The organism is Acinetobacter sp. UBA991 (assembly GCF_002292065.1).
In the GTDB taxonomy this organism is placed as follows: Bacteria; Pseudomonadota; Gammaproteobacteria; order Pseudomonadales; family Moraxellaceae; genus Acinetobacter; species Acinetobacter higginsii.
Map to the genome: position 1 here is coordinate 1 of NZ_DBBF01000039.1, position 57,671 is coordinate 57,671.

At 41.2% G+C, this 57,671-nt stretch carries 56 protein-coding genes, 1 other RNA gene and 1 pseudogene (1 of these 58 running past the window's edge); 35 read left to right on the forward strand and 23 right to left on the reverse strand.

Translation table 11 applies throughout. From position 1 onward, the window contains the following. The 4 genes and pseudogenes from B2727_RS15970 to rimI form a co-directional block, all read left to right on the forward strand. Positions 1-142 (forward strand): annotated as a pseudogene (locus B2727_RS15970) (elongation factor Tu); the annotation flags it as partial. A 352-nt stretch (positions 143-494) separates the two neighbouring features. Then, entirely contained in the window at positions 495-1,376 is an 882-nt protein-coding gene (locus B2727_RS15975) for a metal-dependent hydrolase (protein WP_005205449.1), read from the forward strand. A 222-nt stretch (positions 1,377-1,598) separates the two neighbouring features. Beyond that, entirely contained in the window at positions 1,599-2,483 is an 885-nt protein-coding gene (locus tag B2727_RS15980; protein WP_005205446.1) for a metal-dependent hydrolase, read from the forward strand. A 93-nt stretch (positions 2,484-2,576) separates the two neighbouring features. Next, positions 2,577-3,035: a ribosomal protein S18-alanine N-acetyltransferase gene (rimI, locus tag B2727_RS15985; protein ID WP_201772402.1), complete on the forward strand. Its 459-nt coding sequence runs from the start codon at positions 2,577-2,579 to the stop codon at positions 3,033-3,035. Between the two features lie 334 nt (positions 3,036-3,369). Here rimI and B2727_RS15990 read toward each other — a convergent pair whose 3' ends face one another. From B2727_RS15990 to trxB, 4 genes are all read right to left on the reverse strand, one after another. Further along, positions 3,370-4,185 (reverse strand): arginyltransferase, encoded by an 816-nt coding sequence (locus tag B2727_RS15990; protein WP_004805148.1) that lies wholly within the window; start codon positions 4,183-4,185, stop codon positions 3,370-3,372. Between the two features lie 28 nt (positions 4,186-4,213). Beyond that, positions 4,214-4,945, reverse strand: a complete 732-nt coding sequence (gene aat, locus B2727_RS15995) for a leucyl/phenylalanyl-tRNA--protein transferase (RefSeq protein ID WP_033134354.1) — start codon at positions 4,943-4,945, stop codon at positions 4,214-4,216. 86 nt (positions 4,946-5,031) lie between these two features. Continuing rightward, positions 5,032-6,588: a methyltransferase regulatory domain-containing protein gene (locus B2727_RS16000; RefSeq protein ID WP_033134353.1), complete on the reverse strand. Its 1,557-nt coding sequence runs from the start codon at positions 6,586-6,588 to the stop codon at positions 5,032-5,034. Positions 6,589-6,704: 116 nt separating this feature from the next. After that, positions 6,705-7,655 (reverse strand): thioredoxin-disulfide reductase, encoded by a 951-nt coding sequence (gene trxB, locus B2727_RS16005; protein WP_004805153.1) that lies wholly within the window; start codon positions 7,653-7,655, stop codon positions 6,705-6,707. Positions 7,656-7,907: 252 nt separating this feature from the next. Between trxB and B2727_RS16010 the strand changes: the two genes are divergently transcribed. Continuing rightward, a complete protein-coding gene (locus tag B2727_RS16010) occupies positions 7,908-10,997 on the forward strand; it encodes a DNA translocase FtsK (RefSeq protein ID WP_033134352.1) in 3,090 nt (1,029 codons plus the stop codon). Between the two features lie 75 nt (positions 10,998-11,072). On the opposite strand, the gene B2727_RS16015 is transcribed toward B2727_RS16010, so the two are convergent. The 6 genes from B2727_RS16015 to B2727_RS16040 form a co-directional block, all read right to left on the reverse strand. Further along, positions 11,073-11,360: a PA4642 family protein gene (locus B2727_RS16015; RefSeq protein ID WP_004805161.1), complete on the reverse strand. Its 288-nt coding sequence runs from the start codon at positions 11,358-11,360 to the stop codon at positions 11,073-11,075. A 122-nt stretch (positions 11,361-11,482) separates the two neighbouring features. After that, positions 11,483-11,755 carry a cell division topological specificity factor MinE gene (gene minE / locus B2727_RS16020; RefSeq protein ID WP_004655180.1) on the reverse strand — a complete coding sequence of 91 codons (273 nt, stop codon included), beginning with the start codon at positions 11,753-11,755 and terminating at the stop codon, positions 11,483-11,485. A 2-nt stretch (positions 11,756-11,757) separates the two neighbouring features. Further along, entirely contained in the window at positions 11,758-12,570 is an 813-nt protein-coding gene (gene minD, locus B2727_RS16025) for a septum site-determining protein MinD (protein ID WP_004805162.1), read from the reverse strand. A gap of 74 nt (positions 12,571-12,644) precedes the next feature. Continuing rightward, a complete protein-coding gene (gene minC, locus B2727_RS16030) occupies positions 12,645-13,364 on the reverse strand; it encodes a septum site-determining protein MinC (RefSeq protein ID WP_033134351.1) in 720 nt (239 codons plus the stop codon). Between the two features lie 117 nt (positions 13,365-13,481). Beyond that, entirely contained in the window at positions 13,482-14,540 is a 1,059-nt protein-coding gene (locus B2727_RS16035) for a hypothetical protein (RefSeq protein WP_033134350.1), read from the reverse strand. 27 nt (positions 14,541-14,567) lie between these two features. After that, positions 14,568-15,482 (reverse strand): acyltransferase, encoded by a 915-nt coding sequence (locus tag B2727_RS16040; protein WP_005205432.1) that lies wholly within the window; start codon positions 15,480-15,482, stop codon positions 14,568-14,570. A 389-nt stretch (positions 15,483-15,871) separates the two neighbouring features. Here B2727_RS16040 and B2727_RS16045 point away from each other — a divergent pair, with 389 nt between their 5' ends. From B2727_RS16045 to B2727_RS16095, 11 genes are all read left to right on the forward strand, one after another. Then, positions 15,872-16,525, forward strand: coding sequence for an OmpA family protein (locus tag B2727_RS16045; protein WP_005321446.1), 654 nt, complete (start codon positions 15,872-15,874; stop codon positions 16,523-16,525). Positions 16,526-16,722: 197 nt separating this feature from the next. Further along, entirely contained in the window at positions 16,723-18,762 is a 2,040-nt protein-coding gene (gene rep / locus B2727_RS16050) for a DNA helicase Rep (protein ID WP_004805171.1), read from the forward strand. 23 nt (positions 18,763-18,785) lie between these two features. Further along, complete coding sequence (gene dut / locus B2727_RS16055; protein ID WP_016164487.1) at positions 18,786-19,238, forward strand: dUTP diphosphatase; 453 nt, start codon at positions 18,786-18,788, stop codon at positions 19,236-19,238. 195 nt (positions 19,239-19,433) lie between these two features. After that, positions 19,434-20,855, forward strand: coding sequence for a phosphomannomutase/phosphoglucomutase (locus tag B2727_RS16060; protein WP_033134349.1), 1,422 nt, complete (start codon positions 19,434-19,436; stop codon positions 20,853-20,855). Positions 20,856-20,867: 12 nt separating this feature from the next. Further along, entirely contained in the window at positions 20,868-21,767 is a 900-nt protein-coding gene (gene argB, locus B2727_RS16065; protein WP_004655163.1) for an acetylglutamate kinase, read from the forward strand. Between the two features lie 127 nt (positions 21,768-21,894). Further along, on the forward strand, positions 21,895-22,671 hold the full coding sequence (locus B2727_RS16070) for a GNAT family N-acetyltransferase (RefSeq protein WP_004805180.1): 777 nt from the start codon (positions 21,895-21,897) through the stop codon (positions 22,669-22,671). 99 nt (positions 22,672-22,770) lie between these two features. Next, positions 22,771-23,619, forward strand: a complete 849-nt coding sequence (locus B2727_RS16075; protein WP_026057514.1) for a class II glutamine amidotransferase — start codon at positions 22,771-22,773, stop codon at positions 23,617-23,619. 9 nt (positions 23,620-23,628) lie between these two features. Further along, positions 23,629-24,033, forward strand: a complete 405-nt coding sequence (locus B2727_RS16080; protein WP_005205424.1) for a hypothetical protein — start codon at positions 23,629-23,631, stop codon at positions 24,031-24,033. A 249-nt stretch (positions 24,034-24,282) separates the two neighbouring features. After that, entirely contained in the window at positions 24,283-24,738 is a 456-nt protein-coding gene (locus B2727_RS16085) for a bacteriohemerythrin (RefSeq protein ID WP_004655155.1), read from the forward strand. Positions 24,739-24,982: 244 nt separating this feature from the next. Then, complete coding sequence (locus B2727_RS16090; protein WP_033134348.1) at positions 24,983-26,065, forward strand: membrane protein; 1,083 nt, start codon at positions 24,983-24,985, stop codon at positions 26,063-26,065. Beyond that, the gene (locus tag B2727_RS16095; protein WP_033134347.1) at positions 26,065-26,379 is read left to right on the forward strand and encodes an RnfH family protein; all 315 of its coding nucleotides are present in this window, start codon (positions 26,065-26,067) and stop codon (positions 26,377-26,379) included. The genes B2727_RS16090 and B2727_RS16095 overlap by 1 nt, the downstream gene beginning before the upstream one ends. Before the next feature lie 62 nt (positions 26,380-26,441). On the opposite strand, the gene B2727_RS16100 is transcribed toward B2727_RS16095, so the two are convergent. Further along, positions 26,442-26,840, reverse strand: coding sequence for an outer membrane protein assembly factor BamE (locus tag B2727_RS16100; protein ID WP_004805189.1), 399 nt, complete (start codon positions 26,838-26,840; stop codon positions 26,442-26,444). Between the two features lie 111 nt (positions 26,841-26,951). Between B2727_RS16100 and fur the strand changes: the two genes are divergently transcribed. Next, entirely contained in the window at positions 26,952-27,389 is a 438-nt protein-coding gene (gene fur, locus B2727_RS16105) for a ferric iron uptake transcriptional regulator (RefSeq protein WP_004655147.1), read from the forward strand. A 97-nt stretch (positions 27,390-27,486) separates the two neighbouring features. On the opposite strand, the gene B2727_RS16110 is transcribed toward fur, so the two are convergent. Both B2727_RS16110 and B2727_RS16115 read right to left on the reverse strand, forming a co-directional pair. Beyond that, entirely contained in the window at positions 27,487-28,605 is a 1,119-nt protein-coding gene (locus B2727_RS16110; RefSeq protein WP_033134346.1) for a PilT/PilU family type 4a pilus ATPase, read from the reverse strand. 24 nt (positions 28,606-28,629) lie between these two features. Next, positions 28,630-29,667, reverse strand: coding sequence for a type IV pilus twitching motility protein PilT (locus B2727_RS16115; protein WP_004770978.1), 1,038 nt, complete (start codon positions 29,665-29,667; stop codon positions 28,630-28,632). Positions 29,668-29,792: 125 nt separating this feature from the next. On the opposite strand from B2727_RS16115, the gene B2727_RS16120 reads away from it, so the two are divergent. The 3 genes from B2727_RS16120 to B2727_RS16130 all read left to right on the forward strand — a co-directional run bounded on the left by B2727_RS16120 (position 29,793) and on the right by B2727_RS16130 (position 31,963). Continuing rightward, positions 29,793-30,479 carry a YggS family pyridoxal phosphate-dependent enzyme gene (locus tag B2727_RS16120; RefSeq protein ID WP_033134345.1) on the forward strand — a complete coding sequence of 229 codons (687 nt, stop codon included), beginning with the start codon at positions 29,793-29,795 and terminating at the stop codon, positions 30,477-30,479. A 186-nt stretch (positions 30,480-30,665) separates the two neighbouring features. Further along, positions 30,666-31,406, forward strand: a complete 741-nt coding sequence (locus B2727_RS16125) for a hypothetical protein (RefSeq protein WP_033134344.1) — start codon at positions 30,666-30,668, stop codon at positions 31,404-31,406. 161 nt (positions 31,407-31,567) lie between these two features. Next, positions 31,568-31,963 (forward strand): hypothetical protein, encoded by a 396-nt coding sequence (locus B2727_RS16130; RefSeq protein WP_033134343.1) that lies wholly within the window; start codon positions 31,568-31,570, stop codon positions 31,961-31,963. Between the two features lie 117 nt (positions 31,964-32,080). On the opposite strand, the gene B2727_RS16135 is transcribed toward B2727_RS16130, so the two are convergent. Genes B2727_RS16135 through B2727_RS16145 form a run of 3 tightly spaced genes read right to left on the reverse strand, consistent with a single transcriptional unit; the run spans position 32,081 to position 37,645 of the window. Next, positions 32,081-32,749: an HAD family hydrolase gene (locus tag B2727_RS16135; RefSeq protein ID WP_033134342.1), complete on the reverse strand. Its 669-nt coding sequence runs from the start codon at positions 32,747-32,749 to the stop codon at positions 32,081-32,083. 39 nt (positions 32,750-32,788) lie between these two features. Next, entirely contained in the window at positions 32,789-36,385 is a 3,597-nt protein-coding gene (locus B2727_RS16140; protein ID WP_033134341.1) for an AAA family ATPase, read from the reverse strand. A 9-nt stretch (positions 36,386-36,394) separates the two neighbouring features. After that, on the reverse strand, positions 36,395-37,645 hold the full coding sequence (locus B2727_RS16145) for an exonuclease SbcCD subunit D (RefSeq protein ID WP_033134340.1): 1,251 nt from the start codon (positions 37,643-37,645) through the stop codon (positions 36,395-36,397). Positions 37,646-37,808: 163 nt separating this feature from the next. Between B2727_RS16145 and B2727_RS16150 the strand changes: the two genes are divergently transcribed. Continuing rightward, a complete protein-coding gene (locus B2727_RS16150) occupies positions 37,809-38,591 on the forward strand; it encodes a crotonase/enoyl-CoA hydratase family protein (protein ID WP_033134339.1) in 783 nt (260 codons plus the stop codon). Positions 38,592-38,620: 29 nt separating this feature from the next. On the opposite strand, the gene B2727_RS16155 is transcribed toward B2727_RS16150, so the two are convergent. Then, on the reverse strand, positions 38,621-38,998 hold the full coding sequence (locus B2727_RS16155; RefSeq protein WP_033134338.1) for a VOC family protein: 378 nt from the start codon (positions 38,996-38,998) through the stop codon (positions 38,621-38,623). Positions 38,999-39,155: 157 nt separating this feature from the next. Between B2727_RS16155 and B2727_RS16160 the strand changes: the two genes are divergently transcribed. The 3 genes from B2727_RS16160 to B2727_RS16170 all read left to right on the forward strand — a co-directional run bounded on the left by B2727_RS16160 (position 39,156) and on the right by B2727_RS16170 (position 41,336). Beyond that, positions 39,156-39,608, forward strand: coding sequence for a GNAT family N-acetyltransferase (locus B2727_RS16160; protein WP_033134337.1), 453 nt, complete (start codon positions 39,156-39,158; stop codon positions 39,606-39,608). A gap of 290 nt (positions 39,609-39,898) precedes the next feature. Continuing rightward, on the forward strand, positions 39,899-40,345 hold the full coding sequence (locus B2727_RS16165; RefSeq protein WP_033134336.1) for an ABZJ_00895 family protein: 447 nt from the start codon (positions 39,899-39,901) through the stop codon (positions 40,343-40,345). A gap of 85 nt (positions 40,346-40,430) precedes the next feature. Beyond that, complete coding sequence (locus B2727_RS16170) at positions 40,431-41,336, forward strand: TIGR01777 family oxidoreductase (protein WP_033134335.1); 906 nt, start codon at positions 40,431-40,433, stop codon at positions 41,334-41,336. On the opposite strand, the gene thiO is transcribed toward B2727_RS16170, so the two are convergent. After that, on the reverse strand, positions 41,322-42,443 hold the full coding sequence (gene thiO / locus B2727_RS16175) for a glycine oxidase ThiO (protein ID WP_033134334.1): 1,122 nt from the start codon (positions 42,441-42,443) through the stop codon (positions 41,322-41,324). The genes B2727_RS16170 and thiO overlap by 15 nt on opposite strands. 59 nt (positions 42,444-42,502) lie before the next feature. Beyond that, a complete protein-coding gene (hemB, locus tag B2727_RS16180; protein WP_033134333.1) occupies positions 42,503-43,516 on the reverse strand; it encodes a porphobilinogen synthase in 1,014 nt (337 codons plus the stop codon). A gap of 170 nt (positions 43,517-43,686) precedes the next feature. Here hemB and B2727_RS16185 point away from each other — a divergent pair, with 170 nt between their 5' ends. From B2727_RS16185 to B2727_RS16210, 6 genes are all read left to right on the forward strand, one after another. Beyond that, a complete protein-coding gene (locus B2727_RS16185) occupies positions 43,687-44,184 on the forward strand; it encodes a thioesterase family protein (RefSeq protein ID WP_004805214.1) in 498 nt (165 codons plus the stop codon). Positions 44,185-44,310: 126 nt separating this feature from the next. After that, positions 44,311-45,108, forward strand: a complete 798-nt coding sequence (locus B2727_RS16190; protein WP_033134332.1) for a class I SAM-dependent methyltransferase — start codon at positions 44,311-44,313, stop codon at positions 45,106-45,108. A 200-nt stretch (positions 45,109-45,308) separates the two neighbouring features. Next, positions 45,309-46,724, forward strand: coding sequence for an anthranilate 1,2-dioxygenase large subunit (gene antA, locus B2727_RS16195; protein WP_033134331.1), 1,416 nt, complete (start codon positions 45,309-45,311; stop codon positions 46,722-46,724). Positions 46,725-46,727: 3 nt separating this feature from the next. Further along, positions 46,728-47,219, forward strand: a complete 492-nt coding sequence (antB, locus tag B2727_RS16200; RefSeq protein ID WP_005190880.1) for an anthranilate 1,2-dioxygenase small subunit — start codon at positions 46,728-46,730, stop codon at positions 47,217-47,219. Between the two features lie 6 nt (positions 47,220-47,225). Next, positions 47,226-48,275, forward strand: coding sequence for an anthranilate 1,2-dioxygenase electron transfer component AntC (gene antC, locus B2727_RS16205; RefSeq protein ID WP_164467935.1), 1,050 nt, complete (start codon positions 47,226-47,228; stop codon positions 48,273-48,275). Between the two features lie 182 nt (positions 48,276-48,457). Next, positions 48,458-49,792, forward strand: coding sequence for an MFS transporter (locus B2727_RS16210; RefSeq protein ID WP_033134356.1), 1,335 nt, complete (start codon positions 48,458-48,460; stop codon positions 49,790-49,792). A gap of 48 nt (positions 49,793-49,840) precedes the next feature. On the opposite strand, the gene B2727_RS16215 is transcribed toward B2727_RS16210, so the two are convergent. Then, entirely contained in the window at positions 49,841-50,827 is a 987-nt protein-coding gene (locus B2727_RS16215) for an AraC family transcriptional regulator (RefSeq protein ID WP_033134355.1), read from the reverse strand. A gap of 473 nt (positions 50,828-51,300) precedes the next feature. Between B2727_RS16215 and B2727_RS16220 the strand changes: the two genes are divergently transcribed. The 3 genes from B2727_RS16220 to ssrA all read left to right on the forward strand — a co-directional run bounded on the left by B2727_RS16220 (position 51,301) and on the right by ssrA (position 54,465). After that, a complete protein-coding gene (locus B2727_RS16220; RefSeq protein WP_033134329.1) occupies positions 51,301-52,449 on the forward strand; it encodes an HlyD family efflux transporter periplasmic adaptor subunit in 1,149 nt (382 codons plus the stop codon). A gap of 6 nt (positions 52,450-52,455) precedes the next feature. Next, positions 52,456-53,982, forward strand: coding sequence for a DHA2 family efflux MFS transporter permease subunit (locus tag B2727_RS16225; protein ID WP_004805230.1), 1,527 nt, complete (start codon positions 52,456-52,458; stop codon positions 53,980-53,982). Positions 53,983-54,106: 124 nt separating this feature from the next. Further along, positions 54,107-54,465: a transfer-messenger RNA gene (gene ssrA, locus B2727_RS16230) on the forward strand. Between the two features lie 256 nt (positions 54,466-54,721). Here ssrA and B2727_RS16235 read toward each other — a convergent pair. Both B2727_RS16235 and B2727_RS16240 read right to left on the reverse strand, forming a co-directional pair. Continuing rightward, complete coding sequence (locus tag B2727_RS16235) at positions 54,722-55,327, reverse strand: nitroreductase family protein (RefSeq protein WP_004805232.1); 606 nt, start codon at positions 55,325-55,327, stop codon at positions 54,722-54,724. Positions 55,328-55,358: 31 nt separating this feature from the next. Then, on the reverse strand, positions 55,359-56,144 hold the full coding sequence (locus B2727_RS16240; RefSeq protein WP_005205356.1) for an SDR family NAD(P)-dependent oxidoreductase: 786 nt from the start codon (positions 56,142-56,144) through the stop codon (positions 55,359-55,361). A 106-nt stretch (positions 56,145-56,250) separates the two neighbouring features. On the opposite strand from B2727_RS16240, the gene B2727_RS16245 reads away from it, so the two are divergent. Further along, on the forward strand, positions 56,251-56,820 hold the full coding sequence (locus tag B2727_RS16245) for a TetR/AcrR family transcriptional regulator (protein WP_033134328.1): 570 nt from the start codon (positions 56,251-56,253) through the stop codon (positions 56,818-56,820). Position 56,821: 1 nt separating this feature from the next. Next, a complete protein-coding gene (locus B2727_RS16250; RefSeq protein WP_096089487.1) occupies positions 56,822-56,947 on the forward strand; it encodes a YHYH domain-containing protein in 126 nt (41 codons plus the stop codon). Between the two features lie 56 nt (positions 56,948-57,003). Here the strand turns inward: B2727_RS16250 and B2727_RS16255 are convergent. Beyond that, the coding region annotated (locus B2727_RS16255) for a chromate transporter (RefSeq protein WP_291349691.1) crosses the window boundary (this coding region is incomplete at its 5' end): on the reverse strand, positions 57,004-57,671 show 668 of its 1,093 nt. 425 nt of the annotated region lie beyond the right edge of the window.

Here is a 57,671-nt window from a genome sequence, read left to right on the forward strand (position 1 = left end):
AGAAATGGTAATGCCTGGTGACAACGTTGAGATGTCAGTAGAGTTAATCCACCCGATCGCAATGGACCCAGGTCTACGTTTTGCGATCCGTGAAGGTGGTCGTACTGTAGGCGCTGGTGTTGTTGCTAAAGTAACTGCATAATCGCTTAGAGTGATAAAAAACACCCCTCTGGGGTGTTTTTTTATATCTGTGGTTTTGTATTTCTTTTCTTATATCTAAAATCTAATATTCAGTTAAAATTTCCTTTTACGTCAGAAAAGTTGTTTCATTGATTTTCTTTTTTCTCTTGCATCGAGAATTAGTCTTACTTATTTTCTTTTTCTCTTGCGTCGAAAAATTTAATACTTAATTAAATTTTTCTCCTCATGTCCTAAACTGATACTACGCTGTCCTAAACTGCACTTAATTGATTCGCATAAAACCGTAATATAAAACTCAAGAAAACGAACAAAAGTGCTCAGTGGAGATATTCCACTGAAAAGGAGTAGGCAGCATGAATGCTAAAGTGAATGTTTCGAATCGTGCAGGTGCAAGTTTCCCAGTACGTCGTATGAATTTTGATTTTAATGAAGTTCCTGAATATTGGGTCAGTGGTTCTGCTGGATTAACTCATTTTATGACAGGTTTATCTGCACTATTTCCAGATGGTGAAAAACTCTTTATCGATTCAGTGCGTGCTGTACGTTATCACCCAGCCATTAAAGACAATGAAAAACTGCAAAAAGAAATCAGTGCTTTTATTGGTCAAGAGGCGATGCATACCCAAGAGCATGTCAACTTTAATGCTTCAGCTCAGAAATATGGTCATGATGTCGAAACACTTGAACGAAGAACAGGTGTCGTGATTCAAACAGGCCGTAAATTATTTGCTAAATTGGTTAAGCCATTTGGCATGACGCAAGAAATGGTCGATTTGACTGCAACTACAGCACTCGAACATTTTACTGCAACCATTGCATCAGAATTATTGCGTAATCCGCATATTCAAGAGTTAATGCAAGACAAGACCATGGAATATATGTGGTTATGGCATGCAGTAGAAGAAAATGAACATAAGGCGGTTGCTTATGATGTGTATGAAGAAATTTTTGGTCGTGGTGTAAAAGCCTACGCATTACGCAATACTGCACTGGTCGTTTCGATGGTTGCAATTTTCTTGACTCAATCTTCATTCGTATTGAAATTATTGAAAGATGATGGAAAATTAAATTTCAAAGAGCTCGGTATGATTTATGAATACGCCTATAGTCCGTCGAAAGGAATTATCTCTGGAATGGCGGGTGAAATGTTGGCCTACTTCAAGCCTGGTTTCCATCCAAATGATTTAGATACCGTACAATTATTGCAAGATTGGAAGGCAAAATTAGGTCTGTAAACGCTGTTTATTTTAGCCTCGTAATTCCTGAAAAGGGACAATAAGTATTGTCCCTTTTTTATTTTAATCTTTCATTTCATACAGAATTTTGAGCAAGCTGACATGTCCTAAGATGATGCTTTTCTGACCTTATCTGCACTTATTTCATGCACTGAAAAGAGCGTATAAATAAAGTATGGAATACGATCAATGAAAAATATTCATCGGATAGGAGAACAGGGTATGAATGCTAAAGTCAATATTTCAAACCGAGCTGGCGCCAGTTTCCCTGTACGCCGAATGGATTTTGAATTTGGTGAGGTGCCACGTTATTGGGCCAATGGTGATGCTGCTTTAACTCATTTTATGACTGCGCTTTCGGCACTGTTTCCAGAAGGTGAGCAATTCTTTGTGAACAGCACCCGTGCAGTACGGAATGATCCCAAACTCGCAGATGAGCGACTTCAGAAAGAGATCAGTGCCTTTATTGGTCAAGAAGCCATGCATTCAAAAGAGCATCTTGCATTTAATGCTTCAGCGGAGGCCTATGGTTACGATGTTCGTAAAATGGAAGGGCAAACAGGTCGTTTAATCAACCGTACCATTGGAATGACAGCAAAACTCTTAAAACCTTTCGGTTTCACCAAAGAAATGATTGGTTTGACGGGAACCTGTGCCTTGGAGCACTTTACTTCAACCATTGCAGAAGAACTATTAAGTAATCCAGACATTCAAGCGATGTTTATGGATGAAACCATGTACCATTTATGGATGTGGCATGCAGTTGAAGAAAACGAGCATAAAGCGGTTGCTTTTGATGTCTATGAAGCGATGTATGGTCAAGGCCCTAAAGCGTATTTTATGCGTTCATTGGCCTTAGTTATTGCAATGGGGCTCATCTTTATTACCCAATCTTATTTTACCGCCAAGCTTCTACAAACAGATGGCAAATTGACATGGCGTGATACCAAATACATGATCAAATTTATGTATGGCTATAAAGGTTTTATGACCCGCCAAATCCCGACCTTGTTAGATTTTTTAAGACCGAAATTTCATCCGAATGATGAAGATACCACAGCACTTTTGAATAAATGGCGTGCTGAATTGGGTTTTAATCTAAGTTAACTTCAATGGGCAGTCAAAACTGCCCATTTTTTTATTCAAATTTTGCTTTAAATTGCTGATAATCTGCACCAGTATTTTATAGAGTGATAGATCGTGATTCGATTGATGCAAGAAAATGACTTAGAAAGTGTGGCGGGGATTGAGCGATTGGTGCAAACCCATCCCTGGTCAAAGCAGCAGTTTCAGGAGTCTTTCGCCTCGTATCAATGTACGGTGTATGAACAAGCCAATCAAGTGGTGGGATTCTGTATTCTGCAGCCCGTTTTGGATGAAGCAAATTTATTGTTGATGGCGATTCACCCAAGCCAACAGGGTAAAGGACTGGGTTATGAATTATTAGAAAGCTCAATCCAGCAATTAAAAAACAATCCAATTCAGATTTTTTTAGAAGTTCGTGAAAGTAATGCAGCTGCGATTCGTTTGTATGAAAAAACAGGTTTTCATCAAATTGACTTACGTAAAAATTATTATCCAAACCCCGATGGTTCAAGAGAGCATGCCGTGATTATGGTCAAAACATGCACTGATGATTTTGCAGCGTTATTTCAATAAATTTATGCAATTTAAGTTTGACTCAGACATATATTCTAAAATATTAAAAAGTATTTGTTGTAACGGAGTCATTCAGGTTAATTATCCAATTTCATGATAAACCTGCGGTTCGCCCTACTTTTGTTTCGGTATGAGGAGCGAAAGCTCCGCAAGGGCAAACCATCTTTCTTGCACTACTTGATCAAAGTTCACCGCAAGGCGAAAAACTTTGCTTAGTATAAACTACGCACTTCGTTTGTCTTGCGCTGCGCTAAAGCTATAATCGCTTTAACTTGCTCAGGTTGTGAATGACACTTGCGTGTATCAAATAGTCGAAAAAATTATCAAATTTAAATTATTTAATAATTAAATTATTCCACTCAGAAGGCAGCGTACTCATCAATGAATTTCCAAGTTGATGGATTTCATTTTCAGAGAGTGGACGATTAAGTCGACGCCATTGCCCATCAAGCAATAATTCGAGTGGCGTATATTGCGATTTATAATTCATTTTGGGTGAATGTGGCACCCAGTAGCCTAGGTATAAATAGTCTAGGTTGAGTGTGCGTACATATTCGATTTGTTTAAGGATCGCAAACACACCTAAAGAACGGCGTTGTTCATCTGGATCAAAGAAGGTATAGACTGCTGACAGCCCATCGTCCATCAAATCACAGGTTGAAACACCAATCAGTTTTTGGTCTTTCCAAAGTTCAATAAAGAAACTTTCTGTGCAGCTATGTACCAGAAATTTTTCAAACTGATCTAGACTGGCAGGGTACATATCACCATCTGAGTGACGTTCATTGATATAACGTTCATATAAGTCGTAGTGTTGTTGAGTGGCTTGCGAGGTCGGCAAAATACTCATTTGCAAATCTTGATTGCGTTTCCATGCCTTTTTTTGGCTGCTGTTCATTTTAAATTCTTGAACGGGAACACGGCAAGATAAGCATTGGCGACATAAGTGACATTCAGGGCGATAGACAAAATCACCACTACGACGAAAACCAACACGAGAAAGTTCTGACAACGTCACCACATCGATACGGTGAATTGGATCTAGGAACACCATTCGGGCTGATTTGTTATCAAGATAACTGCAGTCGTGCGGTGGCGTAATATAGTACTGTAAGTCATTTAAAAGGGACTTGGGTTGATATGATTTCATTAATCTGTCCCTCCAAGGTGTTAATCCGTTAACCGTCTAATTTTGCAAAAACTGCTATTGTTTTACTTGAAAATACACGTTCTTGATAACTTTTCCAATTGATAGAGGGGGCAATAATTACATCTTGTAACGATTTAAGGTAGGCTTGGCGAGAAAGTGTACTCGCACCGAGGCTTAAAAGGTGATCATTGACCAATTGGCAATCAATCCATGGCAACTGATTTTCTTGTCCAATCAGCATTAAAGTATAGAAAGCCATTTTAGAAACGTCAGTTTCAGTACTAAACATCGACTCTCCAAAGCAGCCTTTGCCAACGCTGACACCATAGAGTCCGCCAACCAATTTATCCTGCTGCCAGACTTCAATACTATAAGCATAACCCGCTTGGAATAATGCGCAATAGCCTTCGATGATATCTTCACTAATCCAGGTTTCATTGGCATAGCTCCGAGGCAATGAACAAGAACGAATCACGTCTTCAAAAGCATTGTTAATGGTAATTCGATAATCATGCTTTTTCATATTTCGAATTAAAGATTTACTTGGTTTGTAAGCATGTGGTTCGATAATGCATCGCGGTTCAGGACTCCACCAGCAAATTGGCTCGTCTTCATTGAACCAAGGGAACAGCCCATGTGTGTAGGCTTCAAATAAAGTAGAAGGGGAGAGGTCTGCACCAATACAAATAAATCCTTGTCCTTCAGGATCAGCTTCGATTGGATTCGGGAAAATATATTGCGAGGGTGGGAGTTGTTGCATAGCATAAAAAATTAATAAGATTAATTCTAAGCTAACTGAAGTTATAGGGAATGGCAATCATTGGCAGAGCCATTCCCTATACGAGATTAATCAAACAAACGTAAATGTTTAGCAATTTCTAATTTTTTACTGTCGAGGAAAAGTTGTGCTTTAGTTTGAATAATTTCAAGACTTTTTTCTTTGTCTGATACGGTTTTACCTTCGCTGTCCAAGACTAACCAATTGAGTTGGCTGATTGCATCCTGTACATATTGCGCAAATTCACTCGCTGATGCTAAACCATCAATGAAATGTGCACGATAGAACAGTTGATGGAAATGCTCAGTTGGAATACCGATTCCTGTAATTGGGCTAATCAGGACATTATAGTTTTGATGAAAACTCGCTTGCTTTAATAAGTAGTGATTTAAACGTTGGGATTGCTCTAAAGTTTGTTGCTTCGGGTCTAAGTTTTGACACGGTTGAGCTAAACCAAGGTGCGATAGAATGACTAAAGCATTGAGAATTTTTGCATAGTTGAGATCTGGCAAACTTTGTTCCAGTTCAAAAATGGTCAGTGGTTGATAGTTTTCCTTTGCAAATTTATCGCCAATGGGCAGATAAATTTCTTCAATTAAATTAAAGGTGCCTAATAACCCACTGATACTGGTTGGTAGTTGTTCCTTGGCTGTAAGTAACACAAAGGCCGTGTTGCGCAGTCGTTCTTGTGCCTGTAATGGGGTTAAGTTATTTTTACCTCGAATAAACAAGTCTCGTCTAAATTGCGTGTTAGCAAAATAGTCGCGGCATTGTTCTTTAAAAATAGGGTGCTCAATGGCATTCAAAAAAGCTTGGTGCTGTTCTGAAAAATTGATGTTATCGAGGTGTGTATTTAAATCGGTTGAACCTGCATAGGACAGTTTGATTTCATCCAGAATACGCACAATTTGCTGGAAGGAAAAACATTGCCAATCTTGATTGAGATATTCATGAATCAAGTAGTTTGGATTTTGCTGTTTTAAATCAGCGACTTTTTGTACGGCATTGGGATTACGTTGCGCAAAAATTGGATTTTGCTTAAGTAAGTCTTCACTGAAGGTGAGGGCTTCATTGACCTTTTGCAGAGGATTGGTACTTTTGCTATTAAACTTAAAATGGCTATGGAACAGTTCGCGAATTGGCATATTCGCTGCCCAACCAGTAACGCAGTTATAGCTGATATAGACAATACCATTGGGTTTTAAGAATTTACGAATAAATTTGAGAATAATGTGCTGATTTTCATAGCTGATCCAGCTCCAAATCCCGTGTAGGCTGATCGAATCAAACATCGGAAGATCAGAACGATTAAGCAACTCTTCAAAACTATCATCATAGAAGTAATGTTCGGTTTTGCTCTGCTCAGCCAGTTGATTGGCATGTGCTGCATGTGCTGGATTGAAGTCTGTACCGTAGAATGCCGCTTCATTACAGGTGGCGTGAATATTAATACTGACACCTTGACCAAAGCCAAGTTCACAATGATTATGATTTTCCTGAAAATCTGGACTATCGATGCCATTTAAAAGTAAGCAAAACTTTTGGAAATTCGGGCTGAGGTCTCGATAATAACCGTAGGTATAATTTACTTCAGTTTGGTAGCCATTCGTCCAGGTCGTTGTCATTGATATATCCTATAGACTGATTGTTGATATGTTTAAAAAGCCGTCAATTTTTCGATTGTATGGATACTCGCAAAAAAAAACCACCAAAGATTGGTGGTTTTTCAATATTGGCCTAATTAGTTTAGATTATCGAGATATTTCTCTGCATCTAATGCTGCCATACAGCCTGAGCCCGCTGAAGTAATCGCTTGGCGATAGATACTATCTGCCACATCACCTGCAGCAAATACGCCTTCAATAGAGGCAGCAGTTGCATTACCCGCAGTGCCGCTATGCACTTGGATATAGCCATCACGCAGATTTAACTGGCCATCAAACATGCCTGTATTCGGTTTATGTCCGATCGCAACAAACAAGCCTTGAACTTGCACATCTTGCGTGCTTGAATCTTGGGTTGATTGGATACGAACAGCCGTTACGCCTGTTTTGTCACCCAATACTTCATCTACTTGATGGTTCCAGATAATACTGATTTTGCCTTCTTTTTCTTTGGCAAAAAGATGGTCTTGTAAAATCTTTTCAGAACGTAAGCTGTCACGACGGTGAACAAGGGTCACATGCGCTGCAATATTAGACAGATAAAGTGCTTCTTCAACTGCTGTGTTACCACCACCCACAACCATGACATTTTGGTTCTTATAGAAGAAACCATCACAGGTTGCACATGCGCTTACACCTTGGCCCATAAACGCAGCTTCAGATTCAAGACCTAGGTATTGTGCAGTTGCACCTGTTGCAATAATCAACGCATCACACGTGTACTCTTCCATATCGCCTTTGAGTACGAATGGACGAGTTTTAAGATCTACTTCATTGATATGATCGTAGACAATTTCTGTACCGAAACGTTCTGCATGAGCTTGCATACGTTCCATAAGCACAGGACCAGTTAATCCTTCTGGGTCACCTGGCCAGTTGTCAACTTCAGTGGTCGTTGTTAATTGACCACCGAGTTGCAAACCCGCAATCAGTGTTGGCTTGAGGTTAGCACGTGCAGCATAGACTGCTGCGCTATAGCCTGCAGGACCAGAACCCAAAATAATTAACCGTGAGTGACGAGCGCTCATTAAAGAACATCCTTTTTATATCAAAACTGCTAAAATTATACGTGAATCCAGAGCGGAGTGGTTTAAATCCATCGGGATAATATTGATTAACTCAATCGAATTGAGCTATATCCGAGCAGGATGTTAACAACAACAGTAAACAATCGTGCATCTTTTTTGTAAGAACGAGTGCATAATATAAAACTTATTGATTAAGGCATTTTAGGCCTTGAAAGATACTAACAAATAACGAATTGGGTTACAGGACTGTATATGACTGCGGTGTCAAGTGTTTATGCACAACGCTTTTTAATGACATTATTTTTGATTTCTTTTGGCATTTATTTATTTCTTGCCACAGTAACCTATACACCATTTGATCCGGGCTGGATGCATATTTCCAGTGATACCCAGCAGGTTTCAAACGCCAGCGGTGTAGCAGGCGCTTGGATCGCAGATTTACTGTTTGGTTTCTTGGGATGGGCAAGTTTGCTGATTCCACTGTTCTTGTTTATTGAAGCCATTCAAGTCTGGTGGCCAAGAAGCTTTTTAAACCGCCCATTTCGTTATGCTGCACAGTTTTTCTTGATCCTGTCCATTTCTAGTTTGTTGTATCTGCATTGGAATACACCTGCAGATACTTTGGATAATGCAGCGGGTGGTATTATTGGTTATGAGTTGGGGCAGAGTTTATCCCAATTATTAACCATCTATGGCGCAACTTTATTCTTATTGGCTTTTAGTATCTTATTACTGACTTTAGCCTTTGGCATTCAGTGGAACAAAACGTGGGCTACATTGAAAAATACGCCTGCTTATTTACAAGATTTATTTTATAAAAATGTGCCTCAGAATGAATCTGCGTATGATCTGACTGAGCAATTAGCCGCTGCTGATACACCTGCAATTAAGAACAAAGTACAAACTGAGTCTGATCTTGTAGCAGATACGAGTGAAGCTAAAGCGAATCAAGTTCAAGCAAAACTGATTAAAATTGATGATTCACATCATCAGTTGATGGCTGAAAAACTGTTTGCCGATGTGCTTGCAAAAGAACAGCAACAAGGTAGTCAGCCAGTACAAACTGAGCAGATTGAAGATTTTGAACAGACTTTACAACGTGCCCATCAGTTTGAAACCGAAAGCCAACGTTTGGTTCAAACAGGTGAAGTATGGCGTGCTTTACAGCGTGATGATGCGAGCCATAAACAGGAAATCGATGCATTATTAAGAGCTGCGGATGACGCTCCTCATGCTCCAGCACAGTATGCATCTACCGCACATGTGGCAACCGCAACGCAGACATCCAGTCACAGCAATCTAGATTGGAATGATGATCAAATCTTTGATGAATTGTTGGCTGCTGTTCCAAACAGTAAGACAGCGACAGATTTACATACTCCATTTACGCAAGAGCCTCCGGCGCATTCAGTCCCTCAGGTTGCTGAGGTCGAATTTGAGGCAGATATTGAAGCATTGATTAATGAATCTGCAAGACCAGCAGCTGTACAGCCAGAAACTGCACCGATTCAAAATGCAATACATCCTATCCAAGAGGATGTTCATCGCATAGCTGAGCAGCAAGCAGATGATTTTAGTGATCTTCTGGTCGAAGAAGAGCGTGAACAGGCTTCACCACGAACGACCAGTTATGCGCAATCCTCTGCTTTTGTAAAAGCACCGATTGAAGTTTCAACACCAACACAAAAAGAAACTCTGTCTAAAGAAGCCTTTATCGAAGCATGGCAAGAAACGGCAGGTAAAGCTGATCCAGATGCAGATTTGGATATTGAAGATGATTTTGATCTGGATGCACCTTTAACGGATGCATTTGGTCGTCCAATGTCACGCGCCATGCAAGTCGCGCAAAAACGCCGTGATCTACCGACTTTACCCGGTCTGGAATTGCTGGATGAAGTTGATCCAAACAAAAAGGTCAATTTTACCGCTGAGCAATTAGCACGTCTTTCTGAGCTGTTAGAGATCAAACTACAAGAGTTTAATGTGAAGGCTCAGGTGGTCGAAGCCCAGCCGGGACCAGTAGTAACACGCTTTGAACTCGATCTTGCACCGGGTGTTAAAGCCTCTAAAGTGACCAATATTTCACGTGATTTGGCGCGTTCAATGTCGATGGCTTCGGTTCGTGTGGTTGAAGTGATTGCAGGAAAACCATATATCGGAATTGAAGTACCGAATAGTAGCCGTGAAATGGTGCGGTTGATTGAGTTATTGAAAACGCCAGCTTTTGAAGACCCTGCGGGTTTGCTCTCTATGGCGATGGGTAAAGACATTTCAGGTAATCCTGTCATTACTGACCTTGGTAAAGCACCACATATGCTGGTTGCGGGGACCACGGGTTCTGGTAAGTCGGTTGCAGTGAACTCGATGATTTTATCGATGTTACTGAAATATACACCAGACCAGTTACGCTTGATTTTGATCGATCCAAAACAGCTTGAATTAGCCAACTATAATGATATTCCACACTTGTTAACGCCTGTTGTCACGGACATGAAAGATGCAGTCAGTGCTTTAAACTGGTGTGTCAATGAAATGGAACGTCGTTATAAGCTGATGTCCTTCCTGAAAATTCGTAAACTCAGTGACTATAACCGTAAGGTCGAAGAGGCGATTGCCAATGGTGAAGATCTCATTGATCCAACATGGAAAGCCAGTGATTCGGTTGTCGGTGAGCGTGCACCACGTTTAGCGCCATTACCATCGATTGTGATTGTTGCCGATGAGTTTGCTGACATGATCATGCAAGTCGGTAAAAAAGCCGAAGAAATGATTACTCGTTTAGCGCAGAAATCGCGTGCAGCAGGAATTCATTTACTGCTAGCAACACAACGTCCATCGGTCGACGTAATTACAGGTTTAATTAAAGCCAATATTCCAACCCGTGTTGCATTACGTGTAAACAGTAAAATTGACTCACGTACCATTCTCGATGCAGGTGGTGCAGAAGACTTACTTGGTCATGGTGATATGTTGTTCCTAGGGCCAGGTAAAATCGAGCCTGAGCGTGTGCATGGTGCCTTTATTAGCGATGATGAAGTGAACCGTATTTGTGATGCTTGGCGTGAACGTGGTGAGCCGGATTATGTTGATGAAATCCTGACGCCATTTGATGAGGAGCCAAGCTCACGTGGTTTTGAAGATGGGGATGGTGATCCAAGTCGTGATGCGCTGTATGATCAATGTGTATCGTTCGTTTTAGAGACACGTAAAGCATCGACTTCATCGCTACAGCGTAAATTTAGCTTGGGCTATAACCGTGCCGCTCGTATTATCGACCAAATGGAAGAGAATGGCATTGTCAGCTCAATGGGCGCCAATGGTAAGCGAGATATTCTGGTTTAAAATTATCTGCTAAAAAAAGCCTCTATTGATAGAGGCTTTTTTTATTGGTATTCAGTGGCTTTATTGAAGAAGAGATTAAGCAAATTTTGCTAAAACTTCTAAGAAACCATCTTTTTGACGTGGAAATTGAGCAATCACATCATGAATGCGTTGACCTTCTGGATTGGTCGCATTGAGATCACGACCATCAGCCAAAAACTGGATAATTAAGCGTTCATAATCATTTGGACGCATATGTTTGAATGCATGATAGAGCACATGAAAGTCAGCATTTACGCCAGTTGGAGGAAGTTGGTTAAGGTAGGCAAACACACGCTCATCTGACCACTCTTCATTGAAAGTTGCTGGCTGTGATAATGCCATGACAATCTCCTCAGTCTTATAAAATAATAAAGGCAAAATACTTGAAGTGGGGAAAGTCCTACTTTCCAAATCCACCCGCGTATTCTGCCTTTATTTGCGAAAAATCGCTAATGAAAAAACTTCTATCGATCTTCAGGTAAATTGATATTCATTTCTAACATTTCGATATTTGCTTCTGAACGAACCTGCATTTGAATATGCTGTTCATCCACACCACGAACATAACGACTCACCACCTGCATGATTTCTTTTTTCATCTGGTCGATTTTGTCTTGGCCTAGGCGACGGCCTAAACCTTGTTCAGAGGCAACAATTACCTTTAAACGATCTTTGGCAGTTTGTGCACTTGATGGCTTTTCATCACTGCTAAAAAGTTTACTCCAGAATCCTGCCATAATTACGCTCCAAATAGTCTAGCTAACCAACCTTTTGGCTGTACTGCAATGTGTCGATAAGGACGGTCTTCGCCAAGGAAGCGAGCCACTAAGTCATCATAAGCTTGGCCAGCTTTTTCTTCTGTATACAGAATCACTGGTTTACCTTCGTTTGATGCTTGAAGTACGCTCGGACACTCAGGGATAACACCCAAAGTTGGCACACGTAAAATATCTTTCGAAATATCATCGATTGTAAGCATTTCTTGTTTATCAGCACGTTCTGGGTTAAAACGTGTAATACATAAGTGCTTACGGATACGACCTTCGTTTTGTTCAACTTTTTTGGTCTTGCTGTCCAGCATACCAATAATACGATCTGAGTCACGTACAGATGAAATTTCAGGGTTAGTTACAATGATGGCTTCATCAGCATGATACATTGCTAAAATCGCACCACGTTCAATACCCGCAGGAGAGTCGCAGATAATATAATCAAACTCTTGAGAAAGTTCATCAATGACACGTGCAACACCTTCATCGCTCAAGGCATCTTTATCACGGGTTTGTGATGCAGGGAGAATGTATAAGTTTTCAATCTCTTTATCACGGATCAGCGCTTGCTGTAAACGTGCTTCATTATTAATAACATTAACGAAATCATAAACTACGCGGCGTTCGCAGCCCATGATCAAATCTAGATTACGTAAACCTACATCGAAATCAATCACAACAGTTTTATGACCACGTAGGGCTAAACCTGTTGCAAAAGATGCGCTTGTTGTAGTTTTACCTACACCACCTTTGCCTGACGTTACGACAACAATTTTGGCCACCGAATCCACTCCTATTTATGGTCATACGCCCCTAAAAGGGCTTATTTGGTGCTTTTAAAACTCAATTAAATAAATTAAAACTGCAAGGCTTCAAATTCAAGTTCTTGCTTGTTATTTAAATAAATATGTACAGGCTTTTTGATCATATCTTTGGGAATATCATCTGCTACACAATAAGTCCCTGCAATAGAGATTAATTCTGCTTCGAGCGAATGGCAGAAAATACGTGCCGCAGTTTGCCCGCCTGCGCCTGCAATGACTCTACCACGAGCATTGCCATAAATGTGAATATTTCCAGATGCAATCACTTCTGATCCACTATTCATACCCGCATTTAAGATAATATCGCCTTGATCTTGGACCAAACATTGGCCTGTCCGCAAAATCTCATCATGATAAGAGGTGATATATGCATTCGATGTATTTTTTTGTGGTGTTTGTATTGCAGCATTATCCGCTGTTTTTACAGGAGCATGATCAACCACTTGTTCTTTGGATGCCTTGATGCGCTGTAAGGGCTGATCGGCAGGGAGAACAGGGAATTGAATCGCCCGAGCTTCATCACCCAAAATGCCATCAATGACGGCCATCGGTTGTAAACCTAAATCAATTAAAAGCTGAATTAACGCAATCAGCTCTTGTTCAACGGTACTATCAATAATGACGAGTGTACCGATATAAGAACCTTCATTCAGTGTATCGCTAAGTTGCTGTCGGATTGCATTATGGTCATTTGTGTCGAAAGTCAGTCGACTAAAATTCACCATTCTGCCCGTAATCCGTATATCAGCCATAATTTATCCTTCAGGGCTTTTTAAGCGCTCTATTGTGTTGAAGCGTGTTGTAAATAAAAGCAAATGCTAGAACAAATTACACGAATTCTCTAGCTTGATTGGTAATTTTTCTTGTAATCATTCTGCTTTTTTATCCAATTGATCAGATTCTTGCAAAGTTTGCTGCCATTGTTTGACTTTTACCTGTTTTCGAATTGCTTCGAGGCTTTCAAATACGACAGATTCGACCAATTCTTCTAAGTACTGATTGTCGATATTCAGCTCACTGACCTGTTGTGCAATATATTGGTAATTTTCATTCGGCTTTTGTACGGAACCTGCTGTAAAGGGTTCGATGAGGCCTGCACTGATATTTTCACCCAATCGTTGCCCAATACTTTGTATTTGTTGTTCGATACGGCTGCCTACAATCGGGATCAGACGCAACAATTGGGTCAGTTCTGGGGTATCTTCAATGGCTTGATTGACAATAACACCGACTTTTTGAGTGATCATGGGTTGCTGTTGTTGTAAGGCTGTCGCCAAAGATTCTTGCAACATTGAAGTCAGCGTCACAGTAAACAGTTGCCGATGATGATCAACCAGATCATGAATAATTTTTTTATGACTAGAGCTGGTTTGCAATTCGTGTCGAATGCCATCAATCACGGTAATGACGACACGATCAGACAGCTCTTCCATCACCACACGATAATAGAATAGAGCTTTGATACGAATGCCATCTGGCACAACCTTATAACCGAGTTCATGGAGTCGATAAGCGATAATTCCTGCACGGAATAAACGCAGGAAACGTAGATGCGGAATGATGGCTAAGATTTCATACCAGTGAATAAAGGGGAAAAACCACCAACGGGCATGATGTTTTTGTGCAATTGAGATGATCCAGCGCACAACCAGTTCAACAATCAAAAAGATAATGAACCATGCTTCAGTGGTAATCACCCAAGGGTGTAAATGGGTACGATAAAAATCCAGCACACTGGAGAGATGGATAAAATTAAAAAACCACGCCCCGATATTACTCATCAGGAAAAAGTTCATACCTAAGCAGAACAAGTTAAAAACAATAATAAACACCATGAAAATGTCATAGACGAGGAACAGCTTAAAAAACACACTGTTCGGATTGACATAGTTATATTTAGAGTTTTGTCCTGAGTCCTGCTGGGTCATGTCTTTACTCAATTCCTGATGAGAATATTAATTATATTTTGCTTTCATTTGTGAAATCAGCTGATCTTTTTCAGTCCAGATTTGATCAACCCATTTTTGGAAACGTTCACGATAGACAGGGTCATCCTCATAATTACCGCCGAGTACCCAGTCTGGAATTTCTATTTTACGCAAATCGACAGCAATACGTGACACATCCCCCAACCAGAATTCGCCATAACCGGGTGCGCCATCAGGATACACAATTGTCATATCGACTAATGCATCAATTTGATCCCCCAGAATACTGAGCGCCAAGGCCAAACCACCCGCTTTGGGTTTGAGGAGGTTTTGAAAAGGGGATTGCTGTGCAGCATGTTTTTCAGCAGTAAAGCGAGTGCCTTCTAAATAATTTAATAAGGTAAAAGGTTGGCTAAGTAACTGTTCACAGGCTTTACGCGCTTCCAGCATATCGCGTGATTTTAGCTCTGGATTTTTGGCAATTTGTTCTTTGCTGTGACGCTTCATCATTGGGAAGCCCAAAATTTTGAAAGCTTGTCCCACAAAAGGAATAAAAATAAGTTCCCACTTGGTAAAGAAGCGAGTCAATGGCATACGGGTTAAACCGAAATACTGATTCACAGTGGTATCGACCCAACTTTGATGATTACACATCATTAAGTATCGCCCCTGCAAATTCAGATCAAGTTGTTCATCAATACTGATGTCCCATTGTAAATTTGGCAGAACATGATCAATTAACCAGTTATTTACCCCTAACCAACTGTTGGTAATTTGAATATTTGTTTCATCTACTTTTGCAGATTGTTTAAATAATTTGGTGAGGCCTAAAGCAAGTACTGGTGGTCCATGAAAGAAGGTACTGCCTGTAATCACAGAACTAACGGTTAATCCTTTACTGACTTTTTGCAATAGGGATGCTTTTTTATTAGCGGTAGCCATAAATCGAACCTTGAGTGCATATGTTTGAAAAAGAGATGTTCCAACTATAAACAACAGATGTTGAAATACAACTGTATATTTTAAGTTATTGACATTTTTATATATTCAAATGCGTACATCGGTTTTTATTGGTAAAAGGTCGAGATGATCTTGTCAAGTTTGCTTGTAAATTGCATGTTTTTTATTTTGTGATTTATTTCTCATTTTGTGTTTGTTATGAGATAGGTATAACAATGGAGAAATTGTGTTGCTTGAATCAAGTAAAATGCATCAAAATATTACAAAACTACAAATAAAGTGTTTATTATTAACAAAAAATCAATGGTCTAGCACCATTTTCTCATTCATCATTTGTCCAGACAACAAAATACATAGACAGGAGCAACGCAATGCGTGCATTAGTAATTTCAACACTCGTAGGGGCTGGCTTGGTACTTTCTGGTTGCCAAACGACTGGTAATAACATTGGTGGCGTAGAATACGATAAAGCAGCTTTAGGTGCATTAATCGGTGCTGCTGCAGGTTATGGTGTTTCTAAGGGTAACGCAAATACGAGTAAGCAAAACAACCGTGCTGCGGCAATTGGTGCAATTCTTGGTAGTGCTGGTGGTTTGTATCTCGATAATAAAGAGAAAAAATTACGTGAGCAAATGGCGGGTACTGGTGTAGAAGTAGGCCGTAACCCAGATGGTTCTGTACAATTAATCATGCCTGGTAGCATTACGTTTGATACGAACAAATCGAACATCAAACCGAACTTCTACGGTACTTTAAACAAAGTAGCGCAGACTTTAGGTGAAGATAACAAGAGTGCGATCCTTGTAACGGGTTATACAGATAACACAGGTAATGACTCAATCAACATCCCATTATCTCAAGCACGTGCTCAATCAGTGAAGAACTATTTAGCTGGTCAAGGCATTTCTGGTAGCCGTATCGATGCACAAGGTTTAGGTTCAGCTAACCCGATTGCTTCAAACACGACTGCTGCTGGTAAAGAGCAAAACCGCCGTGTAGAAATCAGCATTTATGCTAAACAGTAATTTTTACTGATTTCAAAAAAGCCACCTTCGGGTGGTTTTTTTATTGCAGATCAAAATAGGCGACAAGCTACGGCGTGCTATTTGTGTAAGGCATCATAATTTATACATATCCCTAGATTTACTATTGGGATTCTAAAACAGAGATGTCTATAATTGTGCTCGAAAAATCAGGCTCGGAAACGAGAGAGGTATAAACCATGTCATCTGCCAGTCAACTTAATGACAAGCAACTTGAGGCCATGAAATATGTTCAGGGGCCATTGTTGGTGCTTGCAGGTGCAGGTTCAGGCAAAACCTCTGTAATTACCCGAAAAGTTGCCTTTTTAGTGCAGCAGTGTGGTATTCCTGCCTATCGTATTACCGCAATGACCTTTACCAATAAAGCGGCGCGTGAAATGAAAGAGCGTGTTGGTAAGTTACTCTCACGTGAAGAAGCCAAAGGGCTTTCGGTCTCGACTTTCCATACTTTTGGGTTAAATTTACTCCGCCTCGAATTAAAACATTTACCACTTAAAAACAATTTTTCGATTTTAGATGCCGATGACTGTAAACGAATCTTGATGGATTTGATGCAGCGTGACAATTTATCAGGTGCTGAGAGCAAAGAGCTACTCGCCAAGGCGATGAAGAAAATTTCAGACTGGAAAAATGATCTAATCGTCCCTGAACAAGCACATTCAACTTGTGAAACGGTTGAGGATGTCCAGTTTGCACATCTGTATCAGCTCTACGAGCGTAATTTGCGTGCCTATAATGCCGTAGACTTTGATGACTTGATCGTGATGCCAACACGCTTACTTCAGGAAAATGCCGAAGTGCGTGACAAATGGCAAAACCGTGTTCGTTATTTATTGGTGGATGAATATCAAGACACCAACACTGCGCAATATACCCTCGTTAAGCTATTAGTGGGTGTGATGGGGCAGTTTACCGCTGTAGGTGATGATGACCAATCCATCTATGCTTGGCGTGGTGCAAAGCCTGAAAACATGGCCTTGTTAAAAGATGATTTCCATAATCTCAAAGTGATTAAACTAGAGCAGAACTATCGCTCGACCAGCCGTATCTTAAAAGCGGCCAATGCGGTAATTGAAAATAATCCGCATATTTTCGATAAGAAACTATGGAGTGATAAAGGTCACGGTGAAACCATTCGTGTGATCACCTGTTTGAATGATGATGATGAAGCGGAACGTGTGGTGAAAGATCTGATCACGCATAAGCTGATGAATGGTAAAAACTGGAAAGATTATGCGGTGCTGTATCGCGGTAACTTCCAAGCTCGTGTAATTGAAACCCAACTACGTCAGATGCAAATTCCGTATAAGTTATCAGGCGGACAGTCTTTCTTCGCCCGTGCGGAAATTAAGGATGTGATGAGCTATTTACGCCTCATCATTAACCCAGAAGATGACAGTGCATTCTTACGTATTATCAATACACCTAAGCGTGCCATTGGCCCGGTGACGCTAGAGAAACTCGGTTTATTCGCCCAAGAAAATACCTTGTCTTTATTAACGGCATCGTCAGACCAACGTTTAAGCATGGTGTTGCCGAAAAAAGCAGCAACACAATTACATGAGTTTGCTGATTTTATTGCGACATTTACCCGTGAATTGCTTGATGATGATGAGCCGATGCCGAAAGTGCGTCAGATGATCAACGAAGCCGGCTATATTGACTATATCCGTGAACAGGCGGCGACCCCTGCACAAGAGAAGACCAAACTCGACAGTATTGAAAGCTTGTATAGCAGTATTCAAAATCTATTGAATCGTACTGATGATGTGGATGAGAAAAATATTGAAAGCGTGATTCGTAAACTGGTGTTGTTGGATATGCTCGAACAGCAACAGGAAGAAGAAGATACCGATAAAGTGAATTTATTAACCTTGCATGCGGCAAAAGGTTTGGAGTTCCCTTATGTGTATATGATTGGCTTGGAAGAAGAGCTATTGCCGCATAAGAACTCGATTGCATCAGAAACAGTCGAAGAAGAACGCCGTTTGATGTATGTGGGCATTACTCGTGCCCGTCAAGGCTTAACACTGACCCTTGCTGAGCAGCGTAAGAATGGTGGACAAATGCGTCAAATGACGCCAAGCCGTTTCTTGGACGAGATGCCACAAGATGATTTGGAGTGGCATGGTCGTAAAAAGAAACTGGCACCCAATGTTGATCCAAAAGAACAAGCTCAGCAGTACCTTGCCAACTTAAAAGCATTGTTGAAACGTTAAGAAATTGTAAGTAGGAAATTTTAATGAAAGTTCAAGTTAAAGTATTAGATGCACGTTTAGGTCAAGAGTGGGCTTTACCTTCTTACGCAACGACTGGTTCAGCAGGTTTAGATTTACGCGCATGTTTAGATGAAGCGATTGACATTGCTGCAGGTGAAACCGTTTTAGTGAAAACAGGTTTGGCGATTTATATCGAAGATCCAAACTTTGCAGGTTTAATTCTACCGCGTTCAGGTTTAGGCCATAAACATGGTATTGTGTTAGGTAACTTGGTGGGGTTGATTGATTCTGATTACCAAGGTGAACTCATGGTATCGGTTTGGAATCGTGGACAAAATAGCTTCCGTTTAGAACCTGGTGAGCGTTTAGCACAATATGTATTGGTTCCAGTGGTACAGGCTGAGTTCGAACAAGTGAGTGAATTCGTTGCGACTGAGCGTGGCGCAGGTGGTTTTGGTCATACTGGAAAACAATAAGCTTTTTCAGTAGTTATCACTTTAAATGCAATGTTTTGCTGAAAAACGTTGCATTTTTCATATTGATTGTTGCCTTGATATATATTACAAAGCAGCTGACTAATTATTTTAATTTTTCTGAATAAGGGTTAATTAATTTCTTAATAGTTTCTGCTTTTTTTATGGATCAAATGATTATAAAAATAGGGGCTTACAGTGAATATACAACATACATTTCCGCTGAATATTTTCCGTGCTTACGATATTCGCGGAAAGCTAAGTAATTTAACGCCAAATATTATTAGCCTAATTGCTTATGCTTTAGCTTCGCAATATAAAAATGCTGAACAGACACACGTGGTGATTGGTTACGATGCACGTTTAACCAGTCCGACTTATGCCAATATCATCCAAAATATATTCGAAAAACAAGGTTTACAAGTCACTAATATTGGTTGTTGTTCATCGCCGATGATGTATTACATTGCCCGTGATTTTGGTGGCAATGGTATTATGGTGACCGCAAGTCATAATCCAAAATCGGATAATGGCATTAAATGGATTTTAAAAGGTGAGCCACCAACACCAGAAACCATTCAACAGGTGGGGCAGTATGCACAGACTTCTTTGAGCAATATTGAGGATTTCTTGCATTCAGAAAATACGGCACACCAAATTGTTGCTCCGTATTGTTTGCAGTATCAGCATTCCTTAATTAGTGACATACAGTTAGCGCGACCATTAAAAATCGTTCTCGATGGATTACATGGTTCTGCAGGGCGTTGTGCCAAACTGGTTTTAGAAAAACTAGGCTGTGATGTGATTGCTTTACGATGTGATGCCAATGGGCATTTTCCTGATCATGCGCCAGATCCATCTCATGCTGAGCATTTAAAGCAATTACAAGCCGCTATTGTTGCTGAGAAAGCCGATCTCGGTATTGCTTTGGATGGTGATGGGGATCGTGTGGTTTTACTCGATGAGAATGCACTTATTATTAGTCCTGATCGCTTATTGTCTTTATTTGCGCAGATGTGCTTACAGCAGCATCCACATAAAGAAATCGTTTTTGATGTGAAGTGCTCACGTATGGTGGCGGATACCGTACAGGGGCTGGAAGGTCAAGCCAAAATGATTCGTACGGGCAGTAGCTTTTTACGTGCTTATTTATCGCAATCAAAGGGCACGGCTGTTTTTGGTGGTGAATATGCGGGTCACTATGTCTTTAATGATGGACGTGGTTTTGGCTATGACGATGGTTTATACGCAGCTTTGCGTGTGATGGAATATTTAACTCAATCCAAAGCAATAACCCTGTCTGAGTTATTGGTAGCCTACCCAGAACGTTATTGCACAGAAGACACATATATCAGTACCCATGACGCCAATCCTCAGCAAGTTTTAAATGATATTGAAATTTTAAGTCATCGTTTAGGTGCGCGTTTAAGTAAAATTGATGGTGTAAGACTTGATTTTGACGATGGATTTGGCATTATTCGAGCATCAAATACTGGCGAATATTTTACCGTCCGTTTTGATGCTGATAATCAGAAACGATTAATTGAAATTCGTCAAAAGTTTGTTTCTATGTTGCAAGACCAATATCCAAAGATTGCACAAGAACTCGCACAGGCCTAAAAGGAGAGACGCATGCCACATGAGCATATCGGCATTGATAAAGCAAAAATTTTGATCGAAGCTTTGCCGTATATCCAACGTTTTGCAGGAAAAACGCTGGTTGTAAAATATGGTGGTAATGCGATGACTGATCCTGAATTGGAAAGTTCATTTGCCCGTGACATCGTGTTGTTAAAAACGGTTGGTCTGAATCCAATCGTTGTGCATGGTGGTGGTCCACAAGTGGATTCATTGCTAAAACGTTTAGGACAAGAGTCTGATCGTATTGATGGCATGCGCGTGACTGACCAAGCGACCATGGAAGTGGTCGAAATGGTGTTGGGTGGTAGTGTCAATAAGTCGATCGTGAATCTGATTAATAAACATGGCGGTCGTGCCATTGGTTTAACGGGTAAAGACGGTAATTTACTGCGCGCACGTAAATTATTGATGGAAAAGCAGGAAGCTGACGGCTCTATTTCACAAATTGATTTGGGCATGGTCGGTGAAGTGACTGGTGTAAAAACTGATGTACTGGAAATGTTTACCCAAAGTGATTTCATTCCAGTCATTGCACCCTTGGGTGTGGATGAAGAAGGTAATACTTATAATATCAATGCAGATCTTGTGGCTGGAAAAGTTGCAGAAGCGCTAGGCGCTGAGAAGTTGATTCTACTCACCAATATCACAGGGGTATTGGATGAAAATAAAAACTTATTAACAGGCTTAAGCACACAAGAAGTCGATCGCTTGATCGAAACGGGTGTGATTTACGGTGGCATGATTCCGAAGGTGGGTTGTGCATTAGATGCTGTTAAAGGTGGTGTTGTGAGTGCGCATATTGTTGATGGTCGTGTACCTCATGCAAGTTTATTAGAGATCTTCACCGATCATGGTGTCGGTACACTCATTACCAATCGTGCCAAACATTAATTCATCCTATTGATTTGAAAAGAGACCTCAAGCAGGTCTCTTTTTTTGTCATGACCTGTTCATGTTTTAGTCATCGCAATGTCATTTAAGCAATTTAAGGTAGGTCTAGTCATAAGGAGCTTTCATTATGCTAGAAAAATTAAATCAATATCGCCAGACATTGACTTTACCCTTACGCCACAAGCCAGCTCAAAATCAATTCCGTTTTGAATGGGTGGATAATTTAAAAGAATTACAAGAAGTACAACGCTTTAGAGCAACGCAATTTAGCCATCAATTTGGGATGCGTTTTGAAGATGGTTTAGATCAAGATCTTTATGATTTTGGCTGTGAGCATGCAGTATTACGTGAAAAATGGACAGGTGAAATTGTCGCTTATACCCGTCTTAAATTATTCCAAGGCTATGAAATCGGGCAGAGTTACAGTGCTCAAGAGTTTGAAATTGTCCCGCATTTATCTCATTTACCAAGTGTGTTAGAGATTGGACGTACTTGTGTACACCCTAAATTTCGCTCGGGTAAAGCACTATCCATGCTATGGTTGAACTTGACCCCTAAAGTACTTTGGTCAATGCGTGCGAAATACTTAATGGGCTGTGTCAGTATCCATTTGGATGATAACTTGGCACGTGCCTATTACACCCACCGTCAGATCCAACAGTTGGGTGATCATCAAACCATAGATATCCGCTCAAAACGTAGCTTTGAACCAGAACGTCCTGACTATAGTTTCCCGCAAGATGAACGCATGCCAAAACTGTTTCAGACCTATCTGGGAATGCAGTCGAAACTGTCAAAACAAGCATTTTATGATGAAGATTTTAAATGCTTGGATTATTTTGTTTTCCTTGAAGTGAATAAGATTGCGACCTCTTTTGTGATGAACAAAATGGTGCAACGTTAGTGCCTTATCATTCTTAATCTAATAGTGAGCACATATTGAGATTTACAAGCCATCTATCCCTCATGCACAATAGGCGTAGATGTTTGATAGTTTAAAGATATGTGCCAGCTATTAGGAATGAATTGCGCCACCCCGACAGATATTACTTTTTCTTTTCGTGGGTTTTCACAACGCGCAGGGGTGACCTCTGATCATTGCGATGGTTTTGGGATCGCTTTTTTTGAAGATAAAGCTTGCCGCTTGTTTGTGGATAATCAATCTGCGGTTGAATCTCCTATTGCTGATCTGATTCGTAATTATCCGATCAAGTCTCGCAACGTCATTGCCCATATTCGTAAAGCCACTCAAGGTAAAATCAACCTCGAGAATTCACATCCCTTTTTGCGGGAGCTTTGGGGGAGACATTGGATTTTTGCGCATAATGGTGATTTGCATGACTTCAAACCTGAACTAAGTGGGCGATTTGAGCCTGTAGGTAATACCGACAGTGAACTAGCGTTTTGTTATTTACTGGATCAGATGGTTGAAGCATTTGGCTATACAGAACCAAGTTTGGAAGAGATTTTCTCACTGTTGGAACGTATTTCGCCACAAATTGCAGAGCATGGCACCTTTAATTTCTGTCTTTCCAATGGTAAAGCATTATTTAGCTATGCGACGACGAAGTTACATTGGCTCGTGCGTGAGTATCCATTTCAACCTGCACATTTAATTGATCTCGACGTAGAAGTCGATTTTAGTCAGGTCACCACACCAGAAGATCGCGTTGCAGTGATCACGACAGAGCCGTTAACCCATAATGAAGCATGGACAGCATATCAAGCAGGGGAAATGATTTTATTCCAGCACGGTAAACCGATTCAGCATGCCTTAACACGAGTTGAGCGCTTAATCCGCGAAGCAGAAAATCCAGCCTTAAAACGCGTGACCAAAGCGGATCAGTACTGACGTATTCAAATGGATAAAAGTGAACTCATCTCCCGATTAATTTCTTTAGATTTACCCAAAGATGAGTATGTGGTTGTTGGTGGTGGGGTATTAGCCGCACATTGTATCCGTGATACAGCAGATATTGATCTTGTGGTAAGCCCAGAGTTGTTTTGTCATTTACAAGCGACCTGGAACCAGAAAATTCGCCCAAATGGGAAAATAGGACTTTATCAGGGCTGTTTTGAAGCTTATCTAGATGTGAACTGTGGTGACAGTCAGGAAAGTTTTCAAACCCTATTGGCAAGTTCTGACGTGATTGCTGGAATACATTTTATGCATTTATCTATACTCGCTGCATTTAAACGAAATTATGGGCGGAAAAAGGATTTATCTGATTTAAATTTAATAGCAGCATTTCAAAACAATAAATAAGACTATTTTTCTTGGATTTTTTTAATTTTAAAATTATTTTTTATAAAAATTAGACAGATAATTTTTCTTGTTGGTTAAAAAATACTTGAGTGTTTTGATTGGTATAAATATTAAAATAAATACAAAACAATGGGTTAATTTATTTCTTTGAAAATATTTAAATTCTGACAAAAACGCTGTGTTTTTATTTAATTCATTTATCGATATTATATTCTTATTCAATAAATCAAATATGGTTTGGGGTTCGATATGGGTATGAAATGGTCTGTCGAATATAATACAGGAATCGAGGTGATCGATGATCAGCATCGTCGTATTCTAGATTATATTAATGAAATTGATGAATTAAATGAGGGTGATGATCGGGCAAAATTAAAAGGTATTTTGGATAATATCATTGATTATACCCAGTCTCATTTTACCTTTGAAGAAAGCTTACAAGAAGAAGCAAACTATAAATATCGTGTACCACATAAGCGTGTACATGACTTATTTATCAAAAAGATAGAGACTTATCGTCAACGTTTTGAGCTGGGGCAAGAAATTGATAGCGAGCTACATGAAGCACTATCAAAATGGTTGATCAACCATATCCGTCATGATGATGCAGATTATGTCGGTGCTGTAAAAGAAAATATGATCGGAATCATTAAAGAAAATGAAAAGAAAAAAGGGAAAAACTGGTTTTCTCGTTTCTTCTCATAATAATAAGACAATAATAAAAGACCCCTTATGATAAAAAATAATAAGGTGTGGTATGAGTGAACATAAGGGGTCTACTTAATAATATAATAATTCGTGCGCAGCAAATCATCGTAAGGTGATTTGCTTCTTTCTTTCGATATTTTTTGTTTTGATTTTCAGGCGTGAGAAAGGCAAAATAGATTGAATATTTCATTGCAAACTCCATAAAGCGCAATGAGTTCAAAGATTTTTCAAGGAATGCATTATGCAGGACACAACTCTGTCACGCTGGCTTGCACCAGTGATGGCGTTTTGCCTATCTTTTGTCATGATTACCACATTGGCACCCACCGTTGGAATCCAGATTGACCGTCAATTCGATTTCTGGCTACTGTGGTTAGGCACCATGATTCTGTTGGCATTACCCATCGGTTATCTTGAAATTGCTTTAGCAAAGCGTTCGCAGACCACGGCATTACAAGCACTTTCAACCTTAACCCGTGATGCAGATGCTTCACCGAGATGGCGTATCGTGGGCTGGTTGGCTGTTATATTTGTTCCATTCTTTGCAGGCAGTGTATTGACTGCCGCAACACATGTCGTGAGTCAGCAGCCTACGCTTGCTGTATCAGAGCAGATTCTTTTTGCAATCCTTGCCATAGCTGCACTTGGATTATCTTTTATCCCTCGCCAATTTTTAATTGCTTTGACAACGATTGGTGTGATTGCTGCATTTGTTCTTGCCAATGTAATGGGAACACATCTAACGGCTTGGCATTGGACAGGAATCGAATTTAAAGAGTGGGGCAATGCAACAGTTCTTGCTTTGGTTGCAAGTGGTTTAGGACTTGGGTTGTATTGGCAAAGTAGTTTAGTCGCAGTGAAAAAACAGGACGCCGCAACAAGTACCGCCTTGCCAATTTGGGTGGCGCAATTACTTGCGGTGATTGCCTTTGGCTTCTTCTCTGTGCAGGCACAGTTATCTGCATTGGCATGGGTGTTTGCAGCCATCATGTCAGCGGCACTCTTAATTCAATTTGCAAAAGAACAGTTGGCACAACGTCAGCTTGCGATCGTGATCCAATGGGCGATTTTACTTGCTGCTATTGCTGTTTGGGCTGTACCGCAAGTGGAACAAATTTTTAATAGCCTGCTCATGCTTTGGGGATTACTGATTTGCTTGATTTACGCAGTATTTGCTGGCTGGATTATGAAGATTAGTCATCTGCGTAAAGCAATGGGCTTTAGCAATGAGCTGTTTTATAACATTTGGCGTATTGCCATCCGTATCGTGTTACCACTTTCAATTGTCGTAGCAATCATTGCTGTGATTGGACAAGTACTGTAATGGAGCAGGCTAAACAAGTATGGGTCGCTTTCTCAAGTCCTGAACAGCAATTCCATATCGCTGTTCGCTTTAGCGAGGGAATGACGGCCCAACAGGCAATTGATGCCAGTGGCTTAGCAGCACAGGCGGCACTACCAGAAGTTTTACAGTTAGGTGTATTTGGTAGCAGGATTGATGCAGATACAATCCTGCAAGCAGGAGACCGTGTTGAAATCTATCGGGCACTTACCATTAACCCGAATGATATCCGGCGTAAGCGGGCGGCAAAGAACCCCGTTGGGCGATTTATCAAAGGTAATCGCTTTAAGGCATAAAGCTGATAAGTAAAACCCCTCATGATTGACTCGATGAGGGGTTTCTTTTTACTGGAAAGCCGTTATAGTGGTGGCGCAGTCAAAATAGCTTCTTTTGATGCCGGTAAACCAGGTTGTGATTCTGGAATCGTATCTAAACCTTCTAAGCGTTCTACGTTACCATTCGCATCAAAATAAACTTTTAAATGTTGACCGTGTGCCGCAGGTATTTTTGCTTTTTTCGCATAAGTGCCTGGGATATAGTTGTAGATGTAGTCCCAACGTTGTGGGTTCAGTGGATCTGTCACTGTTGGACTACCAAGCAAGAAACGGACTTGCTGAAAGCTCATGCCCACTTGTACTTGAGAAGCTTGTGCTTTGGTTAATGGTGTTCCTTGTGGAATATCAACTTTATAAACACCAAAGACTGAACAACCGCTAAGTACTGTAGTGACGAACAACGCCAGCATGATTTTTTGCATTTTGCTACACTATCCTGATAAATGATGATGCATTTGATTCAAGGATAGATCATACTGCATCTAAACTCTATTGCCTATTCCAACTTAAGATTTGTTGAGAGACCTTTTTTTATGCCGATTTCTAATCAAGACTTACGCAAAGCTGGACTTAAAGTTACCCTTCCTCGTATTAAGATTTTGGAATTATTAGAAAATTCAAAACAACATCATTTGAGTGCTGAAGATATTTATAAAACTTTGCTTGAACAAGGTGAAGATGTTGGCTTAGCGACAGTTTACCGTGTATTAACACAATTCGAAGCTGCGGGCATTATTCAGCGTCATCATTTTGAAAACAATCACTCTGTTTTCGAAATCATGCAGGAAGATCATCACGATCACCTTGTTTGCTTAAACTGTAATAAAGTTATTGAATTTACAAATGATATTATCGAGAAAGAGCAACATTCAGTTGCAGACCAACATGGTTTTGCCTTAACTGGACACTCTTTGAATCTATATGGCTACTGTAGTGATGCAGAATGCCAAGAGGCTTATCGTAAAAAATAAGTTGTATTGAGTAAAAAATCTAAGTGTTCACGAAAATTGAACAAATAAAAAAGGGAAGGTTACAAAAACCTTCCCTTTTTTAATGGCTTAATTTGAATTACTGACCATCAAAGGTGATGTTGCGGCTGGCACTCAATAACTGGTCTGCACCTTCTTCTGACAGTTTGATGGTGAGGCGTAAGTCGTTTGGCGAATCCGCATGTTTTAAAGCATCTTTATAGGTGATCTGTCCTGCCTTATAAAGGTCGAATAGAGCTTGGTCAAAGGTTTGCATACCCAACTCCCGTGAACGTTTCATCAGATCTTTAATCTCATGAATCTCACCCTTACGGATATAGTCAGCCAGAAGTGGTGTATTAATCAGAATCTCAATCGCAGCACGACGTGAATTACCATCTGGGGTTGGAATCAATTGCTGTGCGACGAGTGCTTTTAAGTTCAGCGACAAGTCCATATACAATTGACTATGACGATCAGCTTCAAAGAAGTGAATGATACGATCGAGGGCTTGGTTGGCGTTGTTGGCATGCAGGGTAGCGAGGACCAAGTGGCCCGTTTCTGCGAAAGCGATGGCATAGTCCATAGTTTCACGTGAACGAATCTCACCAATCAAGATCACATCTGGTGCCTGACGTAGCGTATTTTTTAATGCGACTTCAAATGAATCAGTATCAATCCCGACTTCACGCTGTGTCACGATACAGCCTGCATGTTGATGCACAAATTCGATCGGGTCTTCAATGGTGATGATATGACCTTTGGAATTTTGATTACGGAAACCAATCATTGACGCAAGAGAGGTCGATTTACCTGTCCCTGTTGCACCAACAAAGATAATGATGCCACGTTTGGTCATCGCCAATTCTTTCAGCACTTCTGGCAGTTTTAGATCATCCATGCTTGGAATATGGGTTTCGATCTTACGCAATACCATGCCTGGCATATCACGTTGTTGAAAAGCACTGACACGGAAACGCGCTGTCTTTTCACGGTTCATGATCGCAAAGTTACATTCACGCGTCTCTGCAAACTCTTTACGCTGCTTGTCGGTCATAATGGATTGAACCAGTTGACCCACAATTTCCCCTGAAAGTTTCGATTTGGAAACAGGCACGATCTGCCCGTTAATTTTCATTGAAGGTTCAACATCCGCAGTGACAAATAAGTCCGATGCATTTTGTTGAATCATCAAGTTGAGTAAATCATTAAAATCCATGATATTTCTCTAATCCATTTATTCTTATAGGAATGATTCGGGTTGTTTTGCAACAGTACGAGCAGTTTGTGGGCTAATTAAGCCTTTAGACACCAGTGTTTTCAGGCTTTGATCCAAAGTGGTCATACCGTAGTTGGCACCTGTTTGGATCGCAGAATACATTTGTGCAACTTTGTTTTCACGCACAAGGTTACGAATCGCAGGAATACCGATCATGATTTCATGTGCAGCCACACGACCACCACCATTCTTTTTCAATAGTGTTTGAGAAATCACGGCTTGTAGAGATTCAGATAGCATGGCACGTACCATGTCTTTTTCTTCTGCTGGGAATACGTCGATAACACGGTCAATGGTTTTCGCCGCAGAGGTAGTATGCAGTGTACCAAACACCAAGTGACCTGTTTCCGCAGCGGTCAGTGCCAAGCGAATGGTTTCTAAGTCACGCATCTCACCGACCAGAATAATGTCAGGGTCTTCACGCAATGCTGAACGCAGTGCTGCATTAAAGCCGTGGGTATCACGATGCACTTCACGTTGGTTGATTAGGCATTTTTTCGATTGGTGTACAAATTCAATTGGATCTTCGACGGTTAAAATATGGTCATAACGGTTTTCGTTAATATAGTCGATCATCGCTGCAAGTGTGGTGGATTTACCCGAACCCGTTGGGCCTGTGACGAGTACGATTCCACGAGGATAATCACAGATTTCTTTGAAAATTGTGCCGAGTCCTAAATCTTCCATGGTCAAAACTTTAGATGGAATGGTACGGAACACCGCACCTGCACCACGGTTTTGGTTGAATGCGTTAACACGGAAACGAGCAATATTCGGTACTTCAAATGAAAAGTCAGTTTCTAAATCTTCTTCAAAGTCACGACGTTGTTTATCATTCATAATGTCGTACACCAAGCGATGTACATCTTTATGTTCAAGTGCTGGTAAGTTAATACGACGAACTTCACCATCCACACGAATCATAGGAGGCATACCCGCTGAAAGGTGTAAATCGGAAGCACCGTTTTTAACTGAAAAGGCGAGTAGTTCTGTAATATCCATAATTTCCCCGAAACAAACTAAAATGTCTCATTATTTTGTAGAATAATATAAGGCTTTCATTCGGGCTTACCAACACCTTAAAGAATGGAAAGCAAAAAAAGATTTCGTAAATGAGAACTGTGTCAATGAATCAATCGCAACAATCCCGCCAATCTGTTTTAAATCAAATAGAACAAGCCTGTCAGCGTGTTCAACGTGATCCTGCAACAGTGCAGTTGTTGGCGGTTTCCAAGACACATCCCAGTGCTAGCCTTCGCGAAATGTATGCAGTCGGGCAGCGCAGTTTTGGTGAAAACTATTTACAGGAAGCACTAGAAAAAATTGAGGAATTAAAAGAATTAGAGATCGAATGGCATTTTATTGGACATGTGCAGCGTAATAAAACCAAACATTTAGCAGAAAAATTTGACTGGGTACATGGGGTTGATCGTTTGATCATCGCTGAACGTTTGTCCAGTCAGCGTATCGAATCTCAAAAGACTTTGAATGTTTGTCTGCAAGTGAATATTGATGGGCAAGATTCTAAAGATGGTTGCCGACCTACAGAGGTTGCTGAACTGGTTCAGCAAATTAGTCAACTTCCAAATATCCGTTTACGTGGTTTGATGGTGATTCCAGCACCCGAAAATCATGCTGCATTTGCTGATGCGAAAGTGCTATTCGAGCAAGTGAAAGCGCAACATGCACAACCGCAAGACTGGGATACCTTAAGTATGGGCATGTCTGCTGATCTGGACGCTGCAATTGCGGCAGGTTCAACCATAGTGAGGGTAGGAACTGCATTATTCGGAGCACGGGATTATTCAAATTAATATAGAGTGAATTGAATAAAGAGCCGTAGAAATAAAGAACAAATTACAATTATATAAAATATCTCTGCTGCTGAAAAAAACGGCATAAATTAGAATGACGTGTTTATTCATTTATATTCAACCTGAATATAAATGAATCACGATTATTTTACAAAGATAAAAATTGAATTTAGGATTACGTTTAAAATGAAAAAACTGTATTTTTTAATCTCTTTTATTTTATGTCTATTTTTAGCAGCGTGCAGTAAAAAACAGAGTGATGTGGCTGCAGAGGCTGCCGATAGTAATGCTCAAGTAGCTGTAGATGAAAAGCTCGGTACAAAATGGGGCGATGAGATTAGCTCACATGTGACCGAGGTGAATTTAAGCCGTTTAACCGAGCAACCGATTGCTGAATCACAAGTCCGTTATGCCAATAAACAATATCAAGGCAAGACCGTTAATAGTATTTCGTTGGCAGCAGGGAAAATTAGTTTTTCTATTGTTGATGATACTGATCAACCCTTTGCTTTATCTCGTGATGGCCAAAACTATTATCTCTCAGCAAAAGATGGTCAAAGCTACCAATTAAAATATGAAAACCATACCGACAATACCTATGAAGTGGTGGCAAGTGTTGATGGGATCGATGTTTTAGATGGCAGTGCTGCTTCACGAAATAATGCAGGTTATGTGCTGCATCCGCACAGTGAAATTACCATAGAAGGCTTCCGTAAGAGTGACTCTGCTGTCGCTTCTTTTACCTTTAGTAAGCCTGAGGATGCTTATGCGGCAAATTCGGATAATGGCTCAATTCAGAATACAGGCATTATTGGAACAGCGATTTATCAAGTTGAATCACTGAAGTCCGCTGATGCAGCTGCAGAAGAAAAGCCATCTAAGTATGCTCCTCCACCAAAGGCTTTCCCCGCTGATAAGAATGAATAATGGATGAAAACATCCCTAAAAGATTGGTTAGCTTGAAGGGATGTTCTTATTTAAAAATAAGAATTTCTATAAGACGTTTAAAATCATATAGATTTTGATCGGCCAATGATAAATGAATAGAAGGCAATCTAGCCTCTGTTATTTAAAATGTAGGTATATAAATGAATATCGCAAAATACATATTGACTGTTTTAATTGTTGTTATATGTACTTCTAGTAAGGCAACTCCAACACCTGAAATTGAAAAAGCAGTTATTTCTGAGCATAAAACATATCAGGATTTTAAAGAAACTTTTATGTTTTTAATTGCAAAACTAGCTGAAAATACTGGAAATGATTCGCAACAAGATGAGGTCATTGATGCGCATTGGGCATGTGTACATCAAAATCAAATTGTTAAGATGTTTAATAATAATCAAAAATATAGAAAACAGTTTGACCAGGAGTTTGCCAAAGAATATACAACATTTGATGATACTTTAAAGGGCTTTCAAAAGTCTGTGCTCGAAACCAAATCTGTTTGTGCTGAGATGAAAACAGCCTACGACAAAATTTAAAGTTCAAAAAGAGGTGCAATTAGAACCTAATTCATCCTTTAAATGACTTCGCACTTGACCAAATGGTTATGCCTGAATTTTTAAAGGGCTTTGTGCATATTTTCTTTTTTAAGTCATTTATTCTAAGCATGTTAATGTTTTGATGAAGTTTTTAAAATCATGAAGATTTTGATCAGCTATTGCTGAGGAAATCGCTGGATTGGGATGAAAGAAAATAGTTTTCATCCCGACAGCCTTTGCACCTTGTATGTCTGCCAGTTCATTATCTCCGACAAAGGTACAATCTTTTGGGTGAACACCAAGCTGCTGACAAGATAATAGAAAAATTGCGGGATCGGGTTTTCTAAGTCCGACTGCTTCGGAAACAATGATGCTAGAAAAGTATTCAGTCAGCCCTAGCGCATAAAAATTATGTTCTTGAAAGGGCGTTCTGCCATTAGAGATTAATCCAATTAAATAGCCTTGCTGTTTTAATTGGATGATGATGTTTTCCACATGTTCAAAGCAGCATGAAAATTTATTAAAGTCATGAATATAACTGGCTAAAAGGATTTCTTTAGCATGACCTTGAATTGAAAATTCATGAATCAGATTTTCATAAACACGATCTTTCCAAACTTTGCCATTATCATCTAATTCAAGAAAGCGTTGGATAAATGGCTCTCTATCATCGGCAGCAACCAATTGAAAGAAATTAACCTGCCAAGTAAGGAATTTTATTAACGACGTTGTTCGATCTAGTAAGGTTTGATCGAGGTCAAAAATAACCGCTTTTTTCTGATTCATGTGATTTAAGCATGGTGATTATTTAATCATCATAATGCTTTAACCAACAATTTCAATCCGACTCGAACCTGACCCAATTGGCTGTACCTGAATCTGTACAGGAATTCGTTCATGCATTTCCTGAATATGTGAAATCAACACCACTTTACGGCCTTGGCTTTGTAATTGATCCAGCGCATTCATCACCATATGCAAGGAAGAGGCATCCAACGTCCCAAAACCTTCATCAATAAATAGTGATTCGATTTTCATGGAACCAGAGGCCATATTGGCAATTGCCAAGGAAATCGCAAGGGCAGTGAGGAAGGACTCTCCACCGGATAGTGAAGCCACGGAGCGGGTTTCTCCATCCATATCATGGTCAATGATGGCTAGGCTGAGGGAGTTATCCAAACGTTTTAAGGTATAGCGTTGTGACAACATGCTGAGTTGTTGATTGGCGTATTCCAGAAGAATATCCAAATTGTATTGCTGGGCTAAATCACGGAAATCTTTACCCTTAGAATCACCAATCAAACTGGAAATTTTATTCCAACGGTGTTCCTGCTGCTGAATCTGCTGGATCTGATCAGCAAATTGCTTTTGCTTGGCAAGGTTTTGTTGATGTAGTTCCAGTTTCAGTTTGAATTGATCACGTTGTTCAGCTTGTTGCTGTAGCTTCTCATGATTGAGATGGATGTGCTCAAGCAACTGGGTATATTCGATAGGTGGCTGTTGTTGCTGATGTGTCTGTAATTGCTGTTGCAACGTTTTTAGGGCAGAGGCGGCCTCATTGAGCAAGCGTTCTGCATGTTGTAGCGATGTTCGAATTTGCTGCTCTTGCTCAGCACGAATAGCAAGTAAATCCGCTAATTGTTGTTCTTCAAATTCAGGATGCTGGTCTAACCAGGCTCGGATTTCAGTCTTGGATTGGACAAGGGTAGCTTGTTGCTGCTGCTGTTGGGCTTTGAGCTGTTCCAGTTCATTTTTCTGCTGTTCAAAGCTTTGACGAGCTTGTTCAAAACGCTGCTTGATTTGCTGATATTGATTTTGGAGTTGCTGACGCTGTTGGTCGTGTTGGTTTAACCATTCATTGGCTTTGAGTTCGGTTAAACCTGTCATTGCCACAATCAGTTGATGCGCTGACTCTGTATTTTGTTTGCCTTTAATCTCGACATCTTTGAGTTGCTGGCTAAACTCGGTATGTTGAGTGATCAAGCTGGTTAAATTGGACTTTAATAGACTCAGTTGCTGTTCAAGCTGCTGCTGTTGTTTGCTGAGTGTTTCAGCTTGTTCAAGCTGTTGAACACGTTGCTGTAAACGTTGTGCTAGCTGTTGGGCAGAGCCCAGCGTTTGCTGCTGCCATAAGTTTAGTTCATCGTTGCTCAGGCAATCCACAACATGCTGAATCTGTTGCTGTGACTGCTGTACGCTTTCAAGTTGATAGCGGATATTTTGAATCGTTTGGGTCAGGTGATAGTGGTCTTTATTGGCCTGATGCAGTTGTTGTAATTCAATTTCAATCTGCTGTTTGAGTTGAGTTGCTTCACTCGTCCATTGTTGTTGAGCTACCGTGATTTCAGCATGTGGTTTGGTTAAATCTAACTGAATGTCGAACTGTGCTGCATGTTTGACTAATTCTTGATGTTGCAGTTTGAATTTGTCATCGGCTTGTTGCATGGCAGATTGCAATTGAGTCAGTTCGGTACGAATCTGGGTGAATTGCTGCTGTGTGTTTTGCCAAAGTTGAAAGCATTGTTGCTCTTGTTGAATGGCCTGTTGCTCTTGCTGTTGTTGCAGCTCATACAAGGCTTTGGAGAGCTGACTGGCATCATCACGGTAGGGGTGTTCGGTGCTGCCACAGACCAGACAGGCCTCGCCGTGTTTGAGTTCTGCACGGAGATGTTCAATATTTTCAGCATGCAATAAACGTTGTTGTTGCAACATTTGCTGTAATTTTTCCCGTTCAGTTTTGGCAGACTGGAATTCGCCTTGGCTGGTTTGCAGTTGTTGTTCAAGCTGCTGATGTTGTTGCTGTGTGCTACTGAGCTTATGGCTTAGTTCATCCCGTTCTTTTTTAAGCTCAAAATAATGCTGTAACTTTTGTTGAATCAGATCCAGTTGACTCAATCGGGCTTGTTGCTGTTCCCTGAGTTTTTGTTTCTGTTCAAGCTGGCTTTCAATCTGTTGTGGTGTGCCAAATTTTTGAATGAGCTCATTCAATACGATCTGATCTTGTTCAAGCTTGGATTGTGCCTGTTGAATCGAACCTAAATTCTGTTCGACTTTTTGGTATTGCTGAATAAATTGCTGCAGCTGCTGAAGATGTGCATTCAAGCCTTTATCTAAAGTAGAGAATTGTGCGCTCTGTTGCAGTTGTTCAGAGCAGCTTTGTTGTTGTATAGATAGACTGTGGCGACTTTGTTCAAACTGCTGCTGTTGCTCAAGTAATGGTTGTTGTTGCGCTTCGTTTTGGTTTAAGCGAACTTTGGTTTTTTTATATTCCTCGGCAATATATTCACGTTCCTGTACATATTTACGCACTTGAGTGAGTTCATGCTGATGCTTTTGTTCAAAACTCTGAAATTGCTGTAAGGCCGTTTCAGCCTGCGTATAAGCTACTTTTTCTTGCTCAAATTGGGTGCTTAAAGTGCTAAAGTGCTGCTGCTTGTGTTGAATCTGGGGTTCAAGCTGTTGCAGTGTTTTTTCTAGCTGTTGTTGTTGGAACACAATCGGACGAATGCCTGAAAAGGTTTCGAGTTGGCTGAGTCGATTGCGATCTGCGGCTAAAGCCTGATGTGCTTGAATTTGAATGTCATGCTGTTGCTGTTTTCGTGTGATTTCAGTTTCGAGTTTCTGTCGCTGTTCAAACCATTGTTGCTGTTGATTAAGCTGAACTTTGTCGGCTTCCAACCGTTGAACCTGTTGTTGTATCTGCTGAAATTGAGTCTGTAACTCGGCAACTTCTTCATCTGAACGGATTTCAATATGGCCGAGCACATTTTCCAGTTGCTTGCGTTGGTTGCTAATTTCACGGGTTTTTTCAAACGCCAGTTGTCCAATTTTGGCAAAAATACTGGAATTGGTCAGATATTCGAGTAATTCACCACGCTCATTATCGCGTGCCTTTAAAAAAGCGGTGACCTCGGACTGTGCCAACAGTACCGCACGGGTGAATTGCTCAAAACTCAGTTGAGTAATCTGTTGAATATGCGCTTCAACCGCTTTGGTTTTATCTGCAATCACCACGCCGTCAGTCAGGCATTTGAGTGAGCGTTGCACACTTTGCAGTTTGCCACTGGCATTTTCACGGGCACGTTTAATTTCCCAACGTGCGAGATAATGTTTCTGATCTTGTGCCACAAAACACAGTTCAGCAAAACCATGTCCTGTACCGCGACGTAGAACCGTTAAAGGGGAGTTGGTCAGCAGTTCCGAACCATCGACATCTAACAGTTTGCCGTCACTTTCTTTGAGGCGGGGAATTTTATTAAATAAGGCCAGACACATGGCATCTAGAATCGTAGATTTACCTGCGCCCGTTTTTCCAACAATGGCAATCAGTCCCGCACTGGCCAAAGGCTCAGTTTCAAAATCAATAAAATGCTCATCTGCCAGAGATGCCAAATTTTTCAGTCGAATTGATAAAATTTTCATGGCAGCTCCTTAAACAGTCTGATCATCTTCAAGTTGCTTTTGCGCTTCTGCGACCAAACTCATAAAGTCTTGAGTGACTTCATCATCAGCGTGATAGCCCTTTTTCTCCCAAATTTGCTTAAATAGTTTTTCGGGTGTCGGTGGTTCTAAGCTAATAGTTTGCTTGCTCTCGGCATTAGTTTCATTGGAGAGATATTGTCTGGAAATCCGCACCAGTCGATAACGATCTTTGGGCAAAGCATCTTCAAATTGTTGTCGTAAATTAGGCTGTGGTGGTGTCGCGGTATGATATTCGATATCGACATATTCGCGATGCTCGAGATTTTCGATCGGTTCATTTGGCAGATTGCGAAGGCGCTGCATGACTACAGTGAGTTCATCTTTAATTTTATGCAGTTGAATACTTCTGGGGATCGGCAAAGCTTCAAAGTTAAACGAATCTTTACTTTTTTTAGAATCAATCGTGACTTCAACCACTTGGTGTTTATAGTTGATTTCACTAAATGACAGTGGAATTGGTGAACCGCTATAACGAATATGTGGATGCTGTACTTTTTGCGGTTTATGCAAATGCCCCAGTGCCACATAATCAATGCTGTCGTCGAACAGAGCTGTAGATAGGGCTTCTTCATTACCAATAATAATCAGCCGTTCTGAATCGGAGGTTTCTCCGCCTTGCATATGCGCATGTGACATCAGAATCAGGGCCTGATCATCGGTTTTACGACGTTTGGCTTCTTCGATTAACTGTTGGTGTAGATAAGCAATCGCATTTTGACTGTTGGTGGTGTGCTCATTAAAGCCTGTAATTTCAGCTGAACGTAGGAATGGCAGGGCAATACACCACGCTACAATCTGCTTTTGTTCATTATAAATCGGCAAAATTAAACGCTCTAAGTCGAGGGTCTTATCTTGATTCCAGCGAATCACACCGACCGTTTTTGCGTTATATTTTTCTAATAAGGGTTCAACTTGTTCAATGCGATAACCTGAGTCGTGATTGCCAGCAATCATTAAGGTTTGCATATGTGGGGCAAGCTCATGTGCATCGGCAAGAAATTGATAGAGTTGTTTTTGTGCCTGTGAACTCGGGTTGATCACATCAAAGATATCACCCGCAATTAATAATGCATGCGGTTGTTTGGCTTTGATCTGCTCAAGTAACCATGTCAGAAATTGTTCATGTTCGTAGTGGCGGGAATGATTATAAAAAAACTGCCCCAAATGCCAGTCAGACGTATGAAAAAAACGCACGGTCATAAATGAATCTAAAAATAAAATAAACCCGAATAAGGTAGCACGTATTCAGGTGGAAGGGAGAGCCTTGATGAGCAGAAAAGCACTACAAGATCTGCCTTGATCATTTTTCAACGATGCTCTAGTTTGATCTCAATGCCATTATTTTAACAATGAGGAAGATAAAATGAGCTTAGGTCAAGTAAGCCGTGAAATTTTTGATCAGATTATGCTGATCGGTCTGGATCGTGTGGAAAAACGCAATGCTTTTGATAGCCATATGATTCATGATCTATCTCAAGCCTTGACTGAATATGAAAACCAGCCTGAACTACGCTGCGCCGTGATTTTTGCGCATGGTGATCACTTTACTGCGGGCTTAGATCTGGTGGAATTACAGTCCAAAATTTCACAAGGTATTTTTAATTTTGAGGCTGATCAGATTAATCCGTGGGGAACGGGCGGGCGGCATCGAACAAAACCTGTGGTGGTGGCTGTCCAAGGGATTTGTTATACCGCTGGCGTGGAACTCATGCTGAATGCTGATGTGGTGATTGCCAGCGAAAATACGGTCTTTGGTCAGCTCGAAGTGCAACGTGGGATTATGCCTTTTGGCGGTGCAACGGTGCGCTTTGTACAAGCTGCGGGTTGGCAAAAAGCCATGCCTTATTTATTAACGGGGAAGACCTTTAATAGCAAAACGGCGTATGAGCTCAATCTCCTGTCTGAAGTGGTGGAATCAGGGCAACAACTTGAACGTGCCTTGGAAATTGCCAAAGAGATTTGTAGTGCCGCACCGTTGGCAGTGCAAGCTTTATTAGCATCTGCAACCGATGCAGTCGTGGAAGGTCAAACAGTTGCATTTGAAAAAATGAACAATTATTTGATGCCGCTGTTTGTATCTGAGGATGCTCAAGAAGGCGTTCGTGCCATGTTAGAAAAACGGCCACCGCAGTTTAAGGGGCGGTAATCATTTTACTTTAACTTGAGTTTAGCAAGTTATTGCGCCCGCTCATCTATTTCACAAATCCCAAAGGTATTATGATCGAGGTCGATGAAATAGCCTTGCCAGCAGCGGTTCGGGATCGCAAATTTATCCATGGCGATAATCCCACCTAAACTTAGGATTTTAGCTGCAGTTTCATCGAAATTTGCCACCTCTATACTACAGGTAAAGGCATTGGTTCCACATCCTGTTGCTGGTGTTGCTACAGGACGTTGTAATAAACCGCCATGAATTCCTGTGGTTGCGATACGATAATATTCAATCGGTAGGCCTTCTACTTTTTCAAATTGCCAGCCAAATACGGATTGATAAAAGTGAATGTCACGTTGTGGATCTGATGACTGAATTTCAAAATAAATAATGCTGTTCATTCAATCTGTCCCTAATTTTTATAGTCGTAGAATTATTCTAAAGAGATATGGAATTGAAAGACGAGACATTTATGTAAGCAGCTGCGCATTTTGCGGTTTAATCATAAAAACGCGTTGAATACATTTGAGTAAGATATAAGAGGTTAATTCTGTATTGATGAAAATTATTAAATTAGCGAATCATCCTGAATTGCAAGAACAGGCTGCAATCTGGTTTTCAGATAAATGGGGGATTCCTATTGAGGCCTATCGAGACAGCATACAAACCTCGATTGAACAGCCAGAGGGAGTTCCGCAATGGTATGTGATTTTGAATGAACATCAGCACATCATTGCTGGCACTGGAGTGATCGACAATGATTTCCATGAGCGCAAAGATATCAGTCCAAACCTATGTGCTTTGTTTGTTGAGGAAACTTACCGAAAGCAAAATATCGCCAAACAACTATTGGATTTTGCCCGAGCAGAAATGAGAAGTTTAGGATTTGAAAAGCTTTATCTGGTGACAGATCTAGATGATTTTTACGAAAGGTGTGGCTGGACATTCTTAACCATGGTGACAGAAGATGAGGGTGGACTGATTAAAATGTATGTTGCCGATACGGTTTAATTAAAATACAAATTTCAGGCAAATAAAAACCGACGATTCGAGTGATGATAAATCGTCGGTCAAAATCTTTTTCAATGGTTCTGGCTGCTAACACAACCATTGTTAAAGATGGAGAGTCATAATGAAAGGTCACCGAAAACATTGCGGATGCCGTGCAATGTACAATCGGTTGCTGCGACCTTGTACCTTATATAACGCTACTGGTTGAGGATTGGTTGACATAAAAATGAAAAAAAAGTGAAAAAAATTTATAATTATTTTCTAAAGCCAGTCTAATTAGGTTTATCTTTATGATTTCATTGCGTTTGTACTATATCTGGTTTTTTATAATTTGTTTTACTGCAACATTGTTGGCAGGCGTACTGGCCGCTATTTTACCAAATAGTATTGGTGGCGTGTTGACTGCGGTTCCTTATTTAATTGCGATCATTGTTATTTTATTCAAATTTCTCAAGCAACAACGCCGTGCACCGATGGCACAGGAACGGACACGTTTAAGCATCGGCTTTAGTCTGATCTTTTGGGGCTATAACGCATGTGGCTTACTTCTTGGTCTGTTTATTTTTGCACGGAAAGATCCCGAAGTTTGGCAGAACTTTTTACTCTATCTGAAACAGCCCCAATTTTTGCTAACGGTATTGGCGATGTGGTTTGTGATTGCTGTACCATTATTCTTAATTACCTATTGGTTTTATGGACCGCAAGCACAGAGAATGGCCAATAAAATGTTCAACTAGTTGAACAAAGTTCACTTGTAATTCACTTTCATTCTGCTAAGACTGAGATATCGAGCTGATCAATATCATGCAGGATGAGAGTGCGATGCAAAAACAGACAGTTTTAATCACAGGTGCAAGTGGCTTTATTGGCTCACATTTGTTGCCTTTTTTATTAGAACGACAATATCAAATTATTGCACTGACTAGACAGCCAAATCGAGTTTCTCAGCATTCAGCACTACGATGGGTGAATGATCTTGATCAAATTGAAACGCAACAAATTGATTATGTGATTAATCTGGCTGGTGAAAATATTGGCGCAAAACGCTGGACTGAACAGCGTAAGCAACAATTAATACACAGCCGTGTTGCGGTGACAGAACAACTGTATCAATGGCTGGAAAAACGGCAAATTTTTCCGAAAGGTATTATTTCTGGTTCTGCGATTGGTTATTACGGTATTGATCCACAAGAACAATGGAAGCTTATTTGTGATGAAAATACAGCACCGCAAGCGATTTTTATGTCTGAGCTTTGCCAGAAGTGGGAGCAAACCGCTTTAAAATTTAGCCAACAAAATACCAAGATCATTCGTTTGGGTGTAGTTTTTGGACAGGGCGGGATTTTGCCACAAATGCTGTTACCGATTCGATTGAATGCGGTTGCAAAAATTGGTTCGGGACGACAACCGATCGTGTGGATTCATATCCAAGATGTACTGAATGCCATGGTTTTTTTGCTGCAATCCAATCACAGTCAAAAGGTGTATAACCTTGTCGCACCTGAACAAATCAATCAACAACAATTTGCTCAAACGGCTGCTCACATTTTAAAGCGCAAACCTTTTATGCGAATGCCTAAGTGCGTATTTACGTCGATGCTTGGCGAGCAAGCACAGCTTATTTTAAATGGTCAATATGTGGTGCCCAAAGCCTTGCTGGAACAGGGCTTCCAATTCCAATATCCAGATTTAAATGAGGCTTTAACTGCAATTTTAGCAAGAAATTAAATCTTGTCGCTTTAAACGCGAAGGTGAATAAGCATTCGGATCAACCAGCGTATCTTGTCCTAAAATGAGTTGACGTAGCAAACGTGCTGAACCTGAGCCCATGCATAGGCCATTGCGGAAATGTCCAAAATTGGCCCAAAGATTTTCCAGTTCAGGCATTGCGCCGATATAGGGAATGCCTTGTGGAGAACTCGGACGTAGGCCTGCCCAGCGTTTTACAATCGGAAATTGTGCTAATTCAGGCACCATATCTAAACAAGCACTGAGAATATCCTGTTGAGTGTGTTCATCCACCGCAGTACTAAAGCCCGTATCTGCCATGCTTGAACCACAGACGATATGACCATCTTGACGTGGAATTAGATACATCACCCGATTCATGCACATGGTTGGAAGCCAGTTTTCAGGGGTTTTAAATAACAGCATTTGTCCTTGCACGGGATGCACGGGGATATTGCGTTGGGTTTGCTCGGCCCATTGCTGACTCCATGCCCCAGACGTAATCACGACATGATCCGCGCTAAATTTCTGACCATCTTCGGTTTCAATTCCGAGTACTTTCTTATTCTGAATCATTAATTTTTTAACAGGACATTGTTCAAAGAAGCGCACGGCAGGGTGCTGTTTTAAGTAGCAAATTAACGATTGTAATAAACGTGGATTGCGAACATTTGAGAGTTGTGGGAAATAAATAGCTTGTTGGAATTTCTGGGAAATATAGGGATTAATGTTTTCTAGTTTGGGGCGATTGAGCAGTTCGCATTGCTGCATCGGTTCTTGGTACCGAGAGGCATAATTTAAGCCGATCTCGAAATCTTCCTGATCAAAGATCAGCATGCCTGTATCGTGGATCTGAAAATCAATACCAGTAATGGGAAGTAGTTTTTCATTCCATGTTTGGTAGAGCTGTTTGCCATATTGGGCCAGCTGATTGACTTCGGGCGCATAACGCCAAGGATACATGGGTGAGAGGATACCTCCACCCGCCCATGAGGCAGCTTGACCTGCAAGTTGTTGGTCAAAAATATCGACAGAGCAGCCTTGTTCAGCAAGTTCCAATGCTGACATTAAGCCACTAATACCCACACCAATGATGGCAATATGCATGATAAAGTTAAACCAGTTTAAAAATTCCCCTCTTTATAAAAGAGGGGTTAGGGGAGATTTTATTTCATCTCTTTTAATTTACGTGCTGCATCTTCCGCAAAATAGGTCCAGATCCCATCTGCACCTGCACGACGGCAGCACATCAACGATTCTAGAATCACGCTGTCAGAGAGCCAACCGTTTTGAATCGCACCCGCAAGCATGGCGTATTCACCACTGACTTGATAGATAAAGGTCGGAACACCAAAAGTATCTTTGACTTCACGAACCACATCTAGATAAGGCATACCCGGTTTGACAATTACCATATCTGCACCTTCTTGCAGATCCAGCGCAATTTCATGCAAGGCTTCGGCACGGTTGCCAATATCCATTTGGTAATTGTATTTATTGCCACCTTTCAGGTTGCTGGCAGAACCCACCGCATCACGGAAAGGGCCGTAGAAGCTTGAGGCATATTTTGCTGAATAGGCCATGATGTTGGTGTAGATAAAATCATTTTGCTCAAGCGCTTGGCGGATCGCACCGATACGGCCATCCATCATGTCACTTGGCGCAATCACATCTGCACCAGCCGCAGCATGACTAAGTGCTTGTTTCACTAGGCATTCAACGGTTTCATCATTGAGTACATAACCCGTGTCATCAATAATACCGTCCTGACCATGCGTGGTATAAGGATCAAGCGCACCATCGGTAATCAAGACCATCTCTGGTAATTCTTTTTTAAGTAGGCGGCACGTCGCCTGAACTAAGCCATTGTCATCCCAAGCGGCTTCCGCTGTTAAGCTTTTATCTTGTTGTGGTGTGACAGGGAATAGGGCAAGTTTTGAAACCCCGAGTTCAAGTAAGGTTTCTGCTTTTTTTAGTAATAAGTCAGCCGATAAGCGCTGCACATTTGGCATGCTTGGAATGTCTTGAGTTTGTTGTTGTCCTGGTAATACAAACACTGGATAAATCAAATGATTCGCAGTTAAATGAGTTTCGCTGACCATGGCACGAAGTTGGTCATTTTTACGGATACGGCGCATGCGAGTCGCAGGAAAAGCTGGACGATTGAACGTATAAGTCATAACAATCTCGATGTTCAGTATTACACTATAGGAATAATTGAGGTATTAAGTCACGCTAGGGAGAGCTTAGCGCTGTTACCCAATTACAGAACCCCGCTATTGTAGCCCCATATTTTTAGATTTGTGCAAAATAATGGAAAGTTATTCTTTCCATTGAGTGTAGGCCGCGTATGAATGATGTAAAGAGAAACTGGACTGGGAATATTCAGCTAGGTGCTAAGGCAGACCACCAAGTGGTTTTAAAACAGCTGTGCAAGGCATTCAATGCCTGTCCTTTTTTTAAATACAGTGGCATGGTCATGCGAGTGGTCGATGATCAGATTGAAGCGTATTTTGAGATGCAGCCAGAACTGGTGGGGAATGTTGCATTTCAGATTTTACATGGTGGCGTTGCTGCCACGATTCTGGACAGTATTGGTGGGGTGGTTGCGATGGAGCAGCTTTATCGCCGTGCCACACCAGAAGATTTACCCGATACCATAAAAAAAGTATCGCGTTTAGCCACGGTGGATATGCGGGTGGATTATCTGGCACCTGGGCGTGGCAAACATTTTATTGCCCGCGCTGAAACCTTACGCCTAGGTCGTAAAGGTTGCACCATGCGTATGACCATGGTCAATGATGAAGGTAAAGCGATTGCAACCGCGATTGCGTCTTATGCCTATTAATTTAGATGGCACAAGCTCAGCTGTCTTTTAGGCAGTCGTTTCTGTCCTGAACTCCGCTTCCTTTTTTCGCATTGATATCGTATTTCTATCTTGAACGATTTAAGTGTCAGAAAAGGGAGCTTCATTGTGGCAAAGCCAATCCATCATTTCGATTTTCTCAGCCATAATCGTGCAGCTTGGGATCAGCAGGCGAGAGAGCAGCAGGCTTGGTCACGTCCTGTCAGTCATGAACTGATTCGTGCAGCTCGTCATGGTGATTGGGAGCTACATATCACACCAAAGCCATTATCCAAAGCATGGCTTGGCGATATTGTCGGAAAAAACATCCTGTGCTTAGCCTCTGCTGGTGGTCAACAAGCACCTGTATTGGCTGCTGCGGGTGCGAATGTCACGGTCTTTGATCTTTCTGATCAACAATTGCAGCAAGACCGAATGGTTGCTGAACGGGAAGGGCTTCAGCTCAAGACCGTGCAGGGAGATATGTGTGATTTGCAGGCATTTCAGGATGCTGAATTTGATCTGATTATCCAACCGATTTCAAACCTGTATGTTGCCGATGTTGAAGCGGTATGGCGGGAATGCTATCGGGTACTCAAACCGCAAGGGGTTTTAATCGCCAGTTTTTATAATCCAGTGGTTTTTATTGCAGATCGCAATCCTGAATATGCCAAACAGGGGCTGATTCACCCGATTTATAAATTGCCTTATTCCGATCTTCAAGATCTGGGTGCAGGTGCGCTCAATGCCAAACTGCAAGCAGGTGAGGCAGTGGTGTTTGGACATAGCCTCACGGATTTAATTCAGGGGCAACTGACCGCAGGTTTTTTTATTCAAAGCTTTTATGAAGATGATCAACCACAACCACGCTTTTTGGTGGATCAATTTATGCCAACCTTTTTGGCAACACGGGCAATTAAAAATTAACAGCCTATCTTGCTAAAACATCATTCGATGAGTCTAGTTGAGGTGCGAATATTTCCACCTCAATTGGCTTTATTATCTAGCAATCGTGTGATCCTAAAATAATTCCCAAACTGGATAGAGATCTGGAAAAAGTGGATAGAGTCCAGCCATAAATCAAGCTTCAATCATGAAAAGGTTTTTATGGATTGGAGGAGATAAAAATGGCTCCACGTAATATTGCAGAATGGCAAGATTTCATCACAGGATGTTTGGATTTTCGCCCGAAAGAGGGTGTATTCCGTATCGCACGCGAGATGTTCACAGAAGCTGAGCTTTTCGATTTGGAAATGGAATTGATCTTTGAAAAAGTCTGGATCTACGCCTGTCACGAAAGTGAGATTCCCAACAATCATGATTTTTTAACTGTTCAAATTGGACGTCAACCGTTGATCATTAGCCGCGATGGCCAAGGTCAACTGCATGCCATGGTCAATGCCTGTGAGCATCGTGGTGCAACCTTAACCCGTGTGGCCAAAGGCAATCAATCGACCTTTACCTGTCCGTTCCATGCGTGGTGTTATAAGTCTGATGGCCGTCTGGTCAAGGTCAAAGCACCTGCTGAATATTGTGAAGATTTTGACAAGTCGAGTCGTGGTCTCAAACAGGGACGCATTGCCAGCTACCGTGGTTTTGTTTTTGTCAGTCTGGACACACAAGCCACAGATACCCTTGAAGACTTTTTGGGGGATGCCAAAGTATTCCTCGATTTAATGGTGGAGCAGTCGCCAACAGGTGAGTTGGAAGTCCTGCAAGGCAAGTCTGCCTATACCTTTGCAGGAAACTGGAAGCTGCAAAATGAAAATGGTCTGGATGGCTATCACGTCAGTACCGTGCACTATAACTATGTCTCAACGGTACAGCATCGCCAACAGGTCAATGCGGCCAAAGGCGATGATCTGGATACCTTGGATTACAGCAAATTAGGTGCAGGCGATAACCAAACCGATGATGGCTGGTTCAGTTTTAAAAACGGTCACAGTGTCTTATTCAGTGACATGCCAAATCCAGCCGTGCGTCCTGGCTATGACACGGTGATGCCTTATCTGCTGGAGAAATATGGCAGTAAACGTGCTGAATGGGCCATGCATCGTCTCAGAAACTTAAACCTCTATCCAAGCTTATTCTTCATGGATCAGATCAGTTCCCAACTGCGAATTGTCCGTCCGGTGGCATGGAATAAAACCGAAGTGATTAGCCAATGTCTGGCAGTAAAAGGCGAGTCGACTGAGTCGCGTCGTAACCGTATTCGCCAGTTTGAAGACTTTTTCAATGTCTCTGGCTTAGGTACGCCTGATGATCTGGTGGAATTCCGTGAACAGCAAAAAGGCTTCCAAGCACGTTTAGAGCGCTGGAGTGATATTTCCCGTGGACAGCATAAATGGTGTTATGAGCTGACGCAGAATGCACAGGATCTCGGGATTCAACCTCTGATCACGGGCCGTGAACTGACGCATGAAGGCTTATATGTCAATCAACATGGTCAATGGCAGCGCCTAATGCTGGAGGGCTTAAATCGCAAGGCCTTAAAAATGCAGGATATTACCTATCAGTTAGATACTGTGACAGAGGAGGTCTAAGCCATGACTGCTGAATTACATTTTGCTGTTTCACAATTTTTATATCAGAAGTCTGAACTGTGCGATTGCTATGATTGGGATGCCTATCTGGAACTGTATGATGAAGATAGTGAATATCACATTCCGCAATGGATTGATGATCATCGTTATGTCGAAGATCCGAATCAGGGCTTGTCTTATATCTATTATGCTGATCGCTCAGGACTTGAGGATCGCGTGTTTCGTATCCGTACCGGCAAAGCCGCATCAGCCACGCCATTACCTCGCACGCAACACAGCATTCAAAATGTACAGGTTAAAGCCCTACAGAATGGCTTAATTGAAGCCAAAGTTGGATGGAGCACTTTATATAATCGTCAAGGTCTGGAAGGTTGTTTCTATGGACATGCCACTTATCTGTTAAGACCTACGGCAGAAGGATTCCGTATCCGCCGTCAACACACGATTTTGCTGAATGACAAAATTGATTCGGTCTTAGATTTTTATCATGTTTAAGGGAGCATCATGATGGGACATTCAGTTGCGCTTAATTTTGCCGATGGAAAAACCTTTTTTATTTCAGTCCAAGAGGATGAGTTACTGTTGAATGCCGCCATTCGTCAAGGCATCAGTTTACCCTTGGATTGTCGTGAAGGTGTGTGCGGGACCTGTCAGGGACAATGTGAAACAGGCATTTATGAACAGGAATATGTCGATGAAGATGCCTTGAGTGAGCGTGATTTGGCTGAGCGTAAAATGCTGGCCTGTCAAACGCGGGTCAAATCCAATGCCGCCTTCTATTTTGATCATAGCTCCGAGATGTGCCATGCAGGTGAAACCTTAAAAATTGCCAGCAAAGTGACTAAGCTTGAACTGGTTTCAGAGAGCACCGCCATTCTGCATGTCGATGCCAGTTCATATACCAAGCAACTTGAGTTTCTGCCGGGTCAATATGCGCGTTTGCAGATTCCTGAAACAGAGGATTGGCGTTCTTATTCCTTTGCCAATCGCCCTAATCTAGACAATCAACTGCAATTTTTAATTCGGTTATTGCCCGAGGGAGTGATGAGCAATTATTTGCGCGAACGTTGCCAAGTGGGGCAAACCATTATGATGGAAGCACCTTTGGGCAGTTTCTATTTACGTGAAGTGCAACGACCGTTGGTCTTTATTGCAGGCGGCACAGGTTTATCCGCTTTTTTAGGCATGTTGGACAATATTGCCGAGCAAGCCGATGCGCCTGCGATTCAATTGTTTTACGGGGTCAATCAGGCAACCGACTTATGCGAACAGTCACGTTTACTGGCCTATGCAGAAAGGATGCCGAATTTTAACTATCAACCCATCGTCACCCAAGCTTCGGAAACTTGGACAGGCAAAACAGGTTATATCCATCAGCATCTGAATCGGGATCAATTGGCGGAACAGGCTTTTGATATGTATTTATGCGGGCCACCGCCGATGATCGAAGCGGTCAAAAGCTGGCTGGATGAGCAAGCATTAACTAATTACCGTCTCTATAGCGAGAAGTTTTTACAAAGCAACAGTGCACGTATTGCACTCGATGCTTAATAGAGAAAGGGATGGAACATCGTGATGACCATCCCTTTTTTATTCATCAAAAACATCATCCTCAACATTAAAAAATATTGGATGTATGCAATCAGACGACTCTGAAGGAGAGATTGACGACACATATTGAATTGATCCAAGCAACAGAAGTTTTAACAGAATTTGCTTTTAAGGGAATAAAGATGAAGACAGTTGATGTTAATACAGTAATCAATCGTGACAGTTTATCGCCGCTGCAATGGCTGGTATTTACACTGGGTTTCTTGGTGTTTTTTTGCGATGGTTTAGATACAGGAATTATTGGTTTTATCGCACCCGCCTTATTGGATGATTGGGGTATCAGCAAGCCTGAATTGGCACCTGTACTCAGCGCAGCACTGGTGGGGATGTCGATCGGTGCAATTATTTCAGGGCCATTGGCAGATCGGTTTGGGCGCAAAGGGGTGATTGTATTCACGACCTTATTATTTTCCGTATTTACCATCTTGTGTGGTTTTGCTTCTTCCACGCAGGACTTGATGATTTACCGTTTTATTACCGGTGTGGGCTTGGGTGCGGCGATGCCAAACATCAGTACCATTGTTTCTGAATATATGCCTGCGAAACGTAAAGCTTTTCTGACTGGTTTGGCGGGATGTGGGTTTATGTTAGGGATTTCCTGTGGTGGTTTGTTGTCTGCCTATTTACTGGAAAATCTCGGTTGGGCTAAAGTGGTGATTTTGGGTGGTATTATTCCCTTGTTCCTCGTGGTGGTGTTATTACTGAAATTGCCAGAATCAGTGCCTTATCTGATTAAACGAGAGCAGCAAGCCAAAGCGCAACAGATTCTGGTAAAAATTCAAGGTCATGCATTTACCGACACCGTTAAAATCGAGTTGCCACACCTTGATGTGGATCGCAGTGAAAGTCCTGTTAAAACAGTTTTGGGTAAATATCTGTGGGGTTCTGTGATGTTATGGCTGTGCTGTTTTATGAGCCTGTTGGTGTTCTACTTATTGACCAGTTGGATGCCAACCATTTTAAAAACCGCAGGCTTTAGCACACAACAGTTTAGTTTAATTGCTGCGATTTTCCCTTTTGGTGGGGTGATTGGTGCCATCATCATGGGCTGGTATATGGATAAACTGAATCCAACTCAGGTGATTAAATATGCCTACCTGACAGCATTTATCATATTTATCGTTGCGGGCTTCGTCAGTTCCAGCATCCTATTGCTTGGCATCAGTATTTTCCTGATTGGGGCATTGCTGACAGGAGCGCAATCGTCTCTATTACCTTTGGCGGCATTGTTTTATCCATCACAATGTCGTGCGGTTGGGGTGTCTTGGATGCATGGCATTGGTCGCGTCGGTGCCATCTTTGGGGCGTTCTTTGGTTCGTATATCTTTACTTATGAGATTAGTCTTGGCGGAATTTTCTATTTGCTGGCCTTGCCGACCTTTATCGCTTTTATTGCCTTGAGTTTAAAAGCTATGCGTCAGAACAATAAAGTCAAACCCGTGTTAAGCACCAGTTAATTATAAAAAAAGCCCAGTACGTTGACTGGGCTTTTTATTTAAGAGTGTTCACTCATGTTTATTTCGGGTTTCACTTGGTTTTTCCCCAAATTCATCTTTATATTCCTGAGCAAAACGGCTGAGGTGATTAAAACCCCAGTCATAAGCCAGTTTGGAGATTGAAATTTTTTGATGCTTGGCAGTATTACTCAATATTTTATAGATTTGCTGTAGGCGATATTTACGTAGATAGGCCATCGGACTCAGGCCATAATGCTGCTGAAATTCTTCATAGAGTTTTGATTTAGAAACACCTGCCAAGGTGTGTAAGCTTTCGGCATTGAGGGCTTCTTGAGCATGCTGAATGATAAAGTTTTTTACTTTGCGCAGATAGGCTGGTTCGCCTCGGTTGCAACGTTCATGTAAGGCTGCAGAATAATTATTTTCCTGAGACAGCAGCAGGGCTTTAATCACAAAATTTTCATAGTCCTCAGAAAACATGGGTAGGCCGGAAAAGTCGGCATAGTGTGATTTTAACTGTAAAAAGTTTTCAATATTGTGCCACCATGCCTGCATCAAGCCAGTCATCGATAAGGAAATTTCAGGGTTAAAGACGATGGCTTCTTCAATCGGTTGATTCAGGAGTTCGGACAATACCAATTGCAGGCTGTTTTCAGGAATCACCACCTGAAATTTTTGACAGTCCTGATTGATGACCAAATCCTGTAAGTCCTGATTGGAGACAATTAAACCAGTTTGTGCATCGGATTGGTATTTTGCGCCACGGATACTCAGCGTTTGTTTGCCATGAAAGGGCAGGCTGATGCTATAAGCTTTCAGGTTGGCAATATTGATAGCGACATTGGCGCCATAACTAATGGTTCCGATCGCCATTTTTTTATGCGGTAAACGAATCCCGTCATAATGAAAATCGAGTGTTTCTCGACATAGGGTATCCAAGCGGTGTTCACCACAGATCATTGACATCAGATCTTGAGCAAAGTCGGCCTGATGCGAGTGATGGATAAGATCCATGTTTTGGCTGAGTGATGTCATCGTCCTTTCACCTAGCGAAGTGTTTGTTGTTTTAGCAGCAAGAAAAATGCCATTCTGATCCATAAATGACCGTGCTTTTCTCGCGTGGAAGAATGAATTGCCGCGCAAAAATCAATATTCCACCTAAGTTCATTAGAACAAATCCAGCCAAATACACAAGCCTATTCCACATATATCTTCATGCTTTATAGGTATGTTAAGGATTGCTGTATCAGAGAGGATTACGAAAATCTCTCGCTTAGAACCCAAACTTTAAGTTTCTTATCATCGTTAAAATATCAATTTATAAGAATTGAACGCATCAGTTATTTTTTTTAATCTCGCCATATGATTTTTTATCGTTAAAATGTGAAATGGTTTTTGTTCTTATTTTCATTTTTGGTTTTTTTAACATTCAGTTAAGTTTTCAAAATTAAACTGATCGGCTGATTAAACCAAAAGTTAAAAATCTCTTTAATTTTCAGGAATAACTTATGACTGACGCTCAAGCCAACCTACAGGATGCTGCTTCAGATTCGGCATCAGATGATGCAATGAAAGCAAAACGTAAAAAATTCCTCGGATTTTTCGCACTCATTCTCATTCTCGCTGCAATTCTGTATGGCATTTGGGCGTTATTCTTTAATCATTCGGTCAGTACCGATAATGCTTATGTCGGTGCAGAAACTGCACAAATTACCTCAATGGTCAGTGGGCAAGTGGCTGAAGTCTTGGTCAAAGAGACTCAACAGGTCAAACAAGGCGATGTATTGGTACGTATTGATGAACGTGATGCCAAGATTCAATTGGCACAGGCGCAGGCAGAACTGGCTAAAGCGCAACGCCAATATAAACAAAGCCAAGCCAATAGCAGCTCTTTAAATTCTCAGGTTGTGGTTCGTAATGATGAAATCACCAGTGCACAGGCACAAGTGACCAAAGCACAAGCCGATTATGATCGTGCTGCATTGGAATTGAATCGTCGTAATGAACTGGCTGCATCAGGTGCAATTTCTAAAGAGGAATTAAGCAAGGCGCAAAGTGCGGTTTCAACAGCAAAAGCCAGTCTGGATTTGGCGCAAGCAGGTTTGGCGCAAGCCACCTCAAGCCGTAAAGCGGCTGAAAGTACCTATGCGGCCAATGAAGCCTTGATTCAAGGGGTGAATGAAGCATCTACTCCTGATGTTTTAGTTGCAAAAGCGCATGTGGAACAAGCGGCACTGGATTTAGAACGTACGGTGATTCGTGCGCCTGTTGATGGTGTCATCGCCCGCCGTAATATTCAGATTGGACAACGGGTTGCGCCTGGAACCGTAATGATGTCGGTGGTGCCTGTCTCTGCACTGTATGTCGATGCCAATTACAAAGAAAGCCAATTGGCGAAAGTCAAAGCAGGGCAGAAAGTGACTTTACGCTCTGATTTATATGGTGATGACGTGGTTTATCACGGCGTGGTACAAGGTTTCTCAGGCGGTACGGGTGCAGCATTTGCCTTGATTCCTGCACAAAATGCCACAGGAAACTGGATTAAAGTGGTACAGCGTTTACCTGTGCGTATCAGTCTTGATCCGAAAGAACTTGCAGAACATCCATTGCGTGTAGGGTTGTCGATGCAAGCGGATATTGATCTCGCATCGAAGTAATCAGCCATGAAAACGCAAAATCCATTTGCAGAACTGAGTGGCGGGCGCTTACTACTTGCCGCGTTTGTGATCGCCCTTTCAAATTTTATGGTGGTACTGGATACCACCATTGCCAACGTGTCTGTGCCTCATATCACGGGGAACCTTGCTGTTTCTAGTTCTCAAGGCACATGGGTCATTACCTCTTATGCCGTTGCAGAAGCGATTTGTGTACCGTTAACTGGTTGGCTGGCAGGACGCTTTGGTACAGTTCGGGTGTTTGTTTTTGGTCTGATTGGATTCACCATCTTTTCATTCCTGTGTGGTTTGGCAACATCCTTAGAAATGCTGGTATTTTTCCGTATCGGACAAGGTCTCTGTGGCGGGCCATTGATGCCACTCAGTCAAACGCTATTGATGCGGATTTTCCCACCTGAAAAACATGCTCAGGCAATGGGATTGTGGGCAATGACCACAGTGATTGGACCGATTCTCGGGCCGATCCTTGGCGGACTCATCAGTGACAATCTGTCTTGGCACTGGATTTTCTTTATCAATATTCCTGTAGGTATTTTCTGTGTTTTAGCAGCAATACGTTTGTTGTCGGTGGCTGAAACCAAAACTGAAAAACTGCGGATCGATGCGATTGGTCTAGGCCTGTTGGTGCTCTGGATTGGCGCACTGCAATTGATGCTTGATCTGGGACACGAACGCGACTGGTTTAATAGTAGCAGTATTATCATGCTGGCCTTGATTGCCGTAGTTGGTTTTATCGTGTTTATGATTTGGGAATTGACCGAAAAGCATCCTGTAGTCAATTTGTATGTATTTCGACATCGGGGCTTCGCCGTGTCTGTACTGGCGCTGGCCTTTGGCTTTGGTTCCTTTTTTGGCAGTATTGTACTGATTCCGCAGTGGCTGCAAATCAATTTAGGTTATACCGCCACATGGGCAGGCTATCTCACCGCCACCATGGGCTTTGGTAGTCTGACCATGTCGCCCATTGTAGCGAAGCTATCGACTAAATATGACCCACGCGCCTTGGCCAGTTTTGGTTTGGCTCTGCTCGGTGTCGTGACCTTAATGCGTGCCTTCTGGGTGACTGATGCGGACTTTATGGCTTTGGCTTGGCCACAAATCTTGCAAGGCTTTGCTGTACCATTCTTCTTTATTCCATTGTCAAATATTGCAATGGGTTCAGTCTTGCCACAGGAAATGGCATCGGCAGCAGGTTTGATGAACTTCTTGAGAACCATGGCAGGGGCGATTGGAGCTTCAATCGCAGTTACCATTTGGGATGATCATGCCAAAGTGGCGCGCAGTGAAATGGTGAATAACTTACATCCGCAAGAAGTACAAAATACCTTATTGCAAAATGGATTCTCCTCTGATGCAACACTCGCCACGATTGCCAATCTGGTGGACAAAGAGGCGATTACCATGTCTGCCAATCATGTGTTTATGTTGTTGGCGATTGTATTTGTGTTTGCCAGTGCTCTGATCTGGATGAGTCCAAAACCTAAACCCGTGGCTGGTGGACCTGCACCACACTAATGTGAATCGGGACTTGAAAAAGCAAGTTCCGCAACAATATAAGCTTATAAGCGCATATTTTGCTCAATGCTTAGAAATTAAGATTTAAATTCTAGTCATTTATGCTATGATTGCGCTGTACTTTGGGGATGTTCCTGGCTTCGACGCTGGTGATGAAACTCATAGATGCATGCCGAGAGCGCATTTCCTCTCGTAAATCAAATTTGCATTTTTTAGTCGCAAACGACGAATCATACGCTCTAGCTGCCTAAGGGCAGCTTGTCCGCCTCTCTGAATACTTGTGGTTAGAGAGTCCGACTGAAGCGCACGCACACAAGTCCGTATAAAGCCAAGCCTCGGGGCTTTGTACTAAACTTAGAGGATCGCGATTTGTACCCTGTTCGTCGGGTCACAAAGAGTTAAAATAGTAGACGATATCTAAGCATGTAGTATTCTCGGGCGTAGTGCTGGCGGACGCGGGTTCGACTCCCGCCATCTCCACCAAAATATTATTCGGGATTGTTCGATCCGATATGAAAAAGCCTTTAAGTTCAATACTTAAAGGCTTTTTTATTTGCCTTTTTGTCCGATATTATCCGACCTAATTTTTGCTTTTTAAGGGGCAGAATTGGAAATTTTGACTTTTAGTATGTATATCTTGATAAAAAATAAACTCAAATCCTTAAGAATTTGAGTTTATTGATAACACCATCTGATCAATCCGAAGACAGAATGATAATCTAAAGATCATTAAAACAGACTAGAATGAATCAATAGTAATAAGGTTATCATAAGGCAATTTCCCAACTCTAGGGTAAGGTTGCGATGCTGATTTACCAACAGCAATCATTAAACACACTACATGATCTTCAGGTAAGTTAATTAGCTTTGCCATCGCATCAAAGTCAAAACCATCCATAGGGCAACTGTCTAAACCATGTTCTTGAGCAAGTAACATCAAAGTTTGAGCAAAGATACCCGCACTGCGCATGACTTCATCACGTTGGGTTTGCGGGCGGTCACGGTAATATTGGTCAATTGCGCCAACCATAATATTTTGAACTTCTGGTGAAGCCCCATCCCATACATGCTTCGCATCAACTTCCCATGTACTGACTTTTGCACATAAAACAATCAATAATGATGATTCTGTAACTTGTGGCTGATCCCAGGCAATTGCTCTTATCTGCTTTCTTAATTCAACATTCTCAACCAGCACGGGTCGCCAGTGCTGAAGGTTAAAGGCACTCGGTGCATTTTCCATGACACTGCTTAATAATTTCTTTTTATCTTCATCCAAGATTTTGAAATCTGGATCAAAGCGTTTAATGGCACGGCGTTGTTGAATTGCATCGATTACATTCATACATTATATCCTTGAATCTTTTTTGGAAAAATTATTGGGATTGATAACGAAGTGCGACTTCGCTTGAGGAAAAGTTAGGTAAAAGTTTTAAACGTGAATTTTGATAAGTTTTCCACAAATTTTCATCTTTTAAAACAGGTATTGTTATTGTTTCTCGTTTATCAAAGCCAATCAACGCTGCATCAACAAGTTGATCCACATCCATCATTGGAGGCATTTGACTGATATCGGCACCTGAACGTTCCCATATCGCGGTTTTTGTCGCAGAGGGGAGCACAGCCTGAATATAAACATTGGTTTCTTTGAGTTCTAAGCTCAGGCTTTGACTAAAAAATTCAACAAATGATTTACTTGCCCCGTAGACAGTCAGACCAAACTCTGGGGCAAGACCAACTACTGATCCAAGATTAATAATAGCACCCGTGTTTTGAGGGATTAATCTTTGTAGAATTGCGTGAGATAAGCGGACTAACGCTGAGATATTTAAAGAAATCAGTTTCTCAATTTGTTCTAAATCCTGTTCTAAAAACTGACCACTAACGCTAATTCCTGCGTTATTGACCAGTAGATTAATTTGAGGATCGGATTTGAGTCGGTTTTCAATTGATATTACATCTTCATTTTTAGATAAATCGACGGCCATTACTTCAACTTGGACGCCATATTGTTGTTGGATTTTTTGCGCGATTTGTTTCAATCGGCTTTGATCTCTTGCTACTAGAATTAAATCATACCCGCGTTTTGCCAGACGATCTGCATAGACTGCACCAATACCTGAAGATGCGCCTGTTACCAGTGCTTTAGAATGTTTATTCATAATTGCTTCTCTTTAGATTATGATCATAATCTAAACCTGTATTTTTTTGATGTCAATCATAATCAATGTATAATCTAATTATTGCTATCCATGTTGAGCATTGCCAATGAAAGTGACCAAGACTCAGGTTAAAGAAAATCGTGAGAAGATTGTGACTAAGGCGACTGAGCTATTTAAAAGCAAAGGTTATGATGGCATTGGAATTGCTGAATTGATGTCCAGTGCAGGTTTCACACATGGCGGTTTTTATAAGCATTTCAGTTCTAAACTAGACCTAATTCAAATTAGTGTAAAAAATGGTGTTGAACAAGTTTTAAAACAAGTTGATGGGCTAAGCTTGAAACAATTTATTCAACTATATGTTTCTAAGCAGCATCGAGATCATGCTGATCAGGGCTGTACTTTGGCTGCTTTATCCTGTGATGCGGCAAGGCAACCTGAGGAAGTTAAACAAGAGTTTGAAAGTGGTATCGAACATTTACTGCAATTTATTATGGCTGAACTTGCTAAACATTCTACTGATGAAAATGCTGATCTCCGGAAAAAAGCGATTTATATCTTATCTACGTCGGTTGGGGCAGTCGTATTGTCTCGGGCATGCCCTGATAATTCGAGTTTGTCAGATGAAATATTGTTAGACTGTAAAGAAGATTTAATAAAACTTATAGCTGAATAATATGAAGAAACTAATTTTAGTATGTTTAATGGGGCTTTCGGCAACAAATGCTTTTGCTCATTCAGGTGGTACTGATTCTTCAGGCTGCCATACGAACAGCAAGACAGGGGATCGTCACTGCCACTAATGGTAAAAGAAAAGGAAGTTTAGCTTCCTTTTCTTTTAAACGCTAAAACACTAAGCTTATGCACCTATATATAAAATCAAGCCACAGAATGCAGAAGCAAAAATCACATACATGACTTTGACTTCAAAATGGAATAAGGCAACAAATGCTCCAATTGCTATGAATGCAGCTTCAAAGTTGAAAGGATGGTTGAATCCATTCGGCCATAAAACGTGATAACTGAAGAAGAGTGCTAAATTCAATATTACTCCTACAACAGCGGCGGTAATTGCTGTTAAAGGTGCAGTAAACTTTAACTCATTGTGAGTAGATTCAATCACTGGGGCGCCAGCTAGAATGAAAATGAAAGAAAATAGAAACGTGAACCAAGTAACAATGACAGCACCTAAGGCACCTGCTAAAAATACATGATCACTTCCTAAAAATGCATGATTAAAGCCACCTAGAAATCCGACAAATGCAACCACCATAATCAGTGGGCCAGGGGTACTTTCACCTAGTGCTAAACCATCGATCATTTGTGTTGGACTCAACCAACCATAAAAATTTACAGCACCTTGATACACGTAAGGTAATACTGCATAAGCCCCACCAAATGTTAACAGTGCAGCCTTCGTGAAGAACCAAGCCATTTGTGTATAGGCATGATCCCATCCGAAGGTAAGAGTCAAACCTATAATGGGTGTAAACCATAAAATTGCACCGATAAATAAAATTTTTCCAA

What these genes read in the sequence shown, in the direction of transcription:
- B2727_RS16015 (WP_004805161.1), bottom strand. Translation starts at nt 11,360, where the DNA reads ATGGCATTATCACAGCCAGCAACTTTCAATGAAGAGTGGTCAGATGAG.
- B2727_RS16115 (WP_004770978.1), bottom strand. Translation starts at nt 29,667, where the DNA reads ATGGATATTACAGAACTACTCGCCTTTTCAGTTAAAAACGGTGCTTCC.
- minE (WP_004655180.1), bottom strand. Translation starts at nt 11,755, where the DNA reads ATGGCAGGATTCTGGAGTAAACTTTTTAGCAGTGATGAAAAGCCATCA.
- B2727_RS16235 (WP_004805232.1), bottom strand. Translation starts at nt 55,327, where the DNA reads ATGAATGTAATCGATGCAATTCAACAACGCCGTGCCATTAAACGCTTT.
- aat (WP_033134354.1), bottom strand. Translation starts at nt 4,945, where the DNA reads ATGCAACAACTCCCACCCTCGCAATATATTTTCCCGAATCCAATCGAA.
- trxB (WP_004805153.1), bottom strand. Translation starts at nt 7,655, where the DNA reads ATGAGCGCTCGTCACTCACGGTTAATTATTTTGGGTTCTGGTCCTGCA.
- argB (WP_004655163.1), top strand. Translation starts at nt 20,868, where the DNA reads ATGCCACATGAGCATATCGGCATTGATAAAGCAAAAATTTTGATCGAA.
- B2727_RS16225 (WP_004805230.1), top strand. Translation starts at nt 52,456, where the DNA reads ATGAAAACGCAAAATCCATTTGCAGAACTGAGTGGCGGGCGCTTACTA.
- thiO (WP_033134334.1), bottom strand. Translation starts at nt 42,443, where the DNA reads ATGCATATTGCCATCATTGGTGTGGGTATTAGTGGCTTAATGTCAGCA.
- B2727_RS16125 (WP_033134344.1), top strand. Translation starts at nt 30,666, where the DNA reads ATGAAAAAACTGTATTTTTTAATCTCTTTTATTTTATGTCTATTTTTA.
- minC (WP_033134351.1), bottom strand. Translation starts at nt 13,364, where the DNA reads ATGGCTGATATACGGATTACGGGCAGAATGGTGAATTTTAGTCGACTG.
- dut (WP_016164487.1), top strand. Translation starts at nt 18,786, where the DNA reads ATGAAAGTTCAAGTTAAAGTATTAGATGCACGTTTAGGTCAAGAGTGG.
- B2727_RS16245 (WP_033134328.1), top strand. Translation starts at nt 56,251, where the DNA reads ATGAAAGTGACCAAGACTCAGGTTAAAGAAAATCGTGAGAAGATTGTG.
- antA (WP_033134331.1), top strand. Translation starts at nt 45,309, where the DNA reads ATGGCTCCACGTAATATTGCAGAATGGCAAGATTTCATCACAGGATGT.
- B2727_RS15990 (WP_004805148.1), bottom strand. Translation starts at nt 4,185, where the DNA reads ATGAAATCATATCAACCCAAGTCCCTTTTAAATGACTTACAGTACTAT.
- B2727_RS16145 (WP_033134340.1), bottom strand. Translation starts at nt 37,645, where the DNA reads ATGACCGTGCGTTTTTTTCATACGTCTGACTGGCATTTGGGGCAGTTT.
- B2727_RS16165 (WP_033134336.1), top strand. Translation starts at nt 39,899, where the DNA reads ATGATTTCATTGCGTTTGTACTATATCTGGTTTTTTATAATTTGTTTT.
- B2727_RS16160 (WP_033134337.1), top strand. Translation starts at nt 39,156, where the DNA reads ATGAAAATTATTAAATTAGCGAATCATCCTGAATTGCAAGAACAGGCT.
- B2727_RS16110 (WP_033134346.1), bottom strand. Translation starts at nt 28,605, where the DNA reads ATGGATTTTAATGATTTACTCAACTTGATGATTCAACAAAATGCATCG.
- B2727_RS16185 (WP_004805214.1), top strand. Translation starts at nt 43,687, where the DNA reads ATGAATGATGTAAAGAGAAACTGGACTGGGAATATTCAGCTAGGTGCT.
- B2727_RS16130 (WP_033134343.1), top strand. Translation starts at nt 31,568, where the DNA reads ATGAATATCGCAAAATACATATTGACTGTTTTAATTGTTGTTATATGT.
- B2727_RS16170 (WP_033134335.1), top strand. Translation starts at nt 40,431, where the DNA reads ATGCAAAAACAGACAGTTTTAATCACAGGTGCAAGTGGCTTTATTGGC.
- B2727_RS16090 (WP_033134348.1), top strand. Translation starts at nt 24,983, where the DNA reads ATGCAGGACACAACTCTGTCACGCTGGCTTGCACCAGTGATGGCGTTT.
- B2727_RS16000 (WP_033134353.1), bottom strand. Translation starts at nt 6,588, where the DNA reads ATGACAACGACCTGGACGAATGGCTACCAAACTGAAGTAAATTATACC.
- B2727_RS16215 (WP_033134355.1), bottom strand. Translation starts at nt 50,827, where the DNA reads ATGACATCACTCAGCCAAAACATGGATCTTATCCATCACTCGCATCAG.
- B2727_RS15980 (WP_005205446.1), top strand. Translation starts at nt 1,599, where the DNA reads ATGAATGCTAAAGTCAATATTTCAAACCGAGCTGGCGCCAGTTTCCCT.
- B2727_RS16085 (WP_004655155.1), top strand. Translation starts at nt 24,283, where the DNA reads ATGGGTATGAAATGGTCTGTCGAATATAATACAGGAATCGAGGTGATC.
- B2727_RS16040 (WP_005205432.1), bottom strand. Translation starts at nt 15,482, where the DNA reads ATGGCTACCGCTAATAAAAAAGCATCCCTATTGCAAAAAGTCAGTAAA.
- B2727_RS16240 (WP_005205356.1), bottom strand. Translation starts at nt 56,144, where the DNA reads ATGAATAAACATTCTAAAGCACTGGTAACAGGCGCATCTTCAGGTATT.
- B2727_RS16095 (WP_033134347.1), top strand. Translation starts at nt 26,065, where the DNA reads ATGGAGCAGGCTAAACAAGTATGGGTCGCTTTCTCAAGTCCTGAACAG.
- B2727_RS16155 (WP_033134338.1), bottom strand. Translation starts at nt 38,998, where the DNA reads ATGAACAGCATTATTTATTTTGAAATTCAGTCATCAGATCCACAACGT.
- B2727_RS16120 (WP_033134345.1), top strand. Translation starts at nt 29,793, where the DNA reads ATGAATCAATCGCAACAATCCCGCCAATCTGTTTTAAATCAAATAGAA.
- B2727_RS15975 (WP_005205449.1), top strand. Translation starts at nt 495, where the DNA reads ATGAATGCTAAAGTGAATGTTTCGAATCGTGCAGGTGCAAGTTTCCCA.
- antB (WP_005190880.1), top strand. Translation starts at nt 46,728, where the DNA reads ATGACTGCTGAATTACATTTTGCTGTTTCACAATTTTTATATCAGAAG.
- B2727_RS16150 (WP_033134339.1), top strand. Translation starts at nt 37,809, where the DNA reads ATGAGCTTAGGTCAAGTAAGCCGTGAAATTTTTGATCAGATTATGCTG.
- B2727_RS16210 (WP_033134356.1), top strand. Translation starts at nt 48,458, where the DNA reads ATGAAGACAGTTGATGTTAATACAGTAATCAATCGTGACAGTTTATCG.
- B2727_RS16045 (WP_005321446.1), top strand. Translation starts at nt 15,872, where the DNA reads ATGCGTGCATTAGTAATTTCAACACTCGTAGGGGCTGGCTTGGTACTT.
- B2727_RS16140 (WP_033134341.1), bottom strand. Translation starts at nt 36,385, where the DNA reads ATGAAAATTTTATCAATTCGACTGAAAAATTTGGCATCTCTGGCAGAT.
- B2727_RS16250 (WP_096089487.1), top strand. Translation starts at nt 56,822, where the DNA reads ATGAAGAAACTAATTTTAGTATGTTTAATGGGGCTTTCGGCAACAAAT.
- B2727_RS16135 (WP_033134342.1), bottom strand. Translation starts at nt 32,749, where the DNA reads ATGAATCAGAAAAAAGCGGTTATTTTTGACCTCGATCAAACCTTACTA.
- fur (WP_004655147.1), top strand. Translation starts at nt 26,952, where the DNA reads ATGCCGATTTCTAATCAAGACTTACGCAAAGCTGGACTTAAAGTTACC.
- B2727_RS16010 (WP_033134352.1), top strand. Translation starts at nt 7,908, where the DNA reads ATGACTGCGGTGTCAAGTGTTTATGCACAACGCTTTTTAATGACATTA.
- B2727_RS16035 (WP_033134350.1), bottom strand. Translation starts at nt 14,540, where the DNA reads ATGACCCAGCAGGACTCAGGACAAAACTCTAAATATAACTATGTCAAT.
- B2727_RS16220 (WP_033134329.1), top strand. Translation starts at nt 51,301, where the DNA reads ATGACTGACGCTCAAGCCAACCTACAGGATGCTGCTTCAGATTCGGCA.
- rep (WP_004805171.1), top strand. Translation starts at nt 16,723, where the DNA reads ATGTCATCTGCCAGTCAACTTAATGACAAGCAACTTGAGGCCATGAAA.
- hemB (WP_033134333.1), bottom strand. Translation starts at nt 43,516, where the DNA reads ATGACTTATACGTTCAATCGTCCAGCTTTTCCTGCGACTCGCATGCGC.
- B2727_RS16075 (WP_026057514.1), top strand. Translation starts at nt 22,771, where the DNA reads ATGTGCCAGCTATTAGGAATGAATTGCGCCACCCCGACAGATATTACT.
- B2727_RS16080 (WP_005205424.1), top strand. Translation starts at nt 23,629, where the DNA reads ATGGATAAAAGTGAACTCATCTCCCGATTAATTTCTTTAGATTTACCC.
- B2727_RS16100 (WP_004805189.1), bottom strand. Translation starts at nt 26,840, where the DNA reads ATGCAAAAAATCATGCTGGCGTTGTTCGTCACTACAGTACTTAGCGGT.
- B2727_RS16070 (WP_004805180.1), top strand. Translation starts at nt 21,895, where the DNA reads ATGCTAGAAAAATTAAATCAATATCGCCAGACATTGACTTTACCCTTA.